Raw genomic sequence first — 56797 nt, 5'->3', positions numbered from 1 at the left:
AACAGCGCGATCAACCACCTGCGCGAGCTGGAGGCCTACCACCGCAACCTGCAGCCCGCGGTGGACGACCTGGTCGCGGCCTATGACGCGCTCGTGCTCGTCGGCGGCTCCGGCCCGCTGGTCGACATGGTGAACAACGAGCGCCTGCACGAGGTCACCCTCGGCTTCTTCGCCGCGGACAAGCCGATCCTCGCCGAGTGCTACGGCGTCACCGTGCTGGCCTTCGCCCGCGACTGGGAGTCCCGCCAGAGCATCATCTACGGCAAGCACGTCACGGGCCACCCGAAGGAGTACGACTACAAGGACGGCACCGGCTTCCTCGGCGTCGACTTCAACATGGGCCCGCCCCCGTTCCCGCTGGAGTACATCCTGCGCGACGCGACCGGCGCCTTCGGCGGCTTCCACGGCAACGTCGGCAAGGAGCTGTCGGTGATCGTGGACTACCCGTTCGTCACCGCGCGGTCCACTCCGGACTCCGCGCTGTCGGGCGAGCTGCTGGTGCAGACGCTGGAGAACGGTCTGCGCCGCTACGGCTGGTAAGGCGTCACGGGCGGACGCGGCGCCGGTCCGCGCCGCGTCCGCCACCACACTGGGGAAGGTGGAACGAAGCAGATGACCAAACGACCGGGACGGGTCGCGATCTTCGAGCAGTTCGCGGCCGACGGTATCACGCACATGTTCGGCAACCCGGGCACCGTCGAGCAGGGTCTGCTCGACGCGATGGGGCAGTCCGAGATGTCCTACGTGCTGGCGTTGCAGGAGAGCGTGGCCGTGGCGATGGCCGACGGGTACGCCCGCGCCTCGCAGCGGCCGGGCCTGGTGCAGCTGCACACGGGCGTCGGCCTCGGCAACGCCGTCGGCATGCTGTACCAGGCGAAGCGGGGTGGTTCGCCGCTGGTCGTGATCGCCGGCGACGCCGGTGTGCGGTACGACGCGATGGACGCGCAGATGGCCGTCGACCTGGTGGCCATGGCCGAGCCGGTGACGAAGTACGCCACCCGGGTCACCGACCCGGACTCGGTGCTGCGGGTGCTGCGCCGGGCGGTGAAGATCGCCATGACGCCGCCGCGCGGTCCGGTGTTCGTGGCGCTGCCCGCCGACGTGCTCGACGCCGTCACCGAGGAGCCGGCGCTGCCGACCGTGGTGCCGTCCACGCGGGTGCTGCCGGAGCCCGCGCTGGTGGCGCGGATGGCGTCGGTGCTGTCGGGCGGCAGGCGTCCGCTGGTGCTGATGGGCGACGGTGTCGCGACGAGCGGCGCGCAGCGCGAGCTGGCCACGGTGGCGCAGCTGCTGGGCGCGCGGGTGTACGGGGTGAACTCGTCGGAGGTGAACCTCGACGCGGCCGACCCGTCGTACGCGGGCAACGTGGGCCACATGTTCGGCGCGGACAGCGCGCGCATCGTCGGTGACGCGGACCGCGTGCTGATCGTGGGCACGTACGTGTTCCCCGAGGTGTTCCCGGCGCTGAGCAACCCGTTCTCGCGGGACGCCCGGATCGTCCACATCGACCTCGACGCCTACGAGATCGCGAAGAACCACCCCGTGGAGATCGGTGTGGTCGCCGACCCGAAGCTCACGCTCGCGGCGCTGGCCGTCGAGCTGGGCCACCAGGGTGGCGTGATCGCCGCGCCGCCCTCGCGTCCGGCCACGCGGGCCGTCGCGCCCTCGGGTCCGCCGAGCGTGCTGGAGCTGTTCACCGAACGGTTGGCGCAGCAGGCGCCGAACGACCTCATCCTGTTCGACGAGGCGCTCACCGCGGGCGAGCCGCTGGGACGGCACCTGCCGGCGCGGGAGCCGGGCCGGTTCTTCCAGACCCGCGGCGGATCGCTCGGGATCGGCATCCCCGGCGCGCTCGGCGCGAAGCTGGCGCGGCCGGACCAGTCGGTGATCGCGTTCACCGGCGACGGCGGCAGCATGTACACGATCCAGGCGCTGTGGACGGCCGCGCGGTACGGCATCGACGCCAAGTTCGTGATCTGCAACAACGGCCGCTACCGGTTGCTGGACCACAACATCGACCAGTACTGGCGGGAGCAGGGCATCGAGCCGCACGAGCGGCCGAGCGCCTTCGACCTGACCAAGCCCGCCATCGGGTTCACGCAGCTGGCCGCGTCGCTGGGCGTGCCCGGACGTCGGGTGAGCCGGCTGCGCGAGGTGGACGGCGCGGTGGCCGAGATGCTCGGCCACACCGGGCCGTTCCTGATCGACCTGGTGATCGAGTGAGCGCGGCGGACCGCGGCCGGCTGGACCGGGCCGAGGTCGTGGCGCTGGTGCGCGAGTGGCACGGCGCGTTGGAGCGGCACGTCGACGTGGCGGAGCTGCAGGGTCGGCTGGTGCGGTCGGGGTTGCTGCTGCGGCTGCCCGGCGCGACGGTGCGGGACGCGGAGCAGTTCGCCTCCTGGTACCGGGAGTTGCGCGACTCGTGCTTCGACCAGCGGCGGGACGTGCTGTCGGTGGAGGTCGACCTGGTGTCGCCGCTGCACGCCGAGGTGACCGTGACGCTGATGTGGGAGTCGCGGCGGTGGCAGCGGCCCGCGCCGCGGAGCCGGTGGACGGGCTGCCTGCTCACCGAGCAGTGGCTGGTGGTGCGCCAGGACGGCGAGCCGCGGATCCGCACGCTGGTGACGCGGACCGCCCAACCGCTGCCGGGTTCGCCGCCGATCGGGGAGCCCACCCAACCGGCGCCGGCCCTGTCCCTGGTCGGCGCGGCCGACCGGTCGCAGCCTGCGGCGGGTCTGTCCGCCGCCACGGAGGCGGTCCGACCGGCAGCAGGGGACCCCTCCGCCGACACCACCGCACAACCGCGACAAGCCGAGGACACCACGCAACCGGCGGCCGGCGCCTCACCAGCCGACACCGCGCGGCTCGCGGCGGCTGTATCGCCAACCGCCGACACCACGCAAACGGCGGCCGGCGCCTCGCCCACCGATGCCACGCAGGCCGCGGCCGGCGCATCCCCGACCGCGGAGCCGCAGTCGGCCGCGGAAGGCTCACCGGCCGGGCGTGAGGCCCGCGGCGAGCTCGTCGCGAGCTGATCGCGCACTGATCCACCTCCCCACCACCGGCGGCGCCGCGGCACTTCCGCGCGCGCCCGGTGTCACGCGGTGGCGGGCGGCACCACAACCGCCCGCCACCCCCGTGCCGCGACGAGGCGGCAGTCCACTTCGGACCACCCAGATGGAGAACCCCATGGACCTGAACGCTCCCGTCCTGCCCGGGCCGCTCACCGGGCTCCGCATCGGCATCCTCATGGAGAGCGACTTCGTCGAGACGGAGATCGACTACTACCGCCTGCGGTTCGCCGAGGCGGGCGCCGAGGTGAAGCTCTACACCCGCCTGTGGGGCAACGAGTCGCTGACCTTCACCGGCCGCGAGCTCGGCGGCGAGGTCAAGGTGGACGGCGACCTCGAAGCCCTCGACTACCACGAGCTGAACACCCTGCACGCGCTGATCGTGCCGTCCGGCATGGTGTCGGACCGGCTCCGCTACAGCGAACGGCCCGGCGGCGTGGCGCCCGCGGTGCAGGTGATGCGCCGCGCGTTCCGCATCCCGCGGCTGCTGAAGGTGTTCTCCTGCCACGGCCTGTGGCTGATGTCGGCCGCGCCGGAGGTCATGGCCGGCCGCACGGTCACCTGCCACAACAACCTGGTCAGCGACGTGCGCAACATGGGCGCGGTCTACTCCGACACCGACGTGGCCGTCGACCGCGACCTGATCAGCACGCGCACCGTCGAGCACTGCCACCTGCTGGCCCGCACCGTCATCGAGCAGTTGTCCGCCAGGCTGGTGGCGGCGTGACGACGGCACCCGAACGCACCTACTCCGACCTCTACGGCGGCTACGTCGTGGAGTCCTCGGGCGACCGGCTGGTGCTGTCCACGTTCGGCGGCGACCGCGAGGTCGTGCACCGCACGTCCGAGACCGCGGCCCAGCTGGTGCGCAACCTCGGCGAGCCCTACCAGGACGTCAACGGCCGGCTGAACGAGATGTTGAAGCCGGGCGCGATGGTGTTCAGCTTCGGCCCCGTCTACCCCGGCCCGCGCCGTCAGCAGGCGGAGCGGATCTGGCTCGTCGCCGACGACGCCGGCCGCCCGGTGTTCGACCGGCCCGACTGGTGGGTCGACCAGCTCCGGTCGCTGGCCCGGTTCTACCGCCGCGCCCAGTTCGGCACGGGCCCGGTGGACTTCGCCGACTACCGCACGGTGCTGCGGCTCGGCGGTGACAAGACCGACTCGCACGTGCAGGAGACCGACACGATCTCCCGCCTGGTCTACGGCATGGCCACCGCGTACATGCTGACCGGCGACGAGGCGCACCTGGAGGTCGCCGAACGCGGTTCCGAGTACCTGCGGGACAACCTGCGCTTCGTCGACGACAGCGGCTCCGGCCGCACGGTGTACTGGTACCACGGCCTGGAGGTCGACGGCGGCAGGCAGCGCAAGCTGTTCGCCTCCGAGTTCAGCGACGACGAGCTGACCGTGCCGGCCTACGAGCAGATCTACGCGCTCAGCGGCCTGGTGCAGACCTACCGGCTCACCGGCGCGCCGTGGCTGCGCGACGACATCGAGGCGACGATCCGGCTGTTCGAGCGGCACTACGCCGACCTCCGCCTAGGCGGCTACTTCTCGCACGTCGACCCGCTCACGCTGAGCCCGCACGCGGAGTCGTTGGGGCGCAACAGGTCCCGCAAGAACTGGAACTCCGTCGGCGACCACGCGCCCGCCTACCTGTTCAACCTGTACCTGGCCACCGGCGAGCAGCGCTACCTGCGGATGCTGGAGCACACGTTCGACATGATCGTGACCCACTTCCCCGACCGGGGCCCGGACGCGAGCCCGTTCGTGCGCGAGCGGTTCCACGCGGACTGGACGCCGGACAAGACGTGGGGCTGGCAGCAGGACCGGGCGGTGGTGGGGCACAACCTGAAGATCGCGTGGAACCTCACCCGGATGAACGCGTTGCGCGCCAAGAACGAGTACACGCGCACGGCGGCGCGGCTGGCCGCCACCATGCCGGGCGTGGGCCGCGACCCGCGCCGCGGCGGCTGGTACGACGTGCTGGAGCGGCAGGCCCGCGACGGGCGGCACGCGTTCGTCTGGCACGACCGCAAGGCGTGGTGGCAGCAGGAGCAGGCGATCCTGGCCTACCTGGTGCTGGCCGGCTCGACCGGCGACGCCGAGTACCTCAAGCACGCGGCCGAGGCGGAGGCGTTCTACAACGCGTTCTTCCTCGACCACGACGACGGCGCGGTGTACTTCTCCGTGCAGGCCGCCGGCGCGCCCTACCTGGCGGGCTTGGAACGCCTCAAGGGCAACCACTCCATGAGCATGTACCACTCCGCGGAGCTGTGCTACCTCGCGACCGTCTACAACAGACTGCTGTGGCACGGCGAGCCGCTCGACCTGTGGTTCTCGCCGGACCCGGACGCGGCGTTCCCCGGCGGTCTGCTGCGGGTGGCGCCGGACGCGCTGCCGCGCGGCCGGGTGGTGCTGGACCAGGTGCTCGTGGACGGCAGCCCGTACCGGGACTTCGACGCGGAGAAGATGACGGTGAAGCTGCCGGAGGGCACGTCCCGGCGGACGGTCCAGGTGCGCCTGCGGCCCACGGGGGAGGACGAACGGTGACCGTGACGGCGACGGGCCGCCTGGCCGGGCTCCGGCTCGCGCCGGGCAGCCCCACCCCGTTCGGGGCCACCCCGACGGCCGACGGCGTGAACTTCGCGGTCGCCGCGGCGCGGGCGGACCGCATGTGGCTGGTGCTGATGGACCGCGCCGATGGTTCGGTCCTCACCGAACTGGAGTTCGCGCCGGAGCACCGGGTCGGCGAGGTGTTCACCGCGCACGTGGTGGGCCTGGCGCCCGACGACGCGGACTACGGGTTCCGGGTCGAGCGCGGCGGCGAGCGCGGCCCCGTCCTGCTCGACCCGGACGCCCGGCTGCTGGCCGGCTCCGGCGAGTGGGGACAGCGGCCGGACTACCGGTCGCGGATCGCCACCCCGGACTTCGACTGGGGCGACGACCGGCCGCCGCGCGTGCCGACCGAGGACCTGGTGGTGTACGAGCTGCACGTGCGCGGCTTCACCCGGTCCGAAACATCCGGTGTGGCCGCTCCGGGCACGTTCGCCGGATTGGCCGAGAAGATCCCGTACCTGCGGTGGCTCGGCGTGAACTGCGTGGAGCTGATGCCGGTCTTCGAGTTCGACGAGACCGACAACGTCCACGTGCACCCGGAGACGGGCGTGCCGCTGCTCAACACGTGGGGCTACAGCCCGGTCGGCGTGTTCGCGCCCAAGGCGAACTACGCCCGCGGCGAGCGGCCGGACGTGGAGCTGAAGGAGTTGGTGAAGCGGCTGCACGCGGCGGGCATCGAGGTGGTCCTGGACGTGGTGTTCAACCACACGTCCGAAGGGGACCACCGCGGGCCCACGCTGTCGCTGCGCGGCCTGGACGAGGCGTCCTACTACCTGCTCGACGAGTCCGGCAGGCACCGCAACTTCAGCGGCGCGGGCAACACGCTCAACGCCAACCACCCGCTGGTGCGGGAGTGGGTCGTGCGCAGCCTGCGCCACTGGGTGCACGAGTACCACGTGGACGGCTTCCGCTTCGACCTCGCCTCGGTGCTCACCCGCGGGCGTGACGGCGCGCCGCTGGCCGACCCGCCGCTCGTGGCGGCGCTGGCCGCGGACCCCGTGCTGGCGGGCACGCGGCTGATCGCGGAGGCGTGGGACGCGGGCGGCCTCTACCAGGTCGGCGCCTTCCCGCACTACGGCCGATGGATGGAGTGGAACGGGCGGTACCGCGACGCGCTGCGGGCGTTCCTGGTGGGGCGCGAGGGAACCACCGGTGACGTCGCCACCCGGCTCGTCGGGTCGCCCGACCTCTACAGCGGGCGCGGCGCCACCGCGTCGGTCAACTTCGTGACCTGCCACGACGGGTTCACGCTCGCCGACTGGGCGTCGTACGACCACAAGCACAACCACCTCAACGGCGAGGACGGCCGCGACGGCGAGAACCACAACGTCAGCTGGAACGGCGGCGTGGAGGGACCGACCGACGACCCGGACGTGCTCGACACGAGGGGGCGGCAGGTGCGCAACGCGCTGTTGCTGCTGCTCACCAGCCGGGGCGTGCCGATGCTGCTGGCCGGCGACGAGTTCGGCCGGTCGCAGGGCGGCAACAACAACGCCTACCCGCACGACGGTCCGTCGACGTGGGTCGACTGGTCGCTGGTCGACCGCAACCGCGACCTGGTCGAGTTCACCAGGGCCTGCCTGGAGTTCCGGCGGGCGCACCCGGTGCTGCGGCGTGCCGAACACCCGCACGGCGAATCCACACCGGACGGCGGCTACCCGCCGGTCAGTTGGCACGGCGAGCGGGCTTGGCAACCCGATTGGTCGGCGGACTCGCACCTGGTGATCGCCATGATGCACGATCCGAATCCGCGGGGCGATGGATTGTCGGATCGTGTGGATACTGTGGTCGTGGCCGCGAACTCCGGTGCAGAGGACAAGGAAGTGGCTCTCCCCCAGCCACCCGCCGACAGCACGTGGCGCGTCTTCGCCAACACCGGATCCGCGCGGCCGCTCGACGCCGCGACGACGCTGCGCGACGGCCACGTCCTGCGCTTGCCCGCGCGGTCCGCAGCCGTGCTGTGGGCGCACACACCGTCCTAGGAGGAGGGTTCGAGATGAGCACGTCGGTCTACTCGGGGTCGAACGGCGGTTCCACCACCATCCACTTGGCAGGCGAAGTGGACGACGAGGCGCTGCCCCGTCTGCGGGACCTGCTCGACGAACTCGGCGGCAGGCAGGTGCGCCGCCTCGTGATCGAGTTGCGCGAGGTCACCGGCATGACGCCGGGGGCCGTCCGCGCCCTGGTCTACGCCCAGCAACGGTTGCCGGCGGGCGCCGAGGTCATCGTCGTCGGCGCACGCGCGTCGGTGGCGGCGGCGTTGGCGCTGGGCGGGTTGGGAGGTACCGCGACTCTGGCGAGCTAGTCATCGCCCGAAGCTCCGTGGCGACACGGGCTAGCGCAACACAGGGCCAAGACAAGACACTTGGGGGAGTTCCTGGTGGAGTTGCAGAAGCATTTAACCGGCGGTGCGCGTGCGTTCGCGCACCGGATGTTCCAGTCCATGCCGCGCGCGGACCAGCGGCGTTGGGCCGAGATCTACCTGTCCGGCCTCGTCAACGCGGTCGGGCGCAAGTCCATCAGCAAGATCGCCGAGCTGGCGGGCGGCGGATCGGCCGTCCAGTCACTGCAGCAGTTCGTCAACCAGAGCCCGTGGGACTGGCAGCCGGTGCGCGAGGCGCTGGCGCTGTACCTCGCGGAGCGGTTGCCGGTGCGGGCTTGGTTGGTCGGGTACGCGGTCATCCACAAGCGCGGCGACCACTCGGTGGGGGTCGAGCGCCGCTTCGTGCGTGACGCGGGTCGCCTGGTCAACTGCCAACTGGGGTTGAGCCTGCAACTGGACGTCGAGGAGACCGCCGTGCCGGTCAACTGGCGGTTGCTGCTGTCGAGGCGGTGGACCGAGGACGCGGAGCGGCGTCGTCGCACGAGGATCCCGGAGCACGAGGGCGGTATCTGCGAGCGCGAGCACATGCTGGGGATGCTCGACGAGCTGATCGCCCTGCGGGTGCCCTCGGCGCCCGTGGTGTTCGACGCCACGGACGTGACCAACGCGCCACGCCTGCTCGACGACTTGACCGATCGCGGACTGGGGTACGTGATCGGCGTCAAAGGCGACGAAAGACTGCTGGCCGAGCCGCACCTGCGTGCGGTGATGGGTACCCGGCAGGCCGACCAGCGGGTCGGGCGGCGGGCGTTGAGCCCGTCGGAGATCCTGCGGGGCTGGCGGGACCACCCGTCGTCCCACCGGGTCTGGCCGCAGCTGACCGGGCACGGCGCGGGCCGCGTGCAGGTCCGCGCGGCGTCGGCGCGGCTGGTCGACACCGAGCGGCGGCCGGGCGCGGCGGTGAGGCTGGTGGCCGAGCGACCGTTGGGCAGCGCGGCGCCGACGAGGTACTGGATCACCAACCTGGTGGACCGCCCGGTGCCGGAGCTGTTCGACCTGATCGCCCGGAAGGACCGGGCGGACGCGAACGCGGCGCGGGACCCGTACGGCCTGCACGACTTCGAGGGCCGCAGCTACCAGGGGTGGCACCACCACATGACGATGGTGTCGGTGGCGCACGCGTACGCCCTGCTGACGGGGGCGCGCACGGACGCCGACTACCTGCCGTCGGAGAACGCCACTTCGTGACACCGATCCGGGGAGCCCGCCGCAGCCGGCGGCGGGCTGCCCCGGCGGCCACCGGCCCGGCTCAGGCCGGGACCGTCCGGCTCAGGCGGGCGCGTGCTGGGCGAGGATGGCGACGAACTGCCGCTGCTGCTCCTCGGTCATCAGATCCTTGTGCACCGCCAGTGCCTGCAACTTGCTGATCACGAGGAACCAGGCGTCGGGTTGTTCGTCGACCCGCTGGATCGTCGACCACGCCATTCGCTGCTCGTACGACTCCGCCTTCATGGTGAAGCCGGCCTCGTCCACGGTCAGGTCGTAGTCCTGCCGGGTGGCGGCGTTCTGCGCCCGCAGGCTCTGCCGCACCATGAACGGCTCCAACGCGAAGGCGTAGAGCAGCCCGAGGACGATCAACGCGGCGGGCACCAGCCAGCCGGTGCCCGTGAACACGCTCGTGAACAGCAGCAGGACGCCGATGGGCGTCATGATCAGGCCCGCGATCCGCAGCTTCTTGACCGACGGCCGCAGCACGAACCTGATCGACCGCCGCAGCCGCTGCTCGTCGTACGGAACCCGAAGCGAAATCTCCACGTGCGGATGCTAGTCGGCCCGCGCCGGCGAGGAGGACGGTTTTGTCCGCCTCACCACCGGAGATCGCCGCGTTCGAACCCGAGCAGCATCCGCTTGCGCTCGATCCCGCCGCCGTACCCGGTCAGGCCGCCGGTCGAGCCGACCACCCGGTGGCACGGCACGATGATGCTGATGGGGTTCTTCCCGTTGGCCAACCCGACCGCGCGGGACGCGGTGGGCCGGCCGATGCGGGCCGCCAGCTCGCCGTACGACACCGTCTCACCGAGCGGGAGCTCCCGGAGCGCGTCCCACACGGTCCGCTGGAACGGCGTGCCCGCCATCGACAGGGGCAGGTCGAACTCCCTCCTCCGGCCCGCGAAGTACTCCGCCAACTGGACGACCACCGCGCCGAACGGTGACGAGTCACGCTCACCGAACGTCTCCAGCGCCGGCCGGTGCCGGTGCTCGGGCAGATAGAGGCCCGCGAGCACGCCGTCACGCGCGACCAGCGTGAGCTCGCCGAGCGGGCTGTCGATCACCGTGTGCACGGCGGCCGGGGTTGCCATGCGCCCCATTCTGCCCGCGCGCTCTCCTGGCCCAGGCCACCTCCTCCGCGAATGCCGGGCTCAGCCGAACCGACCGTGCACGTAGTCCGAGGTGCGGCTGTCCGAAGGCGCGTCGAAGATCGTCTTCGTCGGCCCGGCCTCCACGATCACCCCCGGCGTGCCCTGCTCGGCCAGGAAGAACGCGCACTGCTGCGACACCCGCGCCGCCTGCTGCATGTTGTGCGTGACGATCACGATCGTCACCTCGTGCGCCGGCTCGGCGACGGTGAGCAGGTCGGCGTCGGGCTCGGGCGCGTCCTCGCGGTGCGCGGACCGGACGGCGGGGTGCGCGGGCAGCTGCCCCAACCACAGCACCGAGTCGTAGCTGTCGGACCACCAGGGAACAGCCGGGTCAGCGGTTGGCGTCGTCGCGGGACAGACGCAGCCAGCCGAGCAGCAGGGCGCCTGCGGCCCAGCAGAGCATCGTGACCACTGAGGACGTGCGCGTCATCCCCGGCACCTCACCGATCAGCAGGTACGCCGCACCCGAGCCGGGCAGTGCCTCGGCGAGCGCGGACGTCCACGGGTAGCCGAAGTTCGGCAGCATCAGCGGTAGGACGAGCATCAGCAGGAAGACCGTGACCAGGGTGCCCGCGGTGTTGCGGAGCACGAAGGCCAGGCCCAGCGCGAACGCCGAGCCGGCCGCGAAGACGAACGCGACGTCGGGCAGCACGTCCCCGCCGCCGGCCAGGGTGAGCAGCGGCCGGGCCGTGACGAAGGACGCGAGGGTGGCGGCGGTTGCCAGCAGCACGCCGAGGACGGTCGCCGTGCCCACCGCCACCGCCGCCCGGGACAGGAACAGGACCGCGCGACGCGGCGTCCACTGCAGGCTCGGCACGATCCCGCCGGTCGCGTAGTCGGACGTCACCGCGGTGAGGGCGAGCGCGAGCAGCGCGAACTGGCCCGGCAACCCGGTGACGGCCGCCGCCGCCCAAGCCGACCCGCCCTGCGGTGGCACGGGGTTCGCGGCGGCCTCCAGCCCCGCGATGGTGGCGATGCCGACCATCGTCACGGCCGCCGCGGCCAGGAACCACCACGTCGCCCTCACCGTCCACAGTCGAGTCCACTCGGCGGCGCACGCGCGGGCGAACACCCGTCCCAGGTGGACGTCCTGCGCCACTGCCGTCACCGTGCCTCCTCCGTCGTGAGCACGGTCTCGCGACCGTGGTACTCGACGCTGCTGTCGGTCAGTTCCACGTAGGCGTCCTCCAGGGAGTGGCGCACCTCGGACAGGTGGTGCAGCGGCACGTTCAGCGAGTGGGCGAGCCCGCCGACCTCCTCGGCGGTGCCGCCGTCGACCCGCAGCTCGCGGTCGTCGACGCGGTGCGCCTCGAACCCGTGCCCGCGGAGCCCGGCGAGCAGGTGGTCCGGTTCCGGGCTGCGCACGCGCACCTGGACGCGCCCCAGGCCGCTGACGATCTGCTCGGTCGTGGCGTCGGCGATGAGCCTGCCGCGACCGATGACGACCAGCCGGTCGGCGATCTGCTCCATCTCGCCGAGCAGGTGGCTGGAGATCAGCACGGTGCGGCCCTCGTCGGCGAGGTGGCGCAGCAGTCCGCGGATCCACCGGACGCCGTCGAGGTCGAGCCCGTTGATCGGCTCGTCGAACATCAGCACGCCGGGGTCGCCGATCAGCGCGGTCGCGATGCCCAGCCGCTGCCGCATGCCGAGCGAGTAGCCCTTGATCCGCCGACGTGCCGCGCGACCGAGCCCCACCCGCTCGATCACCTCGTCCACCCGGCGGGACGGCAGGCCGTTCGACCGGGCGGCCACGCGCAGGTGGCCGCGACCGGTGCGGCCGGGGTGCGCCGAGCCGGGGTCGAGCAGCGCGCCGACCTCCCGCAGCGGTTCGGCGAACGCCGCGTACGGCCGCCCGTTCACCAGCGCGGTGCCCGAGGTCGCCCGGTCGAGGCCGAGCACGACCCGCATCGTGGTGGACTTGCCCGCGCCGTTCGGCCCGAGGAACCCGGTCACCTTCCCCGGCTCGACCGTGAAGCTCAGGTCGTCGACGGCCAGCACGTCGCCGTAACGCCTGGTCAGCCCGCGTACCTCGATCACCGGTCGCCCTCGTCCCCGACCTGCGCGACGACGACGCCGTCCTCGTCGTCGTCGACCCATTCGAGCAGGTCGCCGGGCTGGCACCCGAGCACCCGGCACATGGCCTCCAGCGTGCTGAACCGCACCGCCTTCGCCCGGCCGTTCTTCAACACCGCCACGTTCGACGGCGTGAGCCCGATCCGCTCGGCGAACTCGCCGACGCTCATCTTGCGCTTGGCCAACTCGACGTCGATGCGCACGATGATCGCCATCAGATCACCGACTCCATGTCGGACCGCAGCGTGGTCGCCTGCCGCAGCAACGCGCGCATCACCACCATCAACAGCCCGACCACGGTGATGCCGATCGACATCAGGAACAGCACGAGCGGCACGCCGGGGTCGTCCGCGTTGAAGCCGACGTAGAGGAAGAAGCACTGGAACACGACCCACGCGGCGGCGATGGCCCACACGATCGCGTCCACCCACTTCAACGACGCCTCGCTGAAGATGCGGTCCTTCTTGACCAGGGTGAGCAGCTTCCAGATGGACACGATCACCACCTGCACGCACAGCACCCAGAACACCGACACGGCCGTCAGCGGCCACCGCAGGTAGGCCAGGTCCGGCGACTGCTCGGCCATGTGCCGGAACTGCCCGGGCAGCGACATGACCTGGAACAGGACCAGGACGCCGAACATCAACACGAGGAACACCCGGAGCGCGGCTACCGCTCGATGCGTTGTGACCATGCATCGAGTCTCGCGCGCTACCTATCGAATGTCAATCGGTATCTGTCGTTTTGGATCGATCTACGGTCGGCTGGCCGTCACCCGACCAGGCCTTGGCCGGCGGCACGGCGGTCGAGGGCGGCGTCGAGTTCGGCGAACAGCGAGGTCGGGGCGTCGCGTCCGTGGCGCCCGGCGATCACGGGCCACAGCCGGCGGCCCAGTGCCGAGGCGGCGCGCAGCGCGCCGATCAGCTCCCGCGGCGACGCCGGCGAGGTGGCCGCCCCGAGTTCCGCCACCGTGCCCGCGGACAGCTCGCGCTCGGCGCCTCGCGACGGGGTCAGCCAGTGCGCGGTGGACTCCTCGGCCAGGCGTGCCATCCACAGCAGGTGCCGCTGGGCGTGCCCGAGCGCGTCCCACGCGCGCAGGTCCTCGCCCCGCGCCGCGAGGTGGTGCGCCAGGACCAACCAGTTGGCGAACGGGTCGCAGTACTCCGCGATGATCCCGGGGCTGTCGACCGGCGGCACGTACCGCTCGGGCAGGCCGCGCAGCACCGGGGCCAACGCCCCGCTGCGGTCCACCACCACCATCCGCTCGACCGCGGCACCGCGCGCCGGCCACCCCGCCACGCCGGCGATCTCGTCCACGGTCGCGAAGTGGAACTCGCCGCGCACCAGGCCGGGGAAGAACGCCACGTAGGTGCCGAACTCGTTGAGCAAGCCGTAGGTGATCGGCGCGACGGCGGCGCACCACGACCGCGGATCGATCTCGGCACGTCTCCGCGGGGTGAAGAACAGCCAGAACTCGATGTCGCTGTGCTCGTCCGCCTCCCCCGCGGCGAAGGAGCCGTACATCAGCGCGGCGTCCAACCCGTCGTCGGCCGCGCACGCTTCGCGGACACGTTCGATCAACTCTTCCTGGAACAGCACACGCCCACTGAAGCACTCCATCGCCCCCGGCTCACGGCCGGGCACACCGCGTACGTCTACTCCACCCTGCGCGCCTACGACTCCGCGCACGTCAACCTGGTCGACAACGAGATCCGCTGCGCCGGCACCGGCTCGACGGGCACGCACGACCCGGTGATGACGCACCTGTTCGCCGTGCCCAGCTAGTCGCGGACGGGGACGGGTCGCGTCGAGGCCCGTCCCCGCCGGTGACGTCACGTGCCCTGCGGCTGGCCGGGCTCAGGCGGAAGACGGATCCGGGAGCAACCCGGTCCGGGAAACACTCGACCCAGGCCGGTAGGCGGCGGTGTGCCGGCCGTGGGAGGGCGAGTCGGTGTTCCCGGTGCCGTCAGCCCGAGTGGCGGTAACCCACAATGGCCCCGGCCGCTCTCCGTGACGCACCACCGGGTTCAGCGACGGCGAGGCTGCCCCAGCGCCGCGGGTGGCGTGTTGCCCGCCGTGGCGCCCTCGGCGTACTGCGGTGTCACGATGAACACGAACTCGTGCACGCGGTCGGCGGCGAGCCGGTCCAGGACGTAGGACTCGCCGATGCGGATGCCGTTGCGCATCAGCAGCTCCTGGTGCACGGGGAACGCCGTGCCGTCGTCGTTGACCGGGTTGCCCAGCACTTCCAGGGCCCACGTGTCGCTGCCGATGATCGCGGGCCGGGAACGGGCCAGCCAACGCGCTTCGCGCAGGTAGATGCCGGGCAGCCCGCGCGCGCCCTCCCAGCGGGCGATGTCGGCCGGGTCGCGGCGGGCCAGCAGCTGGTTCCAGCCGGTGCGGAACAGCACCACGTCACCGGGTTCGAGGCGGGCGATGCCGCCGAACTCCATGGCGTCGCGGATGTCGTCCACGGTGATGCGGTAGTTCTCGCGCAGCAGCGGCCGCCCGTTGCCGGCGGGTTCGGCCAGGTCCTCGGCGCGGTCGCGGGCGAGCTTCACCCCGAGCACGTCCAACAGCACGCCGCGGGTCACCACGGGGCCCATGTGCTCGGCCCCGAGCCGGATGGTGCCATGGCCGCGGGCGATGTCCGGTCCGCGCAGGCCGTTGTAGAACAGGTCGGCCGCGCCGATGTGGTTGAGGTTGTCCAGCTGGCTGCCGATCTGGTACGTCGCGGCGAGCGGTTTCGAGTGCTTGGGCGAGACCTCCGCCTCGAACCGCTCCTCGTGCACGCTCACCTTGTTGGCGGCCAACGGCTCCAGCGCGACCAGGATGCCACCCTCCTCGGCGAACCCGGGCGGCGGCGGGTAACCCCAGATCGTGAGCCGCTGCTCGTAGGTGCGGCGCGGGTCGGTGCTGAACGCCGGGAAGCCGTTCCACATCAGCTCGCCGAGGTTGTACGTGGTGACCTCGCGGTGTGCGCGCAGCAGGCCGAGCGCGGCGGCGGTCTTGGCCGGCGTGATCTCGTTGAGCGTGCCGCGCTGGTCCTCGGGCCCGTACCGGCTCGGCGCCCAGTCGGCCAGGTTCGCCGGGTCGGCGTAGTCGAACGGCGTGTCGTCCAACCGCCCTCCCCCTGCCGCGAGCGTGTCGTCCGGCCTTCCGGTGCCGGGCGCCGCCTCGGCCGCCGCGGGCGCTGCCCCGACCAGTCCGGCGGCACCGGCCGCACTCGCCAACTTGAGCACGTCACGGCGTCCGAGCCGGTGCCGGGCGAGGTAGTTGCGCAGCAAGTCGGGGTTCACGCGGCGGCTCCTTCGACGACGGGCGACCCCTAGCCCTATCCGATCCCCACACCGACCGCAACGGCAGTCACCTCAATGCGCGACCACTGCTCGTCGACCGGAAGCCGCGGCGACCTCGCCAGACGTCCGCACGTCGACCGGGTGGCTGTGCCATGATCCCGACCGTGGTTGCCTTCAAGGTCGAACCCGGCGCGGTGACCGCGTTGGGTGGGCTCGTGCTGCGGCAGAGCCAGGGTGCGGCGACGTACGTCAAGGCGCTGGAGCACAACGAGGCCAGTGAGATCGGCGACGGCATCTTCGACATCATCGAGAACCAGCTCCGCTACCTGCGCTATTACGCCCAGGAGAACAGCCGGCGCGCGCTGAGCCTCGCCGACACCTCCTCGCGGGCGCTCGTCCGGACCGCGGAGTTCTACCTCGCGAACGACCAGGCGCAGGCCGCGAAGCTCGACCGGACGTACCCGGCCGCCGCGGCCACGCCGAAGGCGGCGGACGAACTGCCGGCCGGTGTCGCGTCCGACGGCTTCACCGACGTCAAAGACGTGAGCGGCTACCAGGGCCCCGGCGAGGTTGACCTGGAGAACGACATCAAGTGGCCGGACTTGCTGGAGCGCAAGCTCGCCCAGCTCGGCGACCTGTCGTCGAACGCGGCGAAGCTGGCGAAGTACGTCGAGGGCCTCGTCGGCTGGAACCCGATCGAGAAGGTGTCGCAGGTCATCGCGGGCGACTGGAACGCGATCTACCGCGAGAGCCGCGTCATGGCCGACACCGCGAAGGGGTTCGAGGCGATCACCGCGAACGTGCAGCGCGGCCGGTTCGCGATCCAACACCGGTGGGAGGGCAACGCGGCGGCCGGCGCGGAGAACTGGCTCGACGAGTACGCCCGCGCGTGCGCGGAGCACGCCGCGTACTGCCGTGAGGCGGCGGAGAAGGTCTCACAGCTGGCCCAGGCCGCCTACCACCGGTACCACTCGCTCGAGATGGCCCTCGGCTGCCTGATCGACACGCTGACCGAACTCGTGCTCGCGAAGCAGCTGAACTCCATCGGCGCCCACATCGACGACGCGATCGACCTGGTGTTCGGCGGCGGCCCGCTCAAGAAGTTGATCAAGACGGTCAAGACGCTGGCGGGCGAGATCACCACCTACACCGACGTCCTCTGGGCGCTGGCGCACGAGTTCGTCGGCATCGTGCAGCTCGCGCGGTCGCAGGGCGAGGTCGTGGCGGCACGCTGGCCGTGCGCACCCTACGACCACCCGGGGGTCCGGTGACCAACCCGTTCGAGACACCCACCGGGGCGCAGGGGCGGATGGCGGTGTTCCGCGTGCTCGCCGCGGCGGGCGACGGCGCGGTCTCCGACTTCGCCAAGGAGGTCGTGGCGGGCCGTGCGTCGGCACGCGACCTGCTGACCAGCGGCTGGGTCGTGGAGCAGTGGATCGACGACCTCCAAGCCGACGCCGAGGCGTTCCGCGCGTCCCCCGAGGCGCGGGAGGAGTGGAGCCCGGAGGAGGCGCGGGCGTACCTGGAGAGCCGCCTCACGGGCCTCGCGAACCTCGACGTGGAGGCGATCGAGGCGCAGGTGGCACCAGCGCCCGCACCACCGGCCGCCTCGCGTCCGCGCGACGAGGACGACGAGCAAGGACCGCTGCTCAAGGACGCGTGGTAGCCCGAACGCGATTCGAAGACCATTCGAAGTCGAATGCGGTCGAATAGCGCGAAAATGAGTATTACACTTGCGCTTCCGGGTGAGTTGGCATATCGGACACAACGATCCATTCGTGGTGAAAACTCTTCACGAACGACCATTCCCCTGCTAACGTCCGATTTTCTGGAAACGTTCCCAGAAATCCGCCGCCACCTGTTCAGTTCATCCGACCAGGGAGCCGAAGATGCCACTGATGTCATCACCAGGCCTGACCGGTAGGCGAAGGACGCGGCGCGGTCTCGCGGCGACGGCGGCGTTCGTGTTCGCCGCGGCCATGGCGCTCGGAACGGGCCCGGCCGCCGCGGAGGTGCACGCCGCGGCACGCGTGGACAACCCGTACGCCGGCGCGTCGGTGTACGTGAACCCGGACTGGTCCGCGAAGGCGCGGGCCGACGGCGGGTCCGCCATCGCCAACCAGCCGACGTTCGTCTGGCTGGACCGGATCGCCGCGATCAACGGCGTGAACGGCGGCACGGGCCTGCGCGCGCACCTGGACAACGCGCTCCGCCAGGCGGCCGGGCGCACGATGGTCGTCCAGTTCGTCATCTACAACCTGCCCGGCCGCGACTGCGCGGCGCTCGCGTCCAACGGCGAGCTGCGCCCGGACGACCTGCCCCGCTACAAGTCCGAGTACATCGACCCGATCGCCGCGATCATGGGCGACTCGAAGTACGCGAACCTGCGGATCGTGACGATCATCGAGATCGACTCGCTGCCCAACCTCGTGACGAACGTCGGCAGCCGGCCCACCGCCACCCCGCTGTGCGACCAGATGCTGCAGAACGGCAACTACGTCAACGGCGTCGGGTACGCGCTGGCGAAGCTCGGCGCGATCGGCAACGTCTACAACTACATCGACGCCGCCCACCACGGCTGGATCGGGTGGGACGACAACTTCACCGCTTCGGCGACGATGTTCGCCCAGGCCGCTCGCGCGTCGGGCAGCACGGTCGCCAACGTCACCGGGTTCATCACGAACACGGCCAACTACGGCGTGCTGAAAGAAGACCACTTCACCATCGGCGACACCGTGAACGGCACGTCCGTGCGCCAGTCGAAGTGGGTGGACTGGAATCGCTACGTGGACGAGCTGTCGTTCGCCCAGGCGTTCCGCGCGCAATTGATCAGCGCCGGTTTCCCGTCGAACATCGGCATGCTGATCGACACCTCGCGCAACGGCTGGGGCGGTGCGCAACGCCCGACCGCCAAGGGGCCGACGACGAGCGTGGACGCCTACGTCGACGGCGGCCGGTACGACCGCCGCCTCCACCTCGGCAACTGGTGCAACCAGTCCGGCGCGGGCATCGGCGAGCGGCCGAAGGCGAGCCCGGCCGCGGGCGTCGACGCCTACGTGTGGGCCAAGCCGCCGGGCGAGTCCGACGGCGCGAGCCGGACGATCCCGAACGACGAGGGCAAGGGCTTCGACCGGATGTGCGACCCCACGTACACGGGCAACCCGCGCAACGGCCACAACAGGTCGGGCGCGCTGGCGGGCGCGCCGCTGTCCGGCCACTGGTTCTCCGCCCAGTTCCGCGAACTGCTGGCCAACGCCCACCCGCGACTCTGACCAGCCCTGACGGGTGTTCCGGGCCCGCCGCCCCGGAACACCCGTGCGCCTGATCAGCCGGCACGCACCCCACCTGCGCCGACAACGGCGGTCGTGACCCACGCGGCCGGCTCCAGGCGGAACCAAGTGGGTTCGGCAGTGCGGCCGGTCAAGTGGTCCGCTGGGTTCCGCCGAGCCAGTCGGGTCCGCCAGATCCAACGGGTCCGGCGGTTCGGCGGGTCCGGCGGTCCGAGCAGGTCTCGGGGGCGACCGATCCCGTCAGCGGGTGGCGAGCTGTCGTTCCGCCAACCGCTCCGCCGCCTGCCGCCGACCCGGCGCGAACGGGTCGGCCGGTGCGCCCCGGCCCGGCCCGTCGACCCAGCCGCCGATCTTCTTCGCGACCCTGGCCAGCGTCGGGTCACCCGGCTTCACGTCGACCCGGAAGTGGCCTTCCTTGGGCGTCTCCCGGAAGTCGCCGCCCCAGCGGACCACGCCCTCGCACTCGGCGAGGACGTCGCGGACGATCGCCAGCTCGTGCGGGAACAGGCCCCCGGTCGCCCCCGCCGGGTACCGGGCGGCCAGGATGGCGATGGCGGTCCCGGAGCGGTAGTCCGCCGCGAACGGCGTGCCGGCCGGCACCTCGGCGTAGCCGGTGATGTCCTCCGCACCCAGCGCGTCGACCTCGTAGTGGAAGCGCCGGGCGACGTGCAGCAGCACGACGGCGGACGGCCCGGACAGCAGCGTCACGGAGGCGTTGGAGCCCTCCACCGCGAACGTGGCGAGGGAGTGAGGGCGGGCCGGCGGGTTGGCGGGCGGCGCGGCGGACGCGGCGGGCGACGTGGCCAGGCCGACCGACGCGGCGGCCGCGAGACCGCCCGCGATGGCGAGGAACCGGCGACGTCCCAGCCGGGTGGAGTCCTCGGTGGGTTCGTTCATGGTGGCTCACTGCTCCTTGCGGGATCGGGGGTTTCGGCGGGCGGCGACGGCCAGGCCCGCGAACAGCGCGGTCGCGACGAGCAGCGCGACGACCGCCGGGTTGACGTAGGGGGGCACCATGTCCTGGTAGGCGTTGCACCTGCGGGACAGCGGGACGTAGGTCACCTGGCCGTAGGCCCGGTCCCACCCGCCGTGCTCCAGGTCGCACGTCTCCCGGATGTCCGGCGTGTACAGGTGGATCGCACCCCAGGCGTACACCAGGAACGCCGCGGGCAGCGCGCACGAAGCGGCGACCGCCCACTGCCGGACCGTTCCCGGTACTGCCACGGTGCCTCCCCATCGCACGCCACCCGGGCGTGCCGTCAGCCGCGCGACAACCTCTCGATCGTCTCCGCGTAGCCTTGCAGGAAGGGTTCCAGCTTGGCCGCGGGCAGCTGCGTGGGCAGCAGGCAGACGCCACCGGTCCTGCGGATCGCGGCTTCGGTGAGGCCGGCGAGCTGCGCGTCCGCCGTGTCGCCGCCCAGCGCGTTCCAGGCGGCGTCCCGGACGCCGGTCACCGTCCCCCCGTAGCGGTTGACGTAGAACTGCCGGAACCTGGTCCGGTGCCCGTCGGTGAGGTGGGCCCGGATCGCCTGGTCGATCCGCGCGCCGTTGCGCACCGCGCTGCCGATCAGGTAGCCGTCGACGTCCTCCACGAGGTCGTTGAGCGGGAACGACGACAGCACGTTGATCTTGGCCAGGCGGTCGGCGCAGAACGCGTAGCCCGAAGCGTACTCGTCGCCGTGCGACCGCCACTCGCCGTAGAACGTGGCCAGGTCGCCCGACCAGCCGCCGAAGTCGCCGCGCCCGCCGTTCCCCTTGAGGTAGACCGCGTTGGCGGTGGCGCCGAGGTGGTCGACGTTGACGGTGATGCCGAGCGATGGGTCCACATAGGACTCGACGCGGGCCGGCGCGTGCGCTTGGGCGTGCTCGATCCACGCCTGGTCGACGTTGCCGATCAGGAGCTCCCAGCCGGACCAGGCGCCGTTGTACGTCGGGTAGCGCAGGTACTCCATGACCCGCTGGTTGGGGTCGCCGCCGTAGGCGACCGCGGTCGCGTACAGGCCGTCGACGTACCGGAGGTAGGCGTCCACGGGTGAGTCGCTGCCGCCGACGTTCTCCCGGCCCACGCCCGGGTCGTTGCCCCGGCGGACGTCGCGGTCGAGCGCGAACACGTCGCCGCCCGCGGTGAAGTCGAACTCCTTGATCTGGTTGAACGACCAGTTGGCGGGCAGCGGGAAGCCCAGGTTGCCGGAGAAGCCCCACGACATGCCGGACACGAACGAGTAGCGCGCGAAGGCCTCGTCGCTGACCCGCGCGCACACGTTGCGCGAACCGTAGACGCCGGCGACGTACCGCTTGCCGCGGGCGCCGAGACCGGCCTGGATGCCCTGGAAGTACGGGATGATGTGGCTGGTGATCTGCTCGCCGGTGGCGTCGTAGTCGACCGCGAAGTAGATCACCGTGCCCCGGTTGAAGCCGTAGCCGACGGCCCGGTCGTGCGCCCGCAGCGCGTGGTCGTAGCCGTTGGACCAGGTGAAGTCGCCGACCGCGTCGGCGGCGTACTGCGAGATGGGGAACACCCGCAGGCCGCCGGCGAAGATGGCGTCCAGCTCGCCGGGCTGGATCTCCTTGTCGAGGGTGCTCCACGGGTCCTCGTCCAGGTAGCGGCCGACCACCTGGTAGCCCGCCGCCTTCAGCGCCTGCGCGCGGGAGGCGCTGATGTGGAACCGGGTGTCGCACGCGCCCGCCGGCCGGTCCGGGTCGCCGGTCGACACGAGCAGCTGCGCCCACGTGGCGTAGTCGCCGATGCCCGTGCGGGTGAGGAGGGAGAAGTCCTGGAACGCGGTCACGAAGGCGCCGAGCGCCGCGTCCCAGCTGGAGGTGAACTCGGCGAACACCCCGCCGACGCCGCCGTTGAACACGCAGGCGGCGCTGAACAGCTGCACCCAGGCCGCCGGCGAGCCGGGCCGCACGGTGTTGTTGCGCAGACCGTTCTGGGTGCCCGGCCCGAAGTTGCCGGTGGCCTGGTCCTCCGGGATGCCGATCTGGTACTGGATGGCCCGCATCAGGGCGACCTGCACGTCCCGCGTGTAGTGGCCGTCGCACGGGATGACGAAGAACGTCGACTTGTTGATGTAGGTGGCGTTGAGCCAGCGCTGGACGTCCCGCACCTCGGACCGGCCGCCGGACAGCAGCACGTAGGCGTCCATGTTGAGGATCGCCTTGAAGATCTTCGGCGGGATGTAGCCGTCGGAGGAGAACCCGACGTCGGCCTTGAGCTCCCGCACCGCGGCGTACAGGTCGCCGTCGAAGTCGCCGTTCGACGTGTCGCCCGCCCAGTAACCCTTGCAGAACAGCCCGAACTTCGCGATGCGCACGATGTTCGCATTGCCGTAGTCGGGGCCGACGTTGCCCCGCTCGGCGAGCTTGCCCAACGTGGTCGGGCCGAACGCGTCGGACAGGGTCGTGATGCCCAGCTCGTGCTGTAACGCGCGGGTCAGGGAGAACATCACCGCCCAACTGGTGACGCCGTTCTCCGGGCACCGCTCGTAGCCCGGCACCGCGCCGTAGGTCGAGTTCACCCAGCGCTGCGCTTCGAGCACCTTCGGATCAGCCATCGTGTCCCCCGGGATTGTCGAAAGGTGCCGCGACCCCGTGCCGAGCCGCGGTCAGGACTGCCGTCACGCGCTCAGCAGGCGCCGTTCGCGCCGCTGCGGAACCGGAGGCCGTCCAGCCATCCGTTGCCGGGGCACGTCGCCGCTCCCGCCGGCGAGACCGCCGTCGCCGACAACCCGGTCGAGACCGCGGCGGCCCCCACCGACGCGGTGATCTTCCTGGTCAGCTCCACGTGTTCCTCCTCCGGTGCCGAAGAACGAGGAACGTCGGGCACACGTGTTCAGCGGGCGCCGCCGACTCGGTTCTCCTGGACGCGGCCGGGAACCGTCGAACGCCCACCGGCGGCCGACCGTGAACCGGAAATCGTCGAACGGGCGATAGCGCACCGAACACGACAGGAATGCCGAGAATCAGCGGGCCCGAACCACCGCCCGGCCCCCTCGCACTGCCCCCTGGCAGCGAAAATGACGCTAGCCCGCGGCCGAAAGACGTGTCAACGACAGCGGCGACACCTTCACCGCTTCATCACCGACTCACCACGCCACCCGCGTTTCAAGGGCTACGCCGCCCAACGGCCGGCCGCCGCCAGCACGGCAGGCGCGAGGGCGTCGGCGATGAGCGCGTAACCCGCGGGCGACGGGTGGAAGCGGTCCGCGGAGAACAGGGCCGGGTCGGTGGCGAACCGGTTCGACAGGTCGGACCCGACCGCCGCCACCACGCCGCCCGCGCGGATCACCGCGTCGGCCTGCATGCGCGCGTAGAGGCCGCTGGCCTGCGACACGAACGCCCGGTACGCGGGCGGCACGTGCGAGACGACACCGAGGTCCGGCGCCGTCGCCACCACCACCTGCCCGCCCGCGCGGCGCAGGGCGAGCACGGCGTCGTGCAGCAGTCCCGCGCCCACCACCGGCGGTGTGAACGACGTCAGGTCGTTCGCCCCGATCACGACCAACGCGACGTCGACCCCCGTCCGCACCGCCGCGCGCACCTGCGCGTCCAGGCCGGAAGAGCGCGCGCCGGACACGGCGTGCACGCCCAAGCCGACGCGGTGCCCCGCCGAGCGGAGCACCGCCGTCAACCTCTCACCCAACGTCTCCTCGGGCCTGCTGCACCCCACACCGGCGGCCAGCGAATCACCCAGGACGCGAAACCGCAGTTGTCCAGTCATCTCAGCACTGCCAACGCACGAACCCGCCCTGGTGATCCCGAGGTGCTCAGGTGCACGCGGCGGTGAGGTCGGCGACCCGCGTGGCCTTGTCCTCCAACCACGCGGCCGGCTGGAGGACCAGGTCGTCCAGCGTCACCGCGCGCAGGGTCGTGGCCAGGGCGGTGATGGCCTCGTTGATCGTCGTGTCGGCGGCGTTCGCGGCCAACGCGCTCAGGCTGTCCGCGGCCGAGTGCGCCTGCTCGACGGCCCGCTCCGGGCTGGTGGCGTCGAAGGCGGTCGTGGCCTGCGCCAACGCCTCCGTGCACACCTGGACAGTGGACGCGGTGTCGGCGACCGCACCGGCGGCCTCGGAAGCGCTCTGCAGCGTGCCGCACGCGGTCAACGCGGTGACGGCGGCGATCGTGGTGACGGCGGCGGCTAGACGGGCGATGACGCGCATGGCGTGCTCCTCCGGCTCAGATCCCGAACCAGAGGTCTCCCCGACCGCCGAACGCGGCGGCGCCGTGACCGGACCGCTGCGGAGCGGCCGTAATGACGATCACGGGCAGAGTGGGTACTCCCCTCTGCCACCAGGATGCCGGGCCACCCGCGCGCCGGTCAAAGTGACGGGGATTACCCCCGCGGTTCCGCGCCGGCCGGGCAACCTGCCGTCCCGGTGCGCGTCCGGCGTCAGTGGGCGAAGGTCCAGCGGGTGGCGCCGTGCGGCTCCGCGGTGGCCACGCCGACCGCGCGGTGCAGGGTGAGGCGGTACACGTGCCAGGGCGCGGGGCCCGCGCTCGGCGCGCTGTACGGAGCGGTGAGCGCGTCGCCCTCCACGGTGGCCGGCCAGCCGCCCGTCCGGTAGACGGACGCCACCCGTGCCAGCACTTCGGGGTCGGCGACGCGGTGCGCTTCACCTTCCAGCACCAGGTCGATGCCGCGCAGCCGCACCGAGATGCTGCACGCCGGGTTCGCGGCCAGGTTGCGCGACTTGCGCGTGCCCGGCCCGCTGGTGAAGTACAGCGCGTCGTCCACCCAGATGGCTCCGACGCCCGCCGTGTGCGGCCGTCCGTCGGGCCGCACGGTGGCGACGAAGAACGTCAGGTCGGCGGTCGGCGTGTCCGTGGCCAGGACGTCGCGGGGGCGGCTCCACGGCAGCTCCGCGGACCCGTAGCGGTCGAGGTTGTGGGTCGAGGTCGGCTCGGTCATGGTGTTCGTCATACCCAAGCGACGAACGGGCAGACCCCCGGCTCGACACCTCGGGCGGAGAAATCTCCGCGAGTTCACCCCATGGTGCGATCGAGGAAGTCGGCGACCAGCGGTGCGACGACGGGCAGCCGGCCCTCCAGGGCGAAGTGGCCCGTGTCGAGCAGGTGCAGCGCGGCGTCCGGCACGTCGCGCAGGTACGCCTTGGCGCCCGCCTCGGTGAAGAACGGGTCGTTGACGCCCCACGCGATCAACGTCGGCGGGCGGTGTTCGCGCAGCCACGCCTGCCAGTCCGGGTAGGCCTCGACGTTGCGGTGGTAGTCGTAGGCCAGCGCGAGCTGCGCCTCCTTGCGACCGGGCTGGTCGAGGAACAGCTGGTCGAGCAGCCACCCCTCCGGCGCGACCAGGGCGGGATCGGCGGTGCCGCCCTCGTACTGGGCGCGGGTCGCGTCGAGCGTGAGCAGGTCCATGATCGTCCGCTCGCCGTCGGGCGAGTCGGGTGTGACGGCGATGAAGTCGCGGGCCGGCCCCGACAGCCCCTCGGCGTAGGCGTTCGCGTTCTGCACGACCAACCCGGCGATCCGGTCCGGGTGGCGCAACGCGAGCCGGAAGCCGACGGGCGCGCCGAAGTCGAACAGGTACAGCGCGAACCGGGTCAGCCCCAGGCGGTCGACGAAACCCGCCACGACGTCGGCGAGGCGGTCGAACGAGTAGGTGAACCCGTCGGGGGCTCGGGTGTGCCCGAAACCGGGGTAGTCGGGCGCGATGAGCCGGTAGCGCGTGCCCAGCGCGTCGATGAGCCGGCGGAACTGGTGCGAGGCGGACGGGAAACCGTGCAGCAGCAGGAGGACCGGTGCGTCGGGGCGGTCCGGCAGCGACTCCCGGTAGAAGACCTCCACCCCGTCCACGTCGACGTGGCGATGGGCGACCTGAGCGATCATTTCACATGCCTCCTTGGCGCGATGACACATTAGGTATAGCCGAGTTGATCTAATGGGTCAACCCCGTTTGGTAGCATTAGGGCCATGAGTGACACCGGCCCGCTCACCGGCGAGCACCTGGCCATCGACCTCGTCAACACCCGCCCGGCGACCGAGGACGGCCGCGCCGACCTGCTCGACACCCCGGAGCGACTGGCCGCCTGGCTGGCCCTGGAACCCGCGCTCCAGTCGGAGGTGGGAGACGCCTCTCCCACGGCGGCCGACCTCGCCCCGGTGCACGCGGTGCGCGAGCACGTCGACGCGGCGGTCCACGCGCTGCTGCACGGCAACCGGCCGCCCCAGGCCGCCCTGCGCGGCCTGACCGAGGCGGAACGCGCGGCGCCGGCCGTGCGCGAACTGGACTGGGACGGCGCCACCGTCACCGCGACGCCCCGGCGCGCCGGCCGACTCGGCGTGCGACTGGCCGCCCGCCTGGCCGAAGCCGCCGCCGACCTCCTCACCGACCCGGCGATCGCCACCCTCAGGAAGTGCGGGGCCGACGACTGCGTGGCGGTCTTCCTGCCCGCACACCCCCGCCGGCGCTGGTGCTCGCCGACGCGCTGCGGCAACCGCGCCCGGGTCGCGCGCTACTACCAGCGCCACAAGAACCCGACGACCTGAACCCCGCTGGACACGTGACGCCGAAGTGAGCCGTTGCGATCGGATCGGGCCGAGGCTATCTTGGAACAACCATTCCAAGATAGCGAGGCGGACATGCCGGACGTGAAGCACTTCGACCCCGAGGCGGTGCTCGCCTCGGTGGAGGAGCTCTTCTGGCGGCGGGGCGTGTCGACCACCGGCGTGCAGGACATCGTGTCGGCGACCGGCGTCAACCGGTCCAGCCTGTACGCGACGTTCGGCGGCAAGCGGGAGCTCTACGTCGCCGCGTTGCGCCGCTACGCCGACCGGCGTTCGGGGCCGGTGTTCCGGCGGCTCGCCGAGGACGACCGCGGGCTGCCGGCGATCGCCGACTTCTTCCGCGCGTTGATCGGCGTCCGCTGTTCCGGCGAGTACGCGCGGTGGGGCTGCATGGTCACCAACGCGCACGCCGGCACGGACAACGACGACCCCGACGTCCGCGCGGTCCTGCAGGAACACCACGACCGGTTGCGGGCGGCGATGTTCGCGGCGCTGGAACGCGCCCGTGCCGCCGGCGCGCTGCGACCCGGCGTGGTGCCCGGAACGTCGGCCGACGTGCTCGCCCTGCTGGCCTACGGGGTGAACGTGCGCTCCCGCGCGGGCGCGAGCCCGGAAGCGCTCGGCGACACCGTCACGGCCGTGCTCGACTCACTGGCGAACCGACCCGAGGAGATCCGCTGACATGGTGCAGTTCACCGTCCACGACGAGACCACCGCGCCCGAGGAAGCCCGACCCCAACTGGAGGGCGGCAAGCGCCGCCTGGGTTTCGTCAGCACCCTCAACGGTGTGATGGCGGAGTCGCCGGAGCTCCTGGCCGGCTACAACGCCCTGGCCGAGCAGTTCGGCAAGTCGTCGTTGTCCGGGCCTTCGAAGCACGTCGTGTGGATCACCACGAGCGTCGTGAACGGCTGCGAGTACTGCGTGGCCGCGCACTCGACGATCGCGCTCAAGTCCGGTGTGGACGAAGAGACCGTGCAGGCACTGCGCGCCGGCAAGCCGGTGTCGGACAACGCCCTGGAGGCCGTCCGCAGGTTCACCGAGCGGGTGGTCACCGACCGGGGCTGGGTGGACGACCAGGAGGTCGAGGAGTTCCTGGCCGCGGGCCACACCCGCCGCCAGGTGCTGGACGTGATCCTCGGCGTCGGGATGAAGACGTTGTCGAACTACACCAACCACATCGCGCACACCCCGCTCGACCCGGCCTGGCAGGCCCAGGAGTGGAAGCGGGACACGGTCTCGTAGGACGGTTTCCCGCCCCTCGGGGCTCGACGTGGCCGGCGGGGCCCGGGTGTGCGCCCGGCCCCGCCGGCGTGGTCAGCGCGACCGGGACCGCGATCCTGGCCCGTAATCGTGTCCGCCCCCCTGAGGACAGGTCCATCGGGACCCCGGTGTGACAACCGCATCCCGTAACGCCGCCGGTGGTTCTGCCGAACCACTCACGAGCGGCGAGGGGGATCTTCATGGTGCGGGCACTGGTGGTAGCGGCACTGCTGGCGGGCACGGTGACGGTGACGACCCCGTCACCGGCCTCCGCGCGGGCCGAGGGGACGACGCCGGTCGGCGTGTCGGTCGAGCTGTCCGCCTCGCCGGTGTCCGTCGGGACGGCGGTCCGCGCGACGGCCGTCGTGGACCCGACCGTGCCGGACCAGGCCGAGGTCACCGGCGCGGTCCGGTTCACCGTCGACGGAACGCCCGTGGGCAACCCCGTGACGCTGGTCGGCGGTCAGGCGTCGGCGGTGCTGCCGCCGGCGGCGGTGGGCGCGCACCGCGTCGGCGCGGTGTACGACGGCGACCAGCGCTTCGCGGCGGGTGACGCCGGGCCGGGCGCGCGGCTCGTGGTGACACCGGCGGGGTCGAGCCGGTTCGTCGCGCTCCCGCCCGCACGCGTCCTCGACACCCGTGACGGCACGGGGAACACCGGCGGCCGGCCGAACGCGGGAACGACCGTCCGCTTCGACCCGGGTATGCCGGACGGCGCGACCGCGGTAGCGCTCAACGTGACGGTGACCGACGCGGCCGGGCCCGGTCACGTCACCGCCTGGTCGGGTGAGGGCACGCGGCCGGCCACGTCGAACCTGAACGTCGAGCGGGCGGGCGACACGATCGCCAACCTGGCCGTGGTCCCGTTGTCCCCCAGCGGTCAGGTGGGTCTGCACACCACCACGACCGCGGACCTGATCGCCGACGTGGCGGGCTACTTCGTCACGTCCTCGTCGGCGACCGCGGGACGGCTGGCGCCGTTGACCCCCGCCCGGCTCGCGGACACCCGCACGGGACCGCGGCCGGCGGCGGGGTCGACGATCACGGTCCGGGCCGCCGGGGTGGGCGGCGTGCCTCCGGCGGGCGCGGTCGGCGTGGTGCTGAACGTGACCGCGACGGAGGTCGCCGGGCCGGGGCACGTGACGGTGTGGCCCGCCGACCGGGCCCGACCCACGGCCTCGAACCTCAACACCACCCGGGCGGGCCAGACCATCCCCAACGCGGTGTGGGCGCCGCTGTCGGCCGACGGCGCGGTGAAGCTGTTCACCTCGGCGCCGGCGCACCTGGTGGTGGACGTCGCGGGCTGGTTCACCGGTGAGACCGCCGCGTCGGGCACCGCCGGGCTGTTCGTGCCCACCTCGCCCACCCGCCTGCTGGACACCCGACCCGAGTACCGGATCGGCCACCAGGGCGGCAAACCCGCCGCGTGGACCGCGGTGTCCGCGACGCTGGCCGGGCGCGCCCCGGTGCCGGCGGGCGCGGCGGCGGTCGTGGCGAACGTGACCGTCACCGAGGCCGAGCGGCCCGGCCACGTCACCGTCCACCCCGGCGGCACGGCCCGGCCGCAGGCGTCCAGCCTGAACATCGACACCGTCGGCCAGACCCGGCCCAACCTGGTGACCGTCCCGCTGGGCGGTGGCGCCGTCGAGCTGTTCCCGACCGCGCCGACGCACCTGATCCTGGACGTGGCCGGGTACTTCACCGCCGACCTCGACCCCGGCACGCCCGCCACGTCGCACGAGGACGTGGACCCGGCGGCGTCGACCGTCGTGCTCGACCCGCCGGCCGTCACCGCTTCGACCGCCACGACGGTGACGCTGGCGGCCGGTGTCGCGCGCCCCGCCGTCGGCGCCGGGCTGGTGCTGCGCGGTGGCGGGTCGGTCGCGCCCCAAGGCCGGACGGGAACCGTGTCCGCGGTGACGTCCGGGCCGGGCGGTACGACCGTGGTGACGCTCGCCGCCGCGCCGTTGGAGCAGCTGTTCGACCAGGTCGACATCGCCTACGACGGCCCGGCGGACCTCCTGCCGCCCACGCCCGCACCTGCCGCGCAAGGCGTCGGCGTGGAGGTGCCCGTCGACGAGTCGGTGATGGACCTCGGCAAGCCGGGCACGTTCGCCTGTTCCACCGGCACCGGGACGACGGTGTCTGCGGCGCTGGTGCGCTTCGACAACACCAGGGTGCGGTTCGAGCAGCGGTTCGGGCCGCTGACCACGCCGTTCATGCACGTCTCGGTGCAGACGGAGCCGGTGGTGCGGTTCGCGGCGCAGTTCGCGGGCAAGGTGACGTGCGAGCTGTCCCCCGCGGTCCGCGACCGGATCCGGCTGGTGTGGCGGCTGCCGACGCAGCTCCCGATCACGGTCGACCTCGCGCCCGTGCTGCGGTTCGAGGCGAGCGCGGCGGTGACGGTGGACCTGACCGTGCGGCTGCACCGCATGGTCGGCTTCGAGACCAACCCGGACCTGTCGCTGCGCGCCCTCAACTCGTCCTCGCACCGCAACGAGGGGACGTCGCTGTCCGGCGAGGTGGCGGTCTCGGTGCTGATGGGCGCGGACGTGTCGGTGAAGGTGCTCGACATCGCGGGTGTCGGGTTCACCATCGGGCCGCAGTTCACCGCCGCGCTGGACACCTCGGGCTGCCTGACCCTGTCGGTGACGATGCGGTTCGAGCTCGACGTGCGCATCGACCTGCTGTTCCTGCACGCCAAGAAGACGCTGATCAGCATCGTGATCGGGCCGTGGACGCTGCTCACGTCGTGCCAGGGCGGGTCGGCCGGGCAGCTGCGGGTGGCGACGTCGGCGTTGCCGATGGGCCTCGTCGGCAAGCCCTACCGGGCGACGCTGGCCGCGTCCGGCGGCGCCGCGCCCTACACGTGGCAGGTCGTCTCCGGCCCCGAGTGGCTGCGCTGGGACGACACCGGGCACCTCGGCGGCACGCCGCAGGCGCCGGGCGACGCCCAGGTGTGGGTGCGGGTCGACGACGCGGCGGGCGCCCAGCGCACCACCTCGTTGCAGCTGGTGGTGGGCACCACCGGCGACGGCGCCGAACTCGTGTCGGCGACACCGTCCGGCGTGGCGGGCAACGCGCCGGCGAGTCGGGCCATGATCGGCGCGGACGGCCGGTTCGCCTACTTCGAGTCCGCCGCCACGGACCTGACCGCCAGCCCGCTGACCCGGCAGCCGTCGGTGTTCGTCCGCGACCGGGTCACCCGCACGACGACCCGCATCGACCCGCCCGGCGACACCGGCGTCCGCCACGAACTGCGTGCGATCTCCACCAACGGCCGCTACTCCCTGATCCACTCGACGCGGCCGGAACCCCCGCAGTCCACGATCTGGCGGCACGACCTCGTCACCGGCGCCTCCACCCGGCTCGACCTGCCGGACGACCTCGTGGCGGGGAGCGTGACCCGGGAGAACTCGATCTCCGACGACGGCGACGTCGTGTACCTCGGGTACGGGCGCCTGGTGCGGTTGTCGACCCTGGCCGTCACCCGGTTGCGCTGCCCCGGCTCCGAGATCCCGCTCGGCGACCTCGCCGACGACGCGCGGTTCGCGGGGGACGCGTCCTCGGTCTACTTCATCTCCGGCCACTGCGGCCAGGCCTACGACTCCGGCTACCGCTTCGACACCGCCACCGGGACCACCCGGCTGGTGTTTCACGCCTGGTGCGGCTGGAACGCGGGCAGCCTGTGCCTGGAGCGCCTGATCCCCACCGCCTCCGGCCACTTCACCGCGAGCCTGGCGGTGTCGAGCAGCGAGCACACGCTCTACCTCGGCACCGACCCCGCGCCGGTGCGCAGTTCGCTGGTCGTGCCGTGCGGCCTCGCCGAGGACGCCACGAGGGTGGCGTTCCTGTCCGACCCGACCCTGCTGCCGGGAGGGGATCCGCGGAGCCGGGACCTGTACTCGTGGGACCGGCGCACCAACGCGGTCAGCCGGGTGGCGTCGGGCGCCGGCTGCACGACCCACTCGTACGCGAGCACGTCGAACGAGGTCGCGTACGTCCACGACGCCGGGGTCTACGTGCGGCCGATCCCGTGACCGGGAGCGGGCGATGGCCCGTCCCACTATCGGGTGATCTTCGAAATGCCATCAAAGAAAACGCCGTTACGGCCGCCGTCGAACGTCGGTTGGAACAACGAGGAGCGCCGACCGACCGCCACCCCGTACGGGCCACCGCCACACCCCGACCACACCCCGACCCGCCAACTCGACCTCCGCGCCGAGCACGTCACCGGTCAGCCCGTCGACCGCACCCTCAGCCAGCCCGCAGCCCGCAGCCCGCAGCCCGCAGCCGGCAGCCGGCAGCCGGCAGCCGCATCGTGACCGCGACCCGTGACCGCGTGCTTGCTGATGGCGTGACGTGCGCGGCAGGGTTAGGAGGCGGCTTCCAGTGGCACGCCGCTGCCGCGCCAGACGGCCGCCAGCTCGTGCAGCGGCACGTCGAGCGCCTCGCCCAGGCAGACGATCGTGCCGAACCCGGGTGACGGCAGTCGGCCGGTCTCGATCTTGCGCAGCGTCTCCGGCGAGATGCCGGCCGCGTGCGCGACCTCCGCCAGGTCTCGTTCCGCCCGCGCACGGCGCAGCACCGCACCGAGACGCCTGCCGGCTTCGACCTGCTCGGGTGTGAGCGGTTGACGGACCATGCCACCAGGATAGGTTGGTATTACTATACCGACAAGTGCTAGGGTCTCGGTATAGTAATACCAACCCCTAGTGACGAGGTAGTCGTGATCGAGCTGAAGTCGCCCGCGGAGATCGAGCGCATGCACGTGGCCGGGCGTTTCGTCGCCGAGGTGCTCACCGAGGTCGGCCGCCTCGCCGACGTTGGCGTGAACCTGATGGACCTGGAGCACCACGTGCGCGGCATGATCGAACGCCGTGGCGCGGTGTCGTGCTACTGGGACTACTCGCCGTCCTTCGGGCGCGGCCCGTTCCGCAACGTCATCTGCCTGTCCGTCAACGACGCCGTCCTGCACGGCCTGCCCCACGACTACACGCTGCGGGACGGTGACGTGCTCAGCGCGGACCTCGCGGTCGGCATCGACGGCTGGGTGGCCGACTCGGCGCGCACGATCGTCGTCGGCACCGCCGCCGAGGAGGACCTGCGGATCATCCGCGCCACCGAGGAGGCGTTGGAGGCGGCGATCGAAGCCGCCCGGCCGGGCAACCGGATCGGCGACATCTCGGCGGCCATCTGGGCGGTGGCCCGCGACTACGGCTACCCGGTCAACACCGAGTTCGGCGGCCACGGCATCGGCCGCACCATGCACGAGGACATCCACGTGTCCAACAAGGGCCGGGCGGGCCGCGGGCTGGAGCTGCGGCCGGGGCTGACGCTCGCGCTCGAACCCTGGTTCGCGCGCACGACCGACCGGATCGTGTACGACCCCGACGGCTGGACCATCCGGTCGGCCGACGGCTCGCGCACGGCCCACTCCGAGCACACCATCGCCGTCACCGAGGACGCGCCGCTGGTGCTCACCCGGCGTGAAGCGGAGCAGCCCGCCACGCCTTCACTTCGACTGTCCACAAAGGACGCCTGACGGCCCGGGGGACCTCGCGGAAGACCGCACGACGACCGGAGGTCCCCCGGCGCACCGCTACGGCAGCGACGGTCCCAGGTAGGGGACCTCCGCGCCGGCCGCCACCGCCGCCGGAACCTCGCCGCACAACGCCGTCGCCGCCGTGAGCAGCAGGTTCCGGCGCGCCGCGACCGGGGCGCTGAGGTCCTGGTTCATGCCCGCCGACACCTGCCGGGCCAGATCCCCCGTGTGCAGGCTCCACGTGTTGTAACCCGGCACGTCACCGCCGTGCCCCCACCAGTCCTCGCCGCCGCACGGGCTGGGCACCCGCATCAGGCCGAGCCCGTAGCCGAACGGGCCGAGCGCGCCCGGCCGGGCGTCGCGCATCTGCGCCAGCACGTCGGCGGGCAGCAGGCGTCCGCCGAGCAGCGCGCCGAAGAACCGGTTGAGGTCGTCCGGCGAGCTGATCACGTTCCCGGACCCCCACAGCCGCGACCACACGTACGTGGTCACGTCGGTCAACGGTGCCTGCTCGCCGTAGAGCCGTTCGTAGCCGTGCGCGCCGGCGTGCGGCAGGAACGGCTGGTAGCTCGGGAACGACGTGTCCCGCAGGTGCAGCGGCCGGAAGACGCGCCGCTCCAGCTCACCCGCCAGCGAACGGCCCGTGATCCGCTCGACCAGCAGCCCCAGCACCGTGTAGCCGGTGTTGGAGTACGAGAAGCCCGTGCCGGGCGGGAACAGCAGCGGCACGCCGTCGGTCGCCAGCCGCACCAGTTGCGTCGGCTCGAACCGCTCCCACCGCTTCGTGTCGATCTCTTCGTTCGTCCGCCAGTGCACGATGTCGCGCGGCACGCCGCTGGTGTGCCCGAGCAGCTGGCGGACGGTGATCGGCTCGCTGTACGGCAGCAGACCGGGCAGGTGCCCGGCGATCGGGTCGTCCAGCCCGAGCCTGCCCTCGCCGACGAGTTGCAGCACCACCGTGGCCACGAACGACTTGGTCACGCTCGCGACCCGGATCCGGCCGCGCGGGTCGGGCGCCAGCCCGGTCCGCAGGTCGCCGACGCCGGCCGAGCCGCGCCAGGTGGCGCCACCGTCGATGACAGCCGCGTAGGAGCCGGGCACCCCGGCCGCGACCACTTGCGCCAACGCGTCCCGCACCGGCGAGTCCTGACTCGCCCGGGCGCCCGACACCGAACCGGCGACGAGTGCCGCCACCATCCCCACCACAAGGCCTGTCCGCTTTATCCCCATCCGGCCAGACTGCCCGAACGGACCACCGGCCGGCCACCGATTCAGACGTGACCGCGCAACCGGGACCAGGCCAGCACGACGTGGACCCGGTCGGGGACGCCGAGCTTGCCGAGGATGTTGGAGACGTGCACCTTCACCGTGTAGCGGCTGATGGCGAGGCGCTGCGCGATCTCGTCGTTGGCCAGGCCCTCCGCGAGCAGCTCGCACACCTGCCGTTCCCGCGGTGACAGCCGTCGGACGGCCTGCGACAGCGCCCGGTCCTCGGCGGTCGGCATGGCCGGCCGGAACGCCGAGATCATCCGGGCCGTCGCCTCGGGCGCGAGCACCGCCTGACCCGAGGCGACGATCCGGATGCCGTCGCGCAGGCGTTCGCTCGGCGCGTCCTTGAGCAGGAAACCGCTGGCGCCGGCCTCGAGCGCGGCGTAGACGTAGCTGTCCAGGTCGTAGGTCGTCAGGATGAGGACCTTGGTCCGGCCCGAGATCCGCCGGGTCGCCTCGATGCCGTCGAGGACCGGCATCCGGATGTCCATCAGCACGACGTCCGGCGCGTGCCGGTCGACCGCCGCCACGGCCTCGCTGCCGTCGGCGGCGACACCGACCACCTCGATGTCGGGCGCCGCGTCGATGAGCCTGGTCAGCGCCTCGCGGAGCAGCTGCTCGTCGTCGCAGACCACTACCCGGAGCACGCCGCGCCCCGCGCCGGGAAGTGCGCCCGCACCTCGAACCCGCCGTCGGCGCCCGGACCGGCGGTCAACGTGCCGCCGACCAGTTCGACGCGTTCGCGCATGCCGATCAGCCCCAGCCCGTTCCCGGCACGTCGGGTCTGCGCCGACCGCTCGTTGGCGACCACGACCGACAGGTGGTCGGACGCGTAGGCCAGGGACACCGTCGTCGCGACCGGTCCGGCGTGCTTGATCACGTTGGTCAGTGCCTCCTGGACCACCCGGTAGGCGGCGTGCTCGATGCTGGCGTCGAGCGGGCCCGCGTGGCCGTCGCGGACCAGCGTGACCCGCGGCCCGCTGCCGGGGATGCCGCCCACCAGCTCGTCGAGCCGGTCGAGGCCGGGCGGCACGGTCAACGGGTCGTGGTCGGCGTCGGACAGGCTGCGGCGCAGGATGCTGAGCAGCCGGCGCAGCTCCGCGAGGGAGTTGCGCCCGGTCCGCGCGATGCGCCGCAACGCCTCCCGCGACTCGTCGGGCGTCCCGGTCTCCGCCGCCGCGGTGGCGTCGAGGACCATGGCCGTCACGGCGTGGTTCAGGATGTCGTGCAGCTCCCTGGCCAGCAGGGCGCGTTCCCGGGCGGCGGCACGCTGCTCGATCTCGGCGCGCTCGGCCTCCAGCCGGCGGATCCGCGTCCGCTGCCGGGCGCCGAGCCACCCGCTCAGCCAGAAGCCGACGAACATGATCGCCACCGACGCGACCCCGGCCACGGCGAACCCCGCCGGGGCGCCGCCGGTGATGCTCAGGACCATCCCGGTGGCCAGCGCCGCCAGCCCGATCGCCAGGCCGATGCGCTGCTGCACCGGCCTGCCCCACGTGCCGAGCGCGGACGCCGCCACCAGGAACGCGACGAAGATCTCCGCGTCGGCCGCGATGAGCACGCCCTCCAGGACCATCACGACCAGCAGCACGGTCAGCGGGAACCGGCGGCGCCACACCAGCGCGAAGGACTGCGCCGACGCCACGCCCAGGACGGTCGCCACCGGGTCGTGGTCCGGACCGTCCAGGATGGACAGCCAGGCCACCATCAGCGGCAGCAGGACCAGCAGGCCGTCGCTCAGCCGCTCCAGGCCAGGACGGCCGTCCTCCGGACCTTCAGCCACCGGCGCGCCAGGACCAGCAGCGCCACCGCCCACGGCGCCATGCCGACGACCCAGCTCAACGCCGGCGACGGCCCGGGCATCGGGCCCGCCGCGATCGGCAGCGTCCCCGTCGAGGCGCCGTCCGGTCCGTGCACGGTGAATTCGAAGCGCCACAAGCCCTCCTCGGGTAGTGCGACGACGTCCAGCCCCCACGCGTGCCGTGCCAGCGGGTGCCGCTGCAGCTCCATGTCGGCCTCGCCGTCCAGGCCGACGATGCCCAGGGCCGTCGGTTCACCGGACGGCGCGATCGCCCGCACGGTGCCGGAGCGGCCCTCGATCCCCCCAGTGGGCTCGAACGTGAAGTCTAGCGACCGGCCGGCGCGCACCGGCCAGTCCGTGAACGAGGCGGTCAACGTGTGCTCGCCCAGGGACACCTGCTCGCTGTGCACGATGGTGAGCGTCGACGCCTGCGCGGTCGCACCGGGCGCGGCCACCAGCGCCACCGCGACCGCCACGCCGAGAGCGGCTCGGAACCTCATCACGCCTCCCTCGGGGTGAGCCGGCGCATCAGCGCGGCCGACTGCCAGCCGAACCGGCCGGCGATCGCGCCGAACGCCGTGATGACCAGGGCGGCGAGCAGCGGGCTCGTGCCGACCTCGTCGAACAGGTACTGGGACAGCACCACGAGCAGCCCGATCACCGCGCCCAACGCCGCCATCACGAGCGGCGGGGACACGTCACGCCGACGCGCGAACGCCACCGCGACCGCACCGACGACGGCGATGAGCGGGAACACCAGCGGCATCGCCAGCGCGATCAGCGGCACGCCCAGCGCGTTGTCCCGGAGCGGCTGGCCGATGCCCTCCGAGTACAGCCCGGTGGCCAGCGGCGGGAAGAAGAACGTCGCCGCGTGCACCGCGACGAACAGCAGCCCGAGCGCCGCCACCCACCACGCGCTGCGGGTGACGCCCGCGATGGCGCACAGGGTCCACGCGGTCACCGCGCCACCGCCGAGCACGGTCAGGCTGACGCCGAACACGTCGCCGTCGAGCATGATGGAGCTGGCCGCGACGCTGAACGCGCCGGCCGCCGCCAGGCCCCACCGGCCGGACGTGGTGTGCCGCAACGCCGCGAACGCCATGATCACCGCGATCGCCTGCACCTGCATGGCGAGCTGGAGGCTCAGGTGCGACGGCGTGCTCTCCAGGATGTCGAACCCGTAGATGGTGTGCCACCACAGGTCGATCGCCCCGTACAGCAGGTGCCCCGCCGCGCCGAGCCCGGCGACCAGGAACGGCGCCGGCGCGCGGAAGCCCAGCACCCGCACGCCCGGTCCCGCCGCCGCGCCACGGCTCGGCAGCACGACCGCGAGGCTGGTCAGGCCGATCAGCGCGGACCCGAAGTAGAACATCAGGTGCGGCGCGGTGAAGAAGGTGTCCGGGCCGACGTCGACGTGCCACTGCCCGTCCCACGCCACGCCCAGCCACAACGAGCTGAACCCGGTCAGCAGCAGCCAGGCGCCGACCACTTGTCGCTTTGGTACCACCACGAACTCCTATCCCACAGTGATGTCGAAGGTCACGATCTCGTCGTCGACGCGCACGGCCAGCACCCACCGGCCCGTCATCGAGAACAGTTCGCCGGTGGCCCGGAAGCGGCCCGGCTGTTCGCGTTCCGCGACGACTTCCGGTGTCATGTGCCCCATCCGGGGCATCGTCGCGTAGAGCGACACCGCCGCCACGTCCGCCGGCACTTCCACTTGCGCCGCAACGGTTCCGGTGCCCGCCTTGTCCAGCCGCACGGTCACGTCGCCCTGGCCGAGCCGGATCGGCGCGGCGTCCCGAGTGGACAGGAGCGCCAGGGCCGCGACCGCGACGACGGCCAGGACCGCGGCGACCGCCAGGAGGACCGGCCGCCTCATCGGGTGTCCCCGACCTCGACCACGTACGGGACCGTCACGACGCGGAAGTCCTCGGCGTACTGGACCCACGCGAAGTACCGGCCGGGTCGGGGGAAGCTGAGCGTGAAGCGCAGCACCGGGCCTGCCCCGGCCACCGTGCCGTCCGACGAGGCCGACATGGCGCCCTGCTCGTGCACGTGCCCGAGGTACCCGCCCGCCTCGTCCCGGACGATCAGGTGGCCCGCCATGCCGAGCCACGACTGGAGGTCGGCGCGGCCGGTGTCGACCTCGATCGTCGAAGGCCGGCCGGGCGGGAACGTCCAGGCCGCCGGCCCCGGCGGTGTGTCCGGCGGAATCCCGCCGATGTCGAACGTGCCGGACACCAGTTGGCCGCCCGCGTCCGCGCGCTCGAACTCGGTGTGCGCGAAGTAGCGGCCGGGGCGGTCGGCCGCCAACCGGACCTCGACCCGTCCCGGAGCCGTCCGCAGCGGGTGGACGTGCCGGAAGAAGCCGCCGTCCCGGCTGGTGACGACCAGGTGGGCGAGGGCGGCGTGGTGCACCGCGAGGTCGTCGACCGGGAGCCCGGTCGAGCCGTCGACCAGGTCGAACCGCAACGTGAACTCCTCGCCGACGGCTGGTCGCGCCGGTGTGGTGGACAGGAACGCCTGCGCGTTGGGACGTCCCGCCTCGGGCTGGTCCGCACCCAGCCCCGGCGACACGACCCCGATCGTGGCCGCGACGACCGCCACCACCACCCCGGCGCCGCCGAGCACGAGCGCCGTCGCCCTTCTCGACCTGGCGCCCGCCACCAGCGCCGCGGCCAGGAACAGCCCGGTGGCGCCGAAACCGCCGTACACCACCAGTTCCCAGGTCGCGGGCGCCGGGACCCGCACGACGAACGGCAGGGCCGAGGACTCGGCGGCCGTCGTCAGCCGGAGTTCGTGCGGCCCGGTCTCCCGGACGTCCAGCACGACGGGGTAGGTGCCGGCGCGGTCACGGCGCAGCAGCACCTCGCCGGCGCTGTCGCCCACCCCGACGTCGATCGCGAGGTCGTGGACGGGCTGGTGCGCGACGAGGTCGACGTGCAGCGGACCGGGTACCGCGGGCGTGCGCCTGATCACGACGGTCAGCTCGACGCCCGCGATCGTCTGCGCCAGCTGCACGTCCGACTCGGCGCTGACCACGTGCGCCGCCGCGGGCGTCGCGGTGACCAGCAGCGCGGTCGAAACGGCCAGGACCCAACGAATGAACACACACCGAGGCTAGGAACCGGCCGCCGGCGGCACATAAGGCGCGAGTAGCGATTCCACTAGTGCCGGGGAACTACCCGACCGTCAGGCGCCGATCAGCCGGTCGACGAGGGCGCGGTAGGCGTCCTTCATCGGCAGGTCGTGCTCGACGTGGACGCGGCGCCGCGTGGTGGTGACGTCGACGCCGCGCACGGGGTCGCGGCCGGAGCGGGTGTGCTCCTCCCACCACAGGCCGATGCCGCGGCGTTGCCAGGCGGGCAGGTCGTCGAAGTTGATCCCGTGCTCGAACAGCAGCTCGTTCTTCGCCGAGGTGGACGTCCCCTCCAGGCGCTTGGTGGCCTCCTGGCGGGTCGCGCCCGCCTTGCGCAGGGTCCAGTAGCACCAGCCGTTGAGCGCGCAGCGGGTGGCGTCGGACTGCCGCCAGGACACGTAGTCGACCACGTCACCCGTGCCGGCGCCGAGCCAGATCCGGCTGTCGAAGTGCGCGGGCTCGCCGGCGGCGTGGGTGAACGCGGCGGAGGCGACGCCCGCGGAGAGCGACACGATCTTCTCCACGCTCCGCCCGAACAGGTCGTGGCCGGGGTCGAGCACGACCGAGATCTCGTCGCTCTCGGTGTAGGCGTAGCGGGCGCCGAACTCGGTCAGCAGCGCCTGCGCGGTCTCCACCATGAGCCGGGAGAACCCCGGGTCGAACGGTTTCTCGAAACGCTCCTCGGTGAACCGGGAAAAACCGCGCCCGTCCACCCGCACGACCATCCACATCCCGGCCGGCGCGGTCAACGTGTGGAACCACTCCCTGGCACGTTGCCCGGCCTCCAGTTCGGCCCACCGCATCGTCACTCCTCCAGGGGTTGAACGTCGAATCCGCCCCGGCCGTCGAACCGCACGGTGAACAACTCGTCGAACCCGTCGACCGGCCGGGGACGCCGCAGGCGCTTAACGGTGGCATAAAGCCCCACGTCGGGCACGCGGGTTTTGTCGTCCCTCGCGGCGTTGCGCGTCACCGAACCCACGAGATCCGGCGGGAACCAGTATCCGACGACCCGCGCGCCGCGCTCCCGACCGGCCGCGATGAGCGGCGCCCATTCCTCGGCCGACGGATTGGTGTTGTCGACCGCGACGTCGAGCCCGGCGTCGAGCGACTCCCCGACCAGCCGCAACTGGCGGGCCTGCCGGCGGCGCGCATTCGGGAACACGTCCTTGCTGACGTGCGCGTGCGTGCCGGCCAGCACGTTCCGGTAGAAACTCGTCTTGCCCGACGCCTGAAGCCCGATCAAGATCGCGAGCTCTGCCACCGGGCAATTCTATGCGGCCCGCGCGCGCCGTGCCCGCCGGACCACCTCCGGGAACGTCCACAGTGGACATATGGTATCGGTATTCCCGACGAGTTGCTCCCATCGGAGGGAGCCGGCCGCGAACACTTGGCGTCCGCCGAAGTCACGTGATAAAGATTCAGACCCTGCTGGCGCACTGGTATCCGGCAGCTCGCCCGCACCAGAGGAATTGATGGACCAACAAACACTCGCGGTGGCGTTCTGGTTCCTGCTCGCCATCGTGCTGATCGTCGTGTTCCTGCTGGTACGCCAACGACGGGCGACCCGCGCGTTACAACTCCGGGCCGAGGGAGCCGAGGCCCGGGAGCGGATCCGCGCCGAGGAGGAGCGGCACCTGGTCGACGTGCGGCTGCCCGCCCTGGCGGAGTCGCTGAACCACCGGCCCGTCGAGGTGCCGGGACCGAGACACGCCGGCGCCGCCGAGGCGCACGAGCCGGTGCTCGCGCTGTTCGCCGACTCGGTCCGGCAGGCGAGCGCCCGCGGCGAGCAGTCGGCCCGCGCCACGCTCAAGGCGATGATGCGCGCGGTGCAGAGCCTGTCCAACGAGCAGCAGGTCGCGATCTCCGCCATGCAGGACCGGCACGACGACCCGGACGTGCTGGCCGGCCTGATGCGGATCGACCACATGAACTCCCAGCTGAACCGCCGGGCGCAGGCCACCGCGGTGCTCTGCGGCTCCTGGCCCGGGCAGCAGCGGTCGGCGTCGTCGCTGACCGACGTGGCGCGCGGCGCCACCTCCCGGATCCGCGACTACCTGCGGATCAACGTGCCCGCCGAGTCCGACGTCGCGGTGGTCAGCCGCGCGGTCGAGCCGGTCGTGCTGGCTGTGGCCGAACTGCTCGACAACGGCGCCCGGCACTCGCCGCCCAACACCAGCGTCGAGGTCAACTTCCAGCAGGCGCACAACGGCATGGCCGTGATGATCGACGACGGCGGCGTCGGCATGACCGTCGAGGAGCTGCACCGCGCGGCCCGGCTGCTGGCCGGCGACGGCGGCAGCGACATCAACCGGCTCGGCGACCCGCCGCAGGTCGGCTTCGCGGTCATCGGCGTGCTGGCCAAGCGCTACGGCTTCCGCGTCTCGGTGGACACCCGCTCGCCGTACGGCGGTGTGCGCGCGGTCGTGTTCCTGCCGACCGAGCTGCTCACCCGGGTCAGCAAGCCCGCCATGCCGGACAACGCCGTCGCGCTGCCGCCCGAGCAGCGGCAACCGGCCGCGCCCACGCCCGCCGCCGAGCTGGAGCGCACCCCCGGTGGCCTGCCCCGGCGCCGGCGGACGCAGACCGCCGACCAGGGCGCGCCACCGTCGGCCCCGGCCGATCCGGCGCCGGCCGACCAGCGGATCGCGACTGGGCTGGCCGCCTGGAAACGCGGCACCGAGTCTGGCCGGGCCACCACGCCGCCGCCTGTCGCTGAAGGGAACCCCCAGGCATGAACAACGTGGGTTGGATGCTCGACGACGCCCTGAAGATGCCGGAGACGCGGCACGCCGTCCTGCTGTCGGCCGACGGGCTGCTGATGGCGCACTCCGCCGGCATCGACCGGGACGACGCGGAACGGCACGCCGCCGCGATGTCCGCGCTCCAGTCGCTGGCCCGCGCCACCGCCGAGTTCTGCGGGCAGACCAGCGCGGAGTGGCAGCAGACGGTCAGCGAGTTCGTCGACGGCTACGTCTTCCTGGCCGCCGCCGGGCCGGGCGCGTACCTGGCCGTGTCGGCGACCGCGCGGGTGGACATGGAGGCGGTCTCGTTCCGGATCCAGGAGCTGGTCCAACGGCTCGGCAAGGAACTCACCAGCCCGCCGAGGCAGGACGCGGGCAGCCCGGCGTGAGCGGCGGGAAGCGCTCGCGGGGGCTGGTGCGGCCGTACGTCGTGACCGGTGGCCGGGCACACGCCAGCCGCAACACCTTCGACGCGGTCACGGTCGTGATCGCCACCCGCGAGCAGGTCGCCGGGCTGTCGCCGGAGAAGAAGCGGCTGATGGAGCTGTGCCGCGGCGGCGCGCTGTCGGTCGCCGAGATCGCCGCGCACCTCTCGTTGCCCATGAGCGTGACCAAGGTGCTGCTGTCCGACCTGGTCGACAGCGGTCACATCGCCACGCACGCCGCGGTCTCGCACACCGCCCGCCCGAACATGAAGCTGCTGAAGGACGTGCTCGATGGCCTCCGTGCTCGCCTCTGACGAGCCCGCCTCCGACGGGTTGGCCGCTGGCGGCGTCTACCTGCGCGACACCGTGCGGACGGCGGTGAAACTGCTGGTCGTGGGTCCGTTCGCGGTCGGCAAGACCACCTTCGTCGGCACCCTCTCGGAAATCCGCCCGCTGCGCACCGAGGAGACGATGACGCAGGCAGGCGCCCTCGTCGACGACCTCGCCGGCGTCGACGACAAGAACACCACCACGGTGGCGCTGGACTTCGGCCGGCTGACGCTCACCGACGAGCTGGTGCTCTACCTGTTCGGCGCGCCGGGGCAGAAGCGGTTCACCCGGATCTGGAAGGACATCGCGTACGGCGCGCTCGGCGCGCTCGTGCTCACCGACACCCGCCGCCTGGAGCAGTCGTTCGAGGTCATGGGTCTGTTGGAGGAGCTGGGCATCCCGTACGCGGTGGCGGTCAACGCCTTCGACGGCGCGCCCGCGTTCCCCGGCGCGGAGCTGCGGGACGCGCTGGACCTGCTGCCCGAGACACCCCTGATGTTCTGCGACGCCCGCGACGCGACCTCGTCCACGCAGGCGCTCGTCTCCCTCGTCGAGTACCTGCTGACCCGCACCCAGGAGAACGCGTGACCTCGCAAGCCGCCCCCGGGCAGGCCTGTCCCGCACACCACGGCCGGACGCCCCTGCACGGCCCCGAGTTCGCCGCCGACCCGGCCGCGACGTACCAGGCCCTGCGCGCGCACGGGCCGGTCGCGCCGGTCGAGTTGGCGCCCGGAGTGCCCGCCAACCTCGTCGTGGGGTACGCCGCCGTGCTGGACGTGCTGCGCAACCCCAGCGCGTTCCCGCGCGACCCCCGGCGGTGGCAGGCGAAGATGCCGCCGGACTCCCCCGTGCTGCCGATGATGATGTACCGGCCGAACTGCCTGTTCACCGACGGCGCGCAGCACGCGCGGCTGCGTGCCGTGGTCACCGACAGCCTCGCCCGGGTCGACCCGAACGCGCTGCGCGGCCAGGTCGAGCGGACCGCGGACCTGCTGATCGCCCGGTTCGCCGGCAACGGCGAGGCCGACCTGCTCGGCGAGTACGCGAAGCTGCTGCCGCTGATGATGTTCAACCACCTCTACGGCTGCCCGCCGGAGCTGGGTGACCGGCTGGTCGTCGCCATGAGCGGCATCTTCGACATGGTCGACCCGGAGCAGGCCAACGCCGACCTGACGCAGTGCATCGTGGAGCTGGTCGCGCTCAAGCGGCAGCGGCCCGGCCACGACATGCCGTCGTGGATGATGGCCCACCCGGCCCGGCTGTCCGACGAGGAGATGATCCACCAGCTCGCGCTGCTGATGGGCGCGGGCACCGAGCCCGAGCAGAACCTGATCTCCAACGGCATCCGGCTGCTGCTGACCGACGACCGGTTCGCGGGCGACCTCTCCGGCGGCAGCCTGCCGGTCGAGGAGGCGCTCGACGAGGTGCTGTGGACGGACCCGCCGATCGCGAACTACTCGGCGAGCTACCCGGTCGAGGACACCGACTTCGCCGGTGTCCGGTTGCCCGCCGCCGAACCGGTGGTGATCAGCTACGCGGCGGCCAACAACGACCCCGCGCTGGCCTCCCAGCAGCGCTCGGGCAACCGGGCCCACCTGGCCTGGAGCGCGGGCGTGCACGCCTGCCCGGCGCAGCAGCCCGCACGCCTGATCGCGTCGGTGGCGATCGAGAAGATCCTCGACGCCCTGCCCGACATGCGCCTGGCCGTGCCCAACGACGAGCTCGTCTGGCGGCCCGGCCCGTTCCACCGCGCGCTCACCGCGCTCCCCGTGCGTTTCACCCCGGTAGCCGTGCCCGTCCAGCCCGACGAGTCACCTGGAGAAACCCGTTGGAACGTCCAGCCGACCACCCCGTCGTCCCCGGCCCCGTCGTCCTCGACCCCACCGGCCGTGACCTCCACGCCGAGTCCGCCGCCATCGCCGCGCGCGGGCCGGCGACCCTGGTGGAACTCCCTGGCCAGGTTCTTGCGTGGTCGGTGACCAGCCAGGAGACCCTGCGCGACCTGCTCGGCGACCCCCGCGTCTCGAAGGACGCGCGGCAGCACTGGCCCGCGTTCAGCAACGGCGTGCTGCCCGCGGACTGGCCGCTGCACCTGTGGGTGTCGGTGCAGAACATGTTCACCGCGTACGGCGCCGACCACCGCCGGCTCCGGTCGCTGGTGTCGAAGGCGTTCACGCCGCGGCGCGTGGCGGCGATGCGGCCGTGGATCGAGCAGATCACCGACCGGCTGCTCGACGGGCTCGACGCGGCGGAGCAACCGGTCGACCTGCGGGAGGGGTTCGCCTACCCGATCCCGATCGAGGTCATCTGCCAGCTGTTCGGCGTGCCTGCCGAGGCGCGGTCGAGGCTGCGGAAGGTGGTCGACGGCGTCTTCGACACCACCATCACGCCCGAGGCGGCGCAGGCGAACGCCGTGCAGCTGTACGGGATCATGCACGAGCTGGTCGCGGCGAAGCGGGAGAACCCCGGTGACGACCTGACCAGCGGCCTGATCTCGGTGCGCGAGGACGACGGCTCGCGGCTGGAGGAGGCCGAGCTGGTCGACACCTTGATCCTGGTGATCTCGGCCGGGTACGAGACCACGGTGAACCTGCTGGACCAGGCGATCACCGCCCTGCTGACCCACCCGGAGCAGCTCGCCGCGGTCCGCGCGGGCACGAGCGGTTGGGGGGACGTGATCGAGGAGACCCTGCGCTGGCAGGCCCCGGTCGCGAACCTGCCCCTGCGGTACGCGGTGGAGGACATCGAGGTCGGCGGCGGTGTCGTCATCGGCAAGGGCGAGGCGATCCTGGCGGCGTACGCGGCGGCGGGCCGGGACCGGGCGGTCCACGGCGACACGGCCGACGAGTTCGACATCACCAGGGCCGACAAGACCCACCTGGCGTTCGGCCACGGGGTCCACTACTGCCTGGGCTCTCCCCTGGCGCGGATGGAAGCGGAGATCGCCCTGCCGGCCCTGTTCGCCAGGTTCCCCGCCATGAGGCTGGCGGTGGCGCCGGACGAGCTGGAGCCGGGCCAGTCGTTCATCTCCAACGGCCACCGGTCCCTGCCGGTGACGCTGAAGTAGCGAGCCGGTCCGGGGCGCGTCACCGGCGGTGACGCGCCCCGGACCTTCACTCCGGTCGGTCGTCGAGCGGGTCCCAGTGGTCGGCGTAGCGCAGCAGTGACCGGGCCAGGTCGGGGTGGGTCGCCGCCCAAGCCGTGTCGAACAGGTACCACTGCTGGTAGCCGAACGGCCCGCTGCAGTGCAGGGCGAGTTGGACGAGGTTGTCGCTCACCCGCAGCAAGGACGCCTCGGGTCGCCGCCCGTCGGTGTGCTGCCCTGCCTCCACCAACTCCACGGCCCGGCGGTGGGCGGCGGCGTGGTCGTCCGGCAGGTCGGGCCACGGGTCGGCGTTGAGGTTGAAGCCCGGCCACCGGTTGCCGCGGTCCAGTGCCGGGCCGAGGGTGTCGTCGTCGGGGGCGATGAGCGCCCGCAGCACCAGGAGTTCGGGCGGCCAGTCTTCGCCACCGGGCGTGGCCGCGGTGCGCAGGTGGCGGGCGAGCGCGCGCAGGTCGACGCCCGGGAAGACCAGCGGTCGGGAACGGGCCAGGCTCTCGCCGTCGTAGAAGGTGGAGAACACCGCGTAGGTGCTGACGTCGCCCTCTCCGGAGGGGCCGACCGGTGTCACCGCCACGTCCGGGGTGAACGCCTCCGGCGAACCGGCGTGGTCCGGCAACGGCCAGTCCTCGTGCAGCAGGTAGGCCAGGCGGTCGGGCGCGGCGGCCACGACGTCGTCCTCGAAGAAGAAGTAGGCCAGTTCCACTTCGTCGTCGTCGGTCCGCACCCGGAGGCTGTGCTCGTCGAGCCGGATGAAGTCGCTGCCGCCTTCGACGTACAGGTGTTCGTGCAGCAGCGTGCGCAGCTGCGCGGTGGTCTCGGGCCGGGGCAGGTCCAGCTCCCGCGCCTTGCGGAAGATCGAGTCGAGACCGTAGACGTCCACCCCCAACTCGTCCTCGACCCAGGTCGCCGAGCCGCTCGCCCAACCCCGCTGGAACCACGCGAGCACCGTCTCGTCGGGCAGCCGGCGCACCAACTTGCTCAACGGCCCCTCGTAGTGGGACCGATACACGAAGTACATGGCCGAACCGTACGGCCGACCACCGACACCGCACTCCGGAACGGGCGAGTTCCTGCTCGTCAGAGGCCCGCCGACCCTCCGTGACACAATCGGCCGCGTGCAGATCGGGACGCTGGGGCCATTCGAGGTTCGCACGGACGACGGCGTCCTCGCCGACGTGCCGGGCGCGCGGTTGCGCGGGTTGTTGATCGCCCTCGCCCTCGAACCGGGTCACGTGGTCCCGAAGGCGACGCTCGTCGACTGGATCTGGGGCGAGCACCCGCCCTCCGACGCCGCGAACGCCCTGCAACGCCTGGTTTCCCGGCTGCGGAAAGCACTGCCGGACGGGTCGATCGAGGGGCAGCCGACCGGCTACCGGCTGACCGTGGCGCCCGACGCCGTCGACGCCGTCCGGTTCGAACGCCTCGTCACGCAGGCGCGCAACGAAGACGAACCGCGCAAGGTGCGGCTGCTGCGCGAGGCCCTCGCCCTGTGGCGCGGCGCGGCCATGCAGGACGTCGGGTTGCAGGACAGCGAGGCGTTCGACGCGGCCGTGACCCGGCTCGAAGGGCTGCGCCTGACGGCCGTCGAGGACCGGTTCGACGCGGAGGTCGACCTCGGCCACGGCGCGGACCTGGTCCCGGAGCTGACCGACCTGGCCGCCGCGCACCCCATGCGGGAACGGCTCGCCGCCGCACTGATGCGCGCCCTCGTGGCGACCGGTCGTGACACCGAGGCGCTGCTCGTCTACGAGCGCACGCGGGAAGCCCTGGCGGACGCACTGGGCGTCGACCCGTCGCCGGAGCTGTCCGCGTTGCACGTCGCGCTGCTGCGCGGCGAGGTGAGCAGGCGGGAGGAGAACCGGAAGACCAACCTGCGCGCCGAGCTGACCAGCTACGTCGGCAAGGACGCCGATGTCGCCGTGGTCCGCGGGCTCGTCGCCGAGCAGCGGCTCACCACCCTGATCGGGCCGGGCGGCTCGGGGAAGACCAGGCTGGCCGCGGAGACCGCGCGCACGCTGCTGGACGACCTGCCGGACGGCGCCTGGCTGGTGGAGCTCGCGGCCATCGGCGCCGACGGCGACGTGGCCCAGGCGGCGCTCGCCGGGCTCGGCCTCCGGGACGCCCTGCTCGGCGAGACCCCGAACGCGGAGCCGACCGAACGGCTCATCGCCGCGGTCCGCGACCGGGAGGCGCTGCTGATCCTGGACAACTGCGAGCACGTGATCGAGTCGGCGGCGGCGTTCGCCCACCGGGTGCTGGGCGAGTGCCGCCGGCTGCGGATCCTGGCGACGAGCAGGGAACCGCTCGGCATCACCGGCGAGGCGTTGTGGCTGGTCGAGCCCCTTGCCCTGCCCGAGGAGGACGCCGGTCCCGACGCGATCGAGGCCTCACCGGCCGTCCGGTTGCTGCGGGACCGGGCGAGCGCGGTGCGCAAGGACCTCGCGGTCGACGCCGACGCGTTGTCGACGATGGTGCGCGTCTGCCGGGCGCTGGACGGCATGCCGCTGGCGATCGAACTGGCCGCGGCCAGGCTGCGCACCATGTCCCTGGACCAGTTCGCCAACCGGCTCGACGACCGGTTCCGCCTGCTGACCGGCGGCAGCCGCACCGCGTTGCCGCGGCACCGGACGCTGCGCGCGATGGTCGACTGGAGCTGGGAGCTGCTCACCGACGCGGAGCGGGTCGTGCTGCGCAGGCTCTCGGTGTTCTCGGGCGGTGCGAGCCTGGAGGCGGCCGAGCGGGTCTGCGCCGACGACGCGGTCGAGCCGGAGGACGTGCTGGAGCTGCTGACCGCGTTGGCCGAGAAGTCGCTGCTGGTCGCCGCCGGCGACGGCGCACCGCGCTACCGGATGCTCGGCACGATCAAGGAGTACGCCGCCCAGCGGCTCGCGGAGGCGGGGGAAGCGGACCTCGCGCGTCACGCGCACCTCGCCTACTTCACCGAACTCGCCGAGACCGCCGAACCCCGGCTCCGCCGTGCCGAGCAGTTGACGTGGCTCGCCACGCTGAAGGTCGAGCACGACAACATCGGTTCCGCGATGCGCGGCGCGGTCGCGGCGGGCGAGGCGCACGGCGCGATGCGGCTCGCGGCGGGCGCCGGCTGGTACTGGTGGCTCGCCGGGCACAAGTCCGAGGGCGTGGAGCTGATCGTCACGGCGACCCGCACGCCCGGCGACGTGCCCGACGGTATCCGGGCCATGGTCTACAGCCTGATGACGATGTTCGTGAACTCCGGGCTGGGCGACGAGCACCAGGCGGCGGAGTGGATCCACCGGGCGTACGAGCTCAGCCTGCGCGTCGAGCGGACCAACCCGCTGCTGGCGCTGGTCGTCCCGCTGGAACGCATGCTGCGGGCGCCGGACGCGTTCCTGCCCGCGTGGGAACCGTTGCTGGACAACGAGGATCCGTGGGTGCGCGCGCTGGCCCGGCTGCACCTCGGCAAGATGCGGATCATCCTCGGCCACGGCGGGCACGAGGCGGACGCGTACCTGGAGGCGGCGCTCGCCGAGTTCCGGGCCCTGGGCGAGCGGTTCGGGATCTCGTTCGCCCTGACCTCGCTGGCGGACCGGATCGCCGTGCGCGGCGAGTTCGCCCGTGCGTGCGAGTACTACGAGCAGGCGATCGAGGCCGTCTCGGAGATCGGCGCGACCGAGGACGTCATCCGGATGCGGTCGCGGCAGGCGCAGCTGCACTGGCTGATGGGCGACAAGGACTCCAGCGAGGCGGCCATGGCCGAGGCCGGGCGGTCCGCGGCACGGGTCACCTGGCCGGACGCGCTGGCCGAGCTGGCGGTCGCGAAGGCGGAACTCGCGCGGTGGACGGGCGACGCGGAGGAGGCACGCCGGCAGCTCGGCGTCGCGACGACCCTGTTGGGCGACAACGCGGAACTGGCTCACTTCCGCGTGCTGAGCCACGACCTGCTCGGCTACCTCGCCGACGACCTGGGCGAGGCCCGTGCCCACCGCGCGGCGGCCTTCCGTGCGGTGTCCGAGGCGGGCCACCCGGCCGTGATCGCGATGGTGCTCGTCGGCGTCGCGGACCTGGCACTGCGCCAGGGCCGGCCCGAGCAGGCCGTGCGGCTGCTCGCCGCGAGCGCCGCCGTGCGCGGCCTCCAGGACCGCTCCCACCCGGACGTGGCCCGGATCGAGCAGACCGCGCGGAGCCTCCTCGGCGACGCGCGGTTCGCCGAGGAGGCTCGGGAGGGCGCCGGATCGGACTGGTCCCGGCTGGTGGCGGTCACGCTCGACGCCTGACCGGCTGACCGACGAGGGCGACGCCGACCGGCTGACCGACGAGCGCGACCGCCGCCGCACCGGGCAGGCGCGGCGGCGGTCGCGTCGGGGGGTCAGCTCGCCGCACGCCGGACGATGATGTCGCCGTGCCGCGTGCGGGCGCGGACGGTGACCTTCTCGTCGAACGCGGCCAGATCCTCTTGCGCCGCAACGGAGCTGCGCACCGAGCCGCGCTTGCTGTCGGCGTCCACCAAGGCGGCGGTGCCCTCGCCGATGCCGACCTCGATGACGCCCGAGCGGTTCGACAGCTCCGCCTGACCGCGGGTCAACCGGCCGATCCGGATGTCGCCGCCGCCGGTCTTGGCGGTGACGCTGCCGTCGGCCCGGTCGACGGCGAAACCGCCGCCGCCGCTGCTGAGGTCGAGGTCGGCCGAGGCGTGGCCGATCCACGTCTGGCCGCCCGAACTCGAGAGTCTGACGGCGCCCTCGACCTCCTTGATCCGCGCCGCGACCACGCTGCCCTCGATGTCGACGCGCCCGGCGACGTGGCCGATCGCGACCTCGCCGGCCGAGATGTTCGCCCTCAGCGCGCCGACCCGGTCCAGCTCGACCCGGCTCGACGCCGTGTGCAGCTCGCACTCGCCCAACGAGCCGTCGGCGTGGACGGTCGAGTGCGCCAGGTACGTGACCAGGCCGGAGCCGGCGGGCAGGCCGATCGTGATGTCGACCGAACCGCGCTTGTCCCCGGACACGGTCGTCTTGACCGACAGCCGGCCTCCGGCGAAGTCGACCTTGGTCTTGGCGGCGACCTCGACGTCCGACTTGCGCGCCTGGTCGACGGGTTCGACCAGCACCACGGTGTCGGTCCGGTCGCTCGCGGTGACCCGCACCCTGGCGCCGGCGACGGCGACGGTGGCGGTGATGGGTCCGGGGGTGGCGAATGCGGGCATGGCGGTCTCCTCTGGTGTCGTGTTCGATCCGGTGGTCCGGGTCGTGTTCGATTTGGTGGTGGGCAACGCTTTCAGGGGCACGGTCACGCCCGCTTTTTGAAGGTGGAGGACGCCCACAGGTACCCGACCAGGGCGATCCCGGCGCACCAGGCGAGGGCGGCGATCACGTCGCCGGTGGCGGGCGCGCCGTTGACGAACCCGCGCAGCGACTCGATGATCGGCGTGAACGGCTGGTACTGCGCGAACTGGCGGATGCCCGGCCCCATCATCTCCGCGGGCACGATCGCGCTGCTGAAGAACGGCAGCATGATCAGCGGCACGGCGGCCAGACCGGCCGTCTCCGGCGACTTCGCCGCCAGGCCGAGCGCCACGGTGAACCAGCCGGCCGCGAAACCGAGCAGCACGACGACGCCGAGCACGCCGAGCCAGTCGAGGAAGCTCGCCGACGGGTCGAACCCGAGCAGGAACGCCACCCCGACGAGGGCCGCGATGGCGACCAGGTTGGTCAGCACGCTGGCCACGACGTGACCGGTCAGCACCGCGCCGCGGGAGACGTCCATGACCTTGAACCGGTTGATGATGCCCTTGGTCATGTCCGAGTTCACCGACGTCGCGGTGGCGCCGAGCCCGTAGCAGACGGCCAGCAGCATCAGCCCCGGCGTCGCGTAGTCGATGTAGTCGACGCCGACGTCGAAGGCGTCCCCGAACACGTACACGAACATCAACATCATCACGACGGGCATCAGGATCGCGTTGAACACCGAGGTCGGGTTCCGGGCGATGTGCTTGAAGTTGCGGCGCAACATGACGGTGGAAGGGGACTTGGCGCTCACTTGGCGGCCTCCGCGGTGTGGCCCGTCAGGGCGAGGAAAACGTCGTCGAGGTCAGGGGTGTGCACGGACAGCTCTTCGGCGCTGAGCGAGTACTCGTCGAGCCGGTCGAGCAACGCCCGCAGCGAGGCGGTCCCGGCGTCGCTCGGCACCCGCAGGGCCAGTGCCTCGTCGTCCCGCGTGGCGTCGGTGAAGAGCCGGGCGCCCGCGTCGAGCTGGGCCGCGGTGGTGAACCGGAGCCGGACGTGCGTGCCGGGCAGCCGGCGCTTGAGCTCGTCGGGCGTGCCCTGGGCGACCAGGCGGCCCTGGTCGAGCACCGCGATCCGGTCGGCGAGCTGGTCGGCTTCCTCGAGGTACTGGGTGGTGAGGAAGATCGTCACGCCGTCGGCAACCAGCTCGCGGATGATCGACCACATCGTGCGGCGGCTGCGCGGGTCCAGGCCGGTCGTCGGCTCGTCCAGGAAGATGATCCGGGGGTCGCCGACGAGCGTCATCGCCAGGTCCAGCTTCCGGCGCATGCCGCCGGAGTAGGTCGACACGGGCCGGCGCGCCGACTCCACCAGGTCGAACCGCTCGAGCAGGTCCGCGACGACCCGCTTGCCGTCACCCCGGCGCTTGAGGTCCACCATCAGCTGGAGGTTCTCGTGCCCGGTGAGCAGCTCGTCCACCGCCGCGAACTGGCCGGTGACGCCGATCGTCGCGCGCACCGCCCTGGCCTCGGTCGCGATGTCGTGGCCGGCCACCCGCGCCGTCCCGCCGTCGGCCTTCATCAACGTGGTCAGCACGTTCACCGTGGTCGTCTTGCCCGCCCCGTTCGGGCCGAGCAGGGAGAAGATCGTGCCGGCGCGGACATCGAAGTCGATGCCGTCCAGGACGGTCTTGTCCCCGTATGCCTTCCGCAGTCCGGAAACTTCGATCGCTGAACTCATGGGGAGGGCTATCGGCAGCCGGCCTGTCACACCCCTGACACGACCCTGACACCACTGCTGACACCGGAGAACGCCCGCCACGTGGCGCTATCCCGGGAACGCCCTCACCCCGCGCGGCGATTTGGCAACATGAGATGAGCGTGAGGGTGACACGGCGATGAACCCGAGGGGTGCTCTGGGATGAGTGAAGACAACGATGCCCGACCGACGGCCCACTTAGCCCCGTTCTCGCTCCGGAACCAGCTGTACTGGATCCTGCCCATCACCCTGGCGACGATGTCGCTGACCGTGTGGCTGCTGGCGAACCCCCAGTGGGGCGGCGACGTGGCGGCGATCGTGGTCATCCCGATCAACGTCGCGGCGGTGCTGGTGCCGCTGATGATGACCTACGGCGCCCGCGACGCCGGGCCCGGTCCCGAGGTCCGGACCCGGAAGCGGCGGCTGAAGATCGCGCTGGCGTTCACCTCCGCCGCGCTCCTGGTGGTGAGCCTCGTGTACTGGTTCAGCCGCGAGGAGGACCCGCACGACTACCTGGCCGGCGTGCTGCGGGTCGGCGTGCTGAAGGAGAGCTACCCCGGCTGGAACAGCGTGCGGACCGACGGCAGCCGCGAGGGGTTCGACGTCGCCCTCGTGGAGTTCATCGCGAAGCGGTACCGGGTCGAACGGGTCGAGTACGTCGAGCTGACCTCGCGCGAGGACCGGATCCTCGCGTTGACCGACGACTTCCCCGGCGGGCCCGTCCACCTGGTGGTCGCCAACTTCTCCATCACGCCTGACCGCGAGAACGCCATCGACTTCGCCGGTCCCTACTACTACGACCAGCAGGGCTTCTTCACCTGGCAGAAGGTCGCCAACCTGGAGGAGATCGCGCCCGGCGAGGTCTGCACGGCGAGCGGCACCACCGGCAACGCCCGGCTCACCGAGCTGGGGTGGCAGCCCGCCGCGGAGCGGTCGCTGGTGGCGTGCATGCGGCAGTTCCTGGAGAACCGCGACAGCGGGCTCGCGGTGTCGACCGACGTGTCGATCCTCCAGGCGTTCGCCGAGGACCGGAAGCAGGACGCGCAGGCGCCGTGGCAGGACGTCAGCACCATCGGGATCGGCCAGGAGAGCTACGGCGTCGGCATCCCGGACAACCGGCCGCGGCTGTGCGAGGAGCTGAACCGGACGATCACCGAGTTCATCAACGACCACTGGGCGGTCGAGTTCGACAAGCACCTCAAGGGCGTCGCCAACAAGGACGAGCACATCCCGAAGACGACTTCGCCGTGCCAGGGCTCGACGTTGTTCTGACGGCGCGTCAGGGATCATGAACCATGCGCTCGGACGGCTGGCACCTCACCGAAGACGTCGACGACTTCCTCGCCCGGGCCGGTGACCTCCTGCGCTCGCGCCCCGCCCTGCACACCATGCCGTTGACGGTGACCGGGAAGCTGCGGACGGGCGGGGCCGACGGCACGGTGTTCGGCCGGCTGGAGCGAGGCGGCGAGGTCCACGCGTTCTGCTACCGCCGCCCGACCGGCCGGCTGAGCGTCAGCGTCCTCTCCTCCGAGCAGGCCGACAGGCTCGCCGCCCACCTGGCCGACCGCGGCCTCGCCCTCTCCGGCGTCACGGCGGCGCCGCCGCTTTCGCCGAGGCGTGGCAGCGCCACACGGGCGCCGCGGCGGTGCCCGACGTGCGGGTCCGCCTGTACCGCCTCGGCACGCTCACCCCGCCGGAGCCGGTCCCGGCGGGCCGGGGTCGGGTCGCCGACACCCAGGACCGCGACCAGGTCGTCCGCTGGTGCGGCGAGTTCGCCGCCTCCGTCGGAGAGGCGCCGTCCATGGACGCCGACGCGTGGGCCGCCTCGCGCTTCGCCGACAAGCACTACACGTTCTGGGAGACACCGGACGGCACTCCCGCCGCCATGGCGGGCTGGACGTCGATGGTCGCCGGCATGGTCCGGGTCGATCCCGTCTACACCCCGGCCCACCTGCGCGGACGTGGCTACGCGGGCGCTGTCTCGGTCGAGGTGAGCCGGGCCGCGCTGACCGCGGGCGCGACGGACGTCGTGCTGTTCGCCGATCCCGCCAACCCCACCAGCAACGCCCTCTACCAGCGCATCGGCTACGTCCCCGTCACCGACTTCACCGGGTACGACTTCCCGCTAGGAAGCAGGCCGCAGACCCGCCAACGTGACCGCCACGAGCCTGCGGACCGCGCTCTCTGACGACAGGCGGCTCGCGGCGGTCAGGGCGTGCAGGCAGTAGTCGGCCAACTCGTCCGGCGACACGTCGTCCCGGATCCGGCCCGCACGCGCGCCCTCGGCCACCAGCTCCGCGACCAGCTCGTGCAGGTGCCGCTGCGCCCGCAGGACCTGGTCGTCCTGGTGCATGAACGACACCAGTTCAGGGTCGTCGTGCGGGCGCGCCTCGTGGCAGATGCCGGCGAACGCCGCCAGCACCGCCTCCAACCGCTGGTCCGCGTCCCGCACACCGTCCCGCGCGTCGGCGAGCCTGCGGAGGTGAACGGCAACCTGCCGCTCGTGCCAGGCGCCCAGGATCGCTTTCACGTCCGAGAAGTACTTGTAGAGCGTCGCGCGACCGATGCCCGCCTTCTCGGCGATCCGGGACATGGTCACGCCCAGCAGCCCGTGCTCGGCCACCAGCGCCGCCGTGGCGTCCAGGATCGCGCCGTGCACCTCGCGTCGGTGTGCGTCGATCGTCTCGTTCCACAGCCTCGGCACACCGGGAGCATACCGCCCTGTAGACAGGTTGTCGTTTACCGGACATAGTGTCTCGCAAACGCCCCGGGAGGAAACCCATGACCAAGCCGCCCGACGAGGACGACGCAGGCACACCACGTTGGGTGTGGATCTCGGCGATCGTCGTCATCGCCCTCGCGTCCGCCGTCGTGGTCCTGCACCTGACGGGCAACGGCTTCGGCGGCCACACACCATGAGCCCGACCCTGCGGAAGTTCACGCTCACCGCGCACGTCACGTCGTCGGTGGGCTGGCTCGGCGCCGTCGCGTGCTTCCTCGTGCTCGCCACGGTCGGGATGACGACCACCGACCCGCAACTCGCCCGCGCCACGTACGTGGTCATGGAGCTGATCGGCTGGGCGGTCATCGTCCCGTTGAGCTTCGCCTCGCTGATCACCGGCCTGGTCCAGTCCTGGAGCACCCCGTGGGGCCTGTTCCGCCACTACTGGGTCGTGGCGAAACTGCTGATCAACCTCCTGGCGACCGTGGTGCTCCTGGTCCACATGAAGCCGATCGGGCACCTGGCCGACGCCGCGGCGACGGCCGCGCTGACCGACGACCTGACCGGGACGCGGTGGCAGGTCACCGCCGACGCGGCCGCCGCAGTCCTCGTACTTCTCCTGGCGACCGCGCTATCGGTGTTCAAGCCAAAGGGCCGAATCCGCCACCGGCCACCACGGTCCTACCCCAACAGCCTCACAACGAACCCGCCACCGCCCCACTCAGAACCTCACCCAACGGCCTCATAACGGACCCGCCACCGCCCAGGCCTCCTGACCCAACCGCGGAACAACGGACCCGCAACCTCCCCACCTAGGCCCGATTTGACATGGGTTCGGGTGCTTTAGGCTGGTCGAAGCCGGCAGGCCTGGCGG

General features: G+C 72.1%; 58 protein-coding genes and 1 pseudogene (1 of these 59 cut by a window edge). 27 read left to right on the top strand and 32 right to left on the bottom strand.

Annotated features, from left to right (window positions below):
* The 8 genes from ADK67_RS35790 to ADK67_RS35755 form a co-directional block, all read left to right on the top strand.
* Positions 1-540, top strand: partial view of a type 1 glutamine amidotransferase domain-containing protein gene (locus ADK67_RS35790; protein WP_053720993.1) — the 3' portion only. 288 nt of this gene lie to the left of the window's left edge; 540 of the gene's 828 nt are visible here — the last part of the coding sequence; its start codon lies beyond the left edge, outside the window; it ends in the stop codon at positions 538-540.
* A 72-nt stretch (positions 541-612) separates the two neighbouring features.
* The gene (locus ADK67_RS35785) at positions 613-2223 is read left to right on the top strand and encodes a thiamine pyrophosphate-binding protein (RefSeq protein ID WP_053720992.1); all 1611 of its coding nucleotides are present in this window, start codon (positions 613-615) and stop codon (positions 2221-2223) included.
* Entirely contained in the window at positions 2220-3035 is an 816-nt protein-coding gene (locus tag ADK67_RS35780) for a hypothetical protein (RefSeq protein ID WP_053720991.1), read from the top strand. Before ADK67_RS35785 ends, ADK67_RS35780 begins: the two co-directional genes overlap by 4 nt.
* A gap of 154 nt (positions 3036-3189) precedes the next feature.
* Positions 3190-3798: a DJ-1/PfpI family protein gene (locus ADK67_RS35775; RefSeq protein WP_053721110.1), complete on the top strand. Its 609-nt coding sequence runs from the start codon at positions 3190-3192 to the stop codon at positions 3796-3798.
* The gene (locus ADK67_RS35770) at positions 3795-5624 is read left to right on the top strand and encodes an AGE family epimerase/isomerase (RefSeq protein WP_053720990.1); all 1830 of its coding nucleotides are present in this window, start codon (positions 3795-3797) and stop codon (positions 5622-5624) included. The genes ADK67_RS35775 and ADK67_RS35770 overlap by 4 nt, the downstream gene beginning before the upstream one ends.
* Positions 5621-7672, top strand: coding sequence for a glycogen debranching protein (locus tag ADK67_RS35765; protein ID WP_053720989.1), 2052 nt, complete (start codon positions 5621-5623; stop codon positions 7670-7672). Before ADK67_RS35770 ends, ADK67_RS35765 begins: the two co-directional genes overlap by 4 nt.
* Positions 7673-7686: 14 nt before the next feature.
* Positions 7687-7995: an STAS domain-containing protein gene (locus tag ADK67_RS35760; RefSeq protein ID WP_053720988.1), complete on the top strand. Its 309-nt coding sequence runs from the start codon at positions 7687-7689 to the stop codon at positions 7993-7995.
* 75 nt (positions 7996-8070) lie between these two features.
* On the top strand, positions 8071-9261 hold the full coding sequence (locus tag ADK67_RS35755) for an IS701 family transposase (protein WP_053720987.1): 1191 nt from the start codon (positions 8071-8073) through the stop codon (positions 9259-9261).
* Between the two features lie 81 nt (positions 9262-9342).
* Here ADK67_RS35755 and ADK67_RS35750 read toward each other — a convergent pair whose 3' ends face one another.
* The 9 genes and pseudogenes from ADK67_RS35750 to ADK67_RS35705 all read right to left on the bottom strand — a co-directional run bounded on the left by ADK67_RS35750 (position 9343) and on the right by ADK67_RS35705 (position 15805).
* Positions 9343-9828, bottom strand: coding sequence for a YcxB family protein (locus ADK67_RS35750; RefSeq protein ID WP_053720986.1), 486 nt, complete (start codon positions 9826-9828; stop codon positions 9343-9345).
* Positions 9829-9878: 50 nt separating this feature from the next.
* Complete coding sequence (locus ADK67_RS35745; RefSeq protein WP_442974223.1) at positions 9879-10382, bottom strand: methylated-DNA--[protein]-cysteine S-methyltransferase; 504 nt, start codon at positions 10380-10382, stop codon at positions 9879-9881.
* A 51-nt stretch (positions 10383-10433) separates the two neighbouring features.
* A pseudogene (locus ADK67_RS35740) lies at positions 10434-10640 on the bottom strand (phosphate ABC transporter ATP-binding protein); the annotation flags it as partial.
* A gap of 124 nt (positions 10641-10764) precedes the next feature.
* Positions 10765-11541, bottom strand: coding sequence for a hypothetical protein (locus ADK67_RS35735; RefSeq protein ID WP_157621181.1), 777 nt, complete (start codon positions 11539-11541; stop codon positions 10765-10767).
* Complete coding sequence (locus tag ADK67_RS35730; RefSeq protein WP_053720982.1) at positions 11538-12470, bottom strand: ABC transporter ATP-binding protein; 933 nt, start codon at positions 12468-12470, stop codon at positions 11538-11540. The genes ADK67_RS35735 and ADK67_RS35730 overlap by 4 nt, the downstream gene beginning before the upstream one ends.
* Positions 12467-12721, bottom strand: coding sequence for a helix-turn-helix domain-containing protein (locus ADK67_RS35725; protein WP_053720981.1), 255 nt, complete (start codon positions 12719-12721; stop codon positions 12467-12469). Before ADK67_RS35725 ends, ADK67_RS35730 begins: the two co-directional genes overlap by 4 nt.
* Positions 12721-13200, bottom strand: coding sequence for a DUF2975 domain-containing protein (locus tag ADK67_RS35720; RefSeq protein ID WP_053720980.1), 480 nt, complete (start codon positions 13198-13200; stop codon positions 12721-12723). The genes ADK67_RS35725 and ADK67_RS35720 overlap by 1 nt, the downstream gene beginning before the upstream one ends.
* A 77-nt stretch (positions 13201-13277) precedes the next feature.
* Positions 13278-14105 (bottom strand): nucleotidyltransferase domain-containing protein, encoded by an 828-nt coding sequence (locus ADK67_RS35715; RefSeq protein ID WP_157621178.1) that lies wholly within the window; start codon positions 14103-14105, stop codon positions 13278-13280.
* A gap of 428 nt (positions 14106-14533) precedes the next feature.
* Entirely contained in the window at positions 14534-15805 is a 1272-nt protein-coding gene (locus ADK67_RS35705; protein WP_053720977.1) for a cyclase family protein, read from the bottom strand.
* 164 nt (positions 15806-15969) lie between these two features.
* On the opposite strand from ADK67_RS35705, the gene ADK67_RS35700 reads away from it, so the two are divergent.
* The 3 genes from ADK67_RS35700 (at position 15970) to ADK67_RS35690 (ending at position 19077) form a co-directional block, all read left to right on the top strand.
* Complete coding sequence (locus tag ADK67_RS35700) at positions 15970-17076, top strand: hypothetical protein (RefSeq protein WP_157621175.1); 1107 nt, start codon at positions 15970-15972, stop codon at positions 17074-17076.
* Positions 17073-17471: a hypothetical protein gene (locus ADK67_RS35695; RefSeq protein WP_053720975.1), complete on the top strand. Its 399-nt coding sequence runs from the start codon at positions 17073-17075 to the stop codon at positions 17469-17471. The genes ADK67_RS35700 and ADK67_RS35695 overlap by 4 nt, the downstream gene beginning before the upstream one ends.
* 232 nt (positions 17472-17703) lie before the next feature.
* A complete protein-coding gene (locus ADK67_RS35690; protein ID WP_082404302.1) occupies positions 17704-19077 on the top strand; it encodes a glycoside hydrolase family 6 protein in 1374 nt (457 codons plus the stop codon).
* Between the two features lie 258 nt (positions 19078-19335).
* Here the strand turns inward: ADK67_RS35690 and ADK67_RS35685 are convergent, their stop codons facing one another.
* From ADK67_RS35685 to ADK67_RS35655, 8 genes are all read right to left on the bottom strand, one after another.
* Positions 19336-19992 carry a hypothetical protein gene (locus ADK67_RS35685; RefSeq protein WP_053720974.1) on the bottom strand — a complete coding sequence of 219 codons (657 nt, stop codon included), beginning with the start codon at positions 19990-19992 and terminating at the stop codon, positions 19336-19338.
* Positions 19993-19998: 6 nt separating this feature from the next.
* Positions 19999-20319, bottom strand: coding sequence for a hypothetical protein (locus ADK67_RS35680; protein WP_053720973.1), 321 nt, complete (start codon positions 20317-20319; stop codon positions 19999-20001).
* Between the two features lie 35 nt (positions 20320-20354).
* Complete coding sequence (locus ADK67_RS35675) at positions 20355-22652, bottom strand: glycoside hydrolase domain-containing protein (RefSeq protein WP_053720972.1); 2298 nt, start codon at positions 22650-22652, stop codon at positions 20355-20357.
* Between the two features lie 71 nt (positions 22653-22723).
* On the bottom strand, positions 22724-22882 hold the full coding sequence (locus ADK67_RS51565) for a hypothetical protein (RefSeq protein WP_157621172.1): 159 nt from the start codon (positions 22880-22882) through the stop codon (positions 22724-22726).
* A 327-nt stretch (positions 22883-23209) separates the two neighbouring features.
* Positions 23210-23818 (bottom strand): SGNH/GDSL hydrolase family protein, encoded by a 609-nt coding sequence (locus tag ADK67_RS35670; RefSeq protein WP_053720971.1) that lies wholly within the window; start codon positions 23816-23818, stop codon positions 23210-23212.
* Between the two features lie 46 nt (positions 23819-23864).
* Positions 23865-24257, bottom strand: coding sequence for a bacteriophage spanin2 family protein (locus ADK67_RS35665; RefSeq protein ID WP_053720970.1), 393 nt, complete (start codon positions 24255-24257; stop codon positions 23865-23867).
* Positions 24258-24487: 230 nt separating this feature from the next.
* Positions 24488-25006: a pyridoxamine 5'-phosphate oxidase family protein gene (locus ADK67_RS35660; protein ID WP_053721109.1), complete on the bottom strand. Its 519-nt coding sequence runs from the start codon at positions 25004-25006 to the stop codon at positions 24488-24490.
* A gap of 74 nt (positions 25007-25080) precedes the next feature.
* On the bottom strand, positions 25081-25944 hold the full coding sequence (locus ADK67_RS35655; RefSeq protein WP_157621169.1) for an alpha/beta fold hydrolase: 864 nt from the start codon (positions 25942-25944) through the stop codon (positions 25081-25083).
* 84 nt (positions 25945-26028) lie between these two features.
* Here ADK67_RS35655 and ADK67_RS35650 point away from each other — a divergent pair, with 84 nt between their 5' ends.
* From ADK67_RS35650 to ADK67_RS35635, 4 genes are all read left to right on the top strand, one after another.
* Complete coding sequence (locus ADK67_RS35650) at positions 26029-26604, top strand: CGNR zinc finger domain-containing protein (RefSeq protein ID WP_053720968.1); 576 nt, start codon at positions 26029-26031, stop codon at positions 26602-26604.
* 93 nt (positions 26605-26697) lie between these two features.
* Positions 26698-27303 carry a TetR/AcrR family transcriptional regulator gene (locus ADK67_RS35645; protein ID WP_053720967.1) on the top strand — a complete coding sequence of 202 codons (606 nt, stop codon included), beginning with the start codon at positions 26698-26700 and terminating at the stop codon, positions 27301-27303.
* A 1-nt stretch (position 27304) separates the two neighbouring features.
* Positions 27305-27865 carry a carboxymuconolactone decarboxylase family protein gene (locus tag ADK67_RS35640; protein WP_053720966.1) on the top strand — a complete coding sequence of 187 codons (561 nt, stop codon included), beginning with the start codon at positions 27305-27307 and terminating at the stop codon, positions 27863-27865.
* A 218-nt stretch (positions 27866-28083) separates the two neighbouring features.
* On the top strand, positions 28084-31923 hold the full coding sequence (locus tag ADK67_RS35635) for an Ig-like domain repeat protein (RefSeq protein WP_053720965.1): 3840 nt from the start codon (positions 28084-28086) through the stop codon (positions 31921-31923).
* Positions 31924-32258: 335 nt separating this feature from the next.
* Here ADK67_RS35635 and ADK67_RS35630 read toward each other — a convergent pair whose 3' ends face one another.
* Entirely contained in the window at positions 32259-32528 is a 270-nt protein-coding gene (locus ADK67_RS35630; protein WP_053720964.1) for a helix-turn-helix domain-containing protein, read from the bottom strand.
* A gap of 84 nt (positions 32529-32612) precedes the next feature.
* On the opposite strand from ADK67_RS35630, the gene map reads away from it, so the two are divergent.
* The gene (gene map / locus ADK67_RS35625) at positions 32613-33428 is read left to right on the top strand and encodes a type I methionyl aminopeptidase (protein WP_053720963.1); all 816 of its coding nucleotides are present in this window, start codon (positions 32613-32615) and stop codon (positions 33426-33428) included.
* 57 nt (positions 33429-33485) lie between these two features.
* Here the strand turns inward: map and ADK67_RS35620 are convergent, their stop codons facing one another.
* From ADK67_RS35620 to ADK67_RS35580, 9 genes are all read right to left on the bottom strand, one after another.
* Positions 33486-34625, bottom strand: coding sequence for a serine hydrolase domain-containing protein (locus ADK67_RS35620; RefSeq protein ID WP_231648508.1), 1140 nt, complete (start codon positions 34623-34625; stop codon positions 33486-33488).
* A gap of 74 nt (positions 34626-34699) precedes the next feature.
* On the bottom strand, positions 34700-35344 hold the full coding sequence (locus ADK67_RS35615) for a response regulator (RefSeq protein ID WP_053720961.1): 645 nt from the start codon (positions 35342-35344) through the stop codon (positions 34700-34702).
* Complete coding sequence (locus tag ADK67_RS35610; RefSeq protein ID WP_053720960.1) at positions 35332-36480, bottom strand: sensor histidine kinase; 1149 nt, start codon at positions 36478-36480, stop codon at positions 35332-35334. Before ADK67_RS35610 ends, ADK67_RS35615 begins: the two co-directional genes overlap by 13 nt.
* Entirely contained in the window at positions 36435-36998 is a 564-nt protein-coding gene (locus tag ADK67_RS35605) for a hypothetical protein (protein ID WP_157621166.1), read from the bottom strand. The genes ADK67_RS35610 and ADK67_RS35605 overlap by 46 nt, the downstream gene beginning before the upstream one ends.
* Positions 36998-38005 carry a hypothetical protein gene (locus ADK67_RS35600; protein WP_157621163.1) on the bottom strand — a complete coding sequence of 336 codons (1008 nt, stop codon included), beginning with the start codon at positions 38003-38005 and terminating at the stop codon, positions 36998-37000. The genes ADK67_RS35605 and ADK67_RS35600 overlap by 1 nt, the downstream gene beginning before the upstream one ends.
* Before the next feature lie 9 nt (positions 38006-38014).
* A complete protein-coding gene (locus tag ADK67_RS35595; RefSeq protein WP_053720957.1) occupies positions 38015-38380 on the bottom strand; it encodes a FixH family protein in 366 nt (121 codons plus the stop codon).
* The gene (locus ADK67_RS35590) at positions 38377-39612 is read right to left on the bottom strand and encodes a hypothetical protein (protein WP_053720956.1); all 1236 of its coding nucleotides are present in this window, start codon (positions 39610-39612) and stop codon (positions 38377-38379) included. Before ADK67_RS35590 ends, ADK67_RS35595 begins: the two co-directional genes overlap by 4 nt.
* 81 nt (positions 39613-39693) lie before the next feature.
* Positions 39694-40443 carry a tRNA(His) guanylyltransferase Thg1 family protein gene (locus ADK67_RS35585; RefSeq protein ID WP_053720955.1) on the bottom strand — a complete coding sequence of 250 codons (750 nt, stop codon included), beginning with the start codon at positions 40441-40443 and terminating at the stop codon, positions 39694-39696.
* Positions 40444-40445: 2 nt separating this feature from the next.
* Positions 40446-40904: an AAA family ATPase gene (locus tag ADK67_RS35580; protein WP_053720954.1), complete on the bottom strand. Its 459-nt coding sequence runs from the start codon at positions 40902-40904 to the stop codon at positions 40446-40448.
* A gap of 211 nt (positions 40905-41115) precedes the next feature.
* Here ADK67_RS35580 and ADK67_RS35575 point away from each other — a divergent pair, with 211 nt between their 5' ends.
* Genes ADK67_RS35575 through ADK67_RS35550 form a run of 6 tightly spaced genes read left to right on the top strand, consistent with a single transcriptional unit; the run spans position 41116 to position 46206 of the window.
* Positions 41116-42378, top strand: coding sequence for an ATP-binding protein (locus ADK67_RS35575; protein ID WP_053720953.1), 1263 nt, complete (start codon positions 41116-41118; stop codon positions 42376-42378).
* Entirely contained in the window at positions 42375-42773 is a 399-nt protein-coding gene (locus tag ADK67_RS35570; RefSeq protein WP_053720952.1) for a roadblock/LC7 domain-containing protein, read from the top strand. Before ADK67_RS35575 ends, ADK67_RS35570 begins: the two co-directional genes overlap by 4 nt.
* Complete coding sequence (locus tag ADK67_RS35565) at positions 42770-43123, top strand: DUF742 domain-containing protein (RefSeq protein ID WP_053720951.1); 354 nt, start codon at positions 42770-42772, stop codon at positions 43121-43123. Before ADK67_RS35570 ends, ADK67_RS35565 begins: the two co-directional genes overlap by 4 nt.
* Positions 43101-43727, top strand: a complete 627-nt coding sequence (locus ADK67_RS35560; RefSeq protein ID WP_053720950.1) for a GTP-binding protein — start codon at positions 43101-43103, stop codon at positions 43725-43727. The genes ADK67_RS35565 and ADK67_RS35560 overlap by 23 nt, the downstream gene beginning before the upstream one ends.
* Complete coding sequence (locus ADK67_RS54110; RefSeq protein ID WP_231648507.1) at positions 43724-45118, top strand: cytochrome P450; 1395 nt, start codon at positions 43724-43726, stop codon at positions 45116-45118. The genes ADK67_RS35560 and ADK67_RS54110 overlap by 4 nt, the downstream gene beginning before the upstream one ends.
* Positions 45055-46206 carry a cytochrome P450 family protein gene (locus tag ADK67_RS35550; protein WP_231648522.1) on the top strand — a complete coding sequence of 384 codons (1152 nt, stop codon included), beginning with the start codon at positions 45055-45057 and terminating at the stop codon, positions 46204-46206. Before ADK67_RS54110 ends, ADK67_RS35550 begins: the two co-directional genes overlap by 64 nt.
* 46 nt (positions 46207-46252) lie before the next feature.
* Here ADK67_RS35550 and ADK67_RS35545 read toward each other — a convergent pair whose 3' ends face one another.
* Positions 46253-47260, bottom strand: coding sequence for a hypothetical protein (locus ADK67_RS35545; RefSeq protein WP_053720949.1), 1008 nt, complete (start codon positions 47258-47260; stop codon positions 46253-46255).
* A 97-nt stretch (positions 47261-47357) separates the two neighbouring features.
* Between ADK67_RS35545 and ADK67_RS35540 the strand changes: the two genes are divergently transcribed.
* Positions 47358-50495: a BTAD domain-containing putative transcriptional regulator gene (locus ADK67_RS35540; protein WP_053721106.1), complete on the top strand. Its 3138-nt coding sequence runs from the start codon at positions 47358-47360 to the stop codon at positions 50493-50495.
* A gap of 92 nt (positions 50496-50587) precedes the next feature.
* On the opposite strand, the gene ADK67_RS35535 is transcribed toward ADK67_RS35540, so the two are convergent.
* The 3 genes from ADK67_RS35535 to ADK67_RS35525 form a co-directional block, all read right to left on the bottom strand.
* On the bottom strand, positions 50588-51424 hold the full coding sequence (locus ADK67_RS35535; protein WP_053720948.1) for a DUF4097 family beta strand repeat-containing protein: 837 nt from the start codon (positions 51422-51424) through the stop codon (positions 50588-50590).
* An 83-nt stretch (positions 51425-51507) separates the two neighbouring features.
* Positions 51508-52230: an ABC transporter permease gene (locus ADK67_RS35530; protein ID WP_053721105.1), complete on the bottom strand. Its 723-nt coding sequence runs from the start codon at positions 52228-52230 to the stop codon at positions 51508-51510.
* A 23-nt stretch (positions 52231-52253) separates the two neighbouring features.
* Positions 52254-53183: an ATP-binding cassette domain-containing protein gene (locus ADK67_RS35525; RefSeq protein WP_053720947.1), complete on the bottom strand. Its 930-nt coding sequence runs from the start codon at positions 53181-53183 to the stop codon at positions 52254-52256.
* Between the two features lie 180 nt (positions 53184-53363).
* Here ADK67_RS35525 and ADK67_RS35520 point away from each other — a divergent pair, with 180 nt between their 5' ends.
* Together ADK67_RS35520 and ADK67_RS54105 are read left to right on the top strand one after the other, a co-directional pair.
* Positions 53364-54473, top strand: coding sequence for a transporter substrate-binding domain-containing protein (locus ADK67_RS35520; RefSeq protein WP_053720946.1), 1110 nt, complete (start codon positions 53364-53366; stop codon positions 54471-54473).
* A gap of 382 nt (positions 54474-54855) precedes the next feature.
* A complete protein-coding gene (locus tag ADK67_RS54105; protein WP_231648506.1) occupies positions 54856-55389 on the top strand; it encodes a GNAT family N-acetyltransferase in 534 nt (177 codons plus the stop codon).
* On the opposite strand, the gene ADK67_RS35510 is transcribed toward ADK67_RS54105, so the two are convergent.
* A complete protein-coding gene (locus ADK67_RS35510) occupies positions 55327-55905 on the bottom strand; it encodes a TetR/AcrR family transcriptional regulator (RefSeq protein ID WP_053720945.1) in 579 nt (192 codons plus the stop codon). The two genes, ADK67_RS54105 and ADK67_RS35510, sit on opposite strands and share 63 nt — an antisense overlap.
* 77 nt (positions 55906-55982) lie before the next feature.
* Here ADK67_RS35510 and ADK67_RS51560 point away from each other — a divergent pair, with 77 nt between their 5' ends.
* A complete protein-coding gene (locus tag ADK67_RS51560) occupies positions 55983-56120 on the top strand; it encodes a hypothetical protein (protein ID WP_157621160.1) in 138 nt (45 codons plus the stop codon).
* Positions 56117-56671, top strand: coding sequence for a hypothetical protein (locus tag ADK67_RS35505; protein WP_063797844.1), 555 nt, complete (start codon positions 56117-56119; stop codon positions 56669-56671). Before ADK67_RS51560 ends, ADK67_RS35505 begins: the two co-directional genes overlap by 4 nt.
* The last annotated feature ends 126 nt before the right edge of the window (positions 56672-56797 follow it).

Source organism: Saccharothrix sp. NRRL B-16348 (genome assembly GCF_001280085.1).
GTDB lineage: Bacteria > Actinomycetota > Actinomycetes > Mycobacteriales > Pseudonocardiaceae > Actinosynnema.
This window is presented reverse-complemented; position numbering and strand designations above follow the sequence as displayed.

Bases quoted from the DNA above. Each gene is read 5' to 3' on its own strand.
- ADK67_RS35570 (WP_053720952.1), top strand. From the start codon at position 42,375: ATGAACAACGTGGGTTGGATGCTCGACGACGCCCTGAAGATGCCGGAG.
- ADK67_RS35520 (WP_053720946.1), top strand. From the start codon at position 53,364: ATGAGTGAAGACAACGATGCCCGACCGACGGCCCACTTAGCCCCGTTC.
- ADK67_RS35530 (WP_053721105.1), bottom strand. From the start codon at position 52,230: ATGTTGCGCCGCAACTTCAAGCACATCGCCCGGAACCCGACCTCGGTG.
- ADK67_RS35620 (WP_231648508.1), bottom strand. From the start codon at position 34,625: ATGGTGGCGGCACTCGTCGCCGGTTCGGTGTCGGGCGCCCGGGCGAGT.
- ADK67_RS35775 (WP_053721110.1), top strand. From the start codon at position 3,190: ATGGACCTGAACGCTCCCGTCCTGCCCGGGCCGCTCACCGGGCTCCGC.
- ADK67_RS35575 (WP_053720953.1), top strand. From the start codon at position 41,116: ATGGACCAACAAACACTCGCGGTGGCGTTCTGGTTCCTGCTCGCCATC.
- ADK67_RS35595 (WP_053720957.1), bottom strand. From the start codon at position 38,380: ATGAGGCGGCCGGTCCTCCTGGCGGTCGCCGCGGTCCTGGCCGTCGTC.
- ADK67_RS35690 (WP_082404302.1), top strand. From the start codon at position 17,704: ATGTCATCACCAGGCCTGACCGGTAGGCGAAGGACGCGGCGCGGTCTC.
- ADK67_RS35650 (WP_053720968.1), top strand. From the start codon at position 26,029: ATGAGTGACACCGGCCCGCTCACCGGCGAGCACCTGGCCATCGACCTC.
- ADK67_RS35660 (WP_053721109.1), bottom strand. From the start codon at position 25,006: ATGACCGAGCCGACCTCGACCCACAACCTCGACCGCTACGGGTCCGCG.
- ADK67_RS35725 (WP_053720981.1), bottom strand. From the start codon at position 12,721: ATGGCGATCATCGTGCGCATCGACGTCGAGTTGGCCAAGCGCAAGATG.
- ADK67_RS35720 (WP_053720980.1), bottom strand. From the start codon at position 13,200: ATGGTCACAACGCATCGAGCGGTAGCCGCGCTCCGGGTGTTCCTCGTG.
- ADK67_RS35505 (WP_063797844.1), top strand. From the start codon at position 56,117: ATGAGCCCGACCCTGCGGAAGTTCACGCTCACCGCGCACGTCACGTCG.
- ADK67_RS35630 (WP_053720964.1), bottom strand. From the start codon at position 32,528: ATGGTCCGTCAACCGCTCACACCCGAGCAGGTCGAAGCCGGCAGGCGT.
- ADK67_RS51560 (WP_157621160.1), top strand. From the start codon at position 55,983: ATGACCAAGCCGCCCGACGAGGACGACGCAGGCACACCACGTTGGGTG.
- ADK67_RS35670 (WP_053720971.1), bottom strand. From the start codon at position 23,818: ATGACTGGACAACTGCGGTTTCGCGTCCTGGGTGATTCGCTGGCCGCC.
- ADK67_RS35745 (WP_442974223.1), bottom strand. From the start codon at position 10,382: ATGGGGCGCATGGCAACCCCGGCCGCCGTGCACACGGTGATCGACAGC.
- ADK67_RS35545 (WP_053720949.1), bottom strand. From the start codon at position 47,260: ATGTACTTCGTGTATCGGTCCCACTACGAGGGGCCGTTGAGCAAGTTG.
- ADK67_RS35605 (WP_157621166.1), bottom strand. From the start codon at position 36,998: ATGAGGTTCCGAGCCGCTCTCGGCGTGGCGGTCGCGGTGGCGCTGGTG.
- ADK67_RS35525 (WP_053720947.1), bottom strand. From the start codon at position 53,183: ATGAGTTCAGCGATCGAAGTTTCCGGACTGCGGAAGGCATACGGGGAC.
- ADK67_RS35760 (WP_053720988.1), top strand. From the start codon at position 7,687: ATGAGCACGTCGGTCTACTCGGGGTCGAACGGCGGTTCCACCACCATC.
- ADK67_RS35640 (WP_053720966.1), top strand. From the start codon at position 27,305: ATGGTGCAGTTCACCGTCCACGACGAGACCACCGCGCCCGAGGAAGCC.
- ADK67_RS35535 (WP_053720948.1), bottom strand. From the start codon at position 51,424: ATGCCCGCATTCGCCACCCCCGGACCCATCACCGCCACCGTCGCCGTC.
- ADK67_RS35560 (WP_053720950.1), top strand. From the start codon at position 43,101: ATGGCCTCCGTGCTCGCCTCTGACGAGCCCGCCTCCGACGGGTTGGCC.
- ADK67_RS35645 (WP_053720967.1), top strand. From the start codon at position 26,698: ATGCCGGACGTGAAGCACTTCGACCCCGAGGCGGTGCTCGCCTCGGTG.
- ADK67_RS35655 (WP_157621169.1), bottom strand. From the start codon at position 25,944: ATGATCGCTCAGGTCGCCCATCGCCACGTCGACGTGGACGGGGTGGAG.
- ADK67_RS35675 (WP_053720972.1), bottom strand. From the start codon at position 22,652: ATGGCTGATCCGAAGGTGCTCGAAGCGCAGCGCTGGGTGAACTCGACC.
- ADK67_RS35685 (WP_053720974.1), bottom strand. From the start codon at position 19,992: ATGAACGAACCCACCGAGGACTCCACCCGGCTGGGACGTCGCCGGTTC.
- ADK67_RS35665 (WP_053720970.1), bottom strand. From the start codon at position 24,257: ATGCGCGTCATCGCCCGTCTAGCCGCCGCCGTCACCACGATCGCCGCC.
- ADK67_RS35585 (WP_053720955.1), bottom strand. From the start codon at position 40,443: ATGCGGTGGGCCGAACTGGAGGCCGGGCAACGTGCCAGGGAGTGGTTC.
- ADK67_RS35635 (WP_053720965.1), top strand. From the start codon at position 28,084: ATGGTGCGGGCACTGGTGGTAGCGGCACTGCTGGCGGGCACGGTGACG.
- ADK67_RS35785 (WP_053720992.1), top strand. From the start codon at position 613: ATGACCAAACGACCGGGACGGGTCGCGATCTTCGAGCAGTTCGCGGCC.